56 protein-coding genes (1 of these 56 only partly in view) are annotated in these 55740 nt (G+C 72.7%); 37 read left to right on the top strand and 19 right to left on the bottom strand.

Annotated elements, in window-relative coordinates; genetic code table 11:
* Together IEZ20_RS37335 and IEZ20_RS37330 are read left to right on the top strand one after the other, a co-directional pair.
* On the top strand, positions 1-668 hold the 3' end of the coding sequence (locus IEZ20_RS37335; protein WP_229896458.1) for a phosphatidylglycerol lysyltransferase domain-containing protein. The gene continues 1360 nt to the left of window position 1, outside the view; only the last 668 of its 2028 coding nucleotides appear in the window; the start codon falls outside the window, past its left edge; it ends in the stop codon at positions 666-668.
* 69 nt (positions 669-737) lie between these two features.
* Positions 738-1496 carry a hypothetical protein gene (locus IEZ20_RS37330; RefSeq protein ID WP_189307202.1) on the top strand — a complete coding sequence of 253 codons (759 nt, stop codon included), beginning with the start codon at positions 738-740 and terminating at the stop codon, positions 1494-1496.
* Here IEZ20_RS37330 and IEZ20_RS37325 read toward each other — a convergent pair.
* Positions 1436-2200: a hypothetical protein gene (locus tag IEZ20_RS37325; RefSeq protein ID WP_189307200.1), complete on the bottom strand. Its 765-nt coding sequence runs from the start codon at positions 2198-2200 to the stop codon at positions 1436-1438. The two genes, IEZ20_RS37330 and IEZ20_RS37325, sit on opposite strands and share 61 nt — an antisense overlap.
* Positions 2201-2260: 60 nt before the next feature.
* Between IEZ20_RS37325 and IEZ20_RS37320 the strand changes: the two genes are divergently transcribed.
* The 8 genes from IEZ20_RS37320 (at position 2261) to IEZ20_RS37285 (ending at position 13822) form a co-directional block, all read left to right on the top strand.
* A complete protein-coding gene (locus tag IEZ20_RS37320; protein ID WP_189307198.1) occupies positions 2261-3022 on the top strand; it encodes an adenosylcobinamide-GDP ribazoletransferase in 762 nt (253 codons plus the stop codon).
* A 300-nt stretch (positions 3023-3322) separates the two neighbouring features.
* Complete coding sequence (locus IEZ20_RS37315; RefSeq protein ID WP_189307196.1) at positions 3323-4876, top strand: leucyl aminopeptidase; 1554 nt, start codon at positions 3323-3325, stop codon at positions 4874-4876.
* Between the two features lie 291 nt (positions 4877-5167).
* The gene (lpdA, locus tag IEZ20_RS37310; RefSeq protein WP_189307195.1) at positions 5168-6556 is read left to right on the top strand and encodes a dihydrolipoyl dehydrogenase; all 1389 of its coding nucleotides are present in this window, start codon (positions 5168-5170) and stop codon (positions 6554-6556) included.
* Positions 6557-6618: 62 nt separating this feature from the next.
* Positions 6619-8424, top strand: a complete 1806-nt coding sequence (gene sucB, locus IEZ20_RS37305; RefSeq protein WP_189307193.1) for a 2-oxoglutarate dehydrogenase, E2 component, dihydrolipoamide succinyltransferase — start codon at positions 6619-6621, stop codon at positions 8422-8424.
* 173 nt (positions 8425-8597) lie between these two features.
* Positions 8598-9221 (top strand): GntR family transcriptional regulator, encoded by a 624-nt coding sequence (locus IEZ20_RS37300; RefSeq protein WP_189307191.1) that lies wholly within the window; start codon positions 8598-8600, stop codon positions 9219-9221.
* 279 nt (positions 9222-9500) lie between these two features.
* Positions 9501-12203: a pyruvate dehydrogenase (acetyl-transferring), homodimeric type gene (gene aceE / locus IEZ20_RS37295; RefSeq protein WP_189307188.1), complete on the top strand. Its 2703-nt coding sequence runs from the start codon at positions 9501-9503 to the stop codon at positions 12201-12203.
* A 58-nt stretch (positions 12204-12261) separates the two neighbouring features.
* Complete coding sequence (locus IEZ20_RS37290; RefSeq protein ID WP_189307186.1) at positions 12262-13248, top strand: helix-turn-helix transcriptional regulator; 987 nt, start codon at positions 12262-12264, stop codon at positions 13246-13248.
* A 55-nt stretch (positions 13249-13303) separates the two neighbouring features.
* Positions 13304-13822, top strand: a complete 519-nt coding sequence (locus IEZ20_RS37285) for a DUF4240 domain-containing protein (protein ID WP_189307243.1) — start codon at positions 13304-13306, stop codon at positions 13820-13822.
* Here the strand turns inward: IEZ20_RS37285 and IEZ20_RS37280 are convergent.
* Positions 13812-14000, bottom strand: a complete 189-nt coding sequence (locus IEZ20_RS37280; protein WP_189307184.1) for a hypothetical protein — start codon at positions 13998-14000, stop codon at positions 13812-13814. The two genes, IEZ20_RS37285 and IEZ20_RS37280, sit on opposite strands and share 11 nt — an antisense overlap.
* A gap of 193 nt (positions 14001-14193) precedes the next feature.
* Complete coding sequence (locus IEZ20_RS37275) at positions 14194-15111, bottom strand: TIGR03854 family LLM class F420-dependent oxidoreductase (RefSeq protein WP_189307182.1); 918 nt, start codon at positions 15109-15111, stop codon at positions 14194-14196.
* Between the two features lie 248 nt (positions 15112-15359).
* Here IEZ20_RS37275 and IEZ20_RS37270 point away from each other — a divergent pair, with 248 nt between their 5' ends.
* Positions 15360-16541: a MarP family serine protease gene (locus IEZ20_RS37270; RefSeq protein WP_189307180.1), complete on the top strand. Its 1182-nt coding sequence runs from the start codon at positions 15360-15362 to the stop codon at positions 16539-16541.
* 32 nt (positions 16542-16573) lie between these two features.
* Here IEZ20_RS37270 and IEZ20_RS37265 read toward each other — a convergent pair whose 3' ends face one another.
* Positions 16574-17062 (bottom strand): GNAT family N-acetyltransferase, encoded by a 489-nt coding sequence (locus IEZ20_RS37265; RefSeq protein WP_189307178.1) that lies wholly within the window; start codon positions 17060-17062, stop codon positions 16574-16576.
* Between the two features lie 74 nt (positions 17063-17136).
* Here IEZ20_RS37265 and IEZ20_RS37260 point away from each other — a divergent pair, with 74 nt between their 5' ends.
* Together IEZ20_RS37260 and IEZ20_RS37255 are read left to right on the top strand one after the other, a co-directional pair.
* On the top strand, positions 17137-18033 hold the full coding sequence (locus IEZ20_RS37260; protein ID WP_189307175.1) for a TIGR01777 family oxidoreductase: 897 nt from the start codon (positions 17137-17139) through the stop codon (positions 18031-18033).
* Between the two features lie 168 nt (positions 18034-18201).
* Positions 18202-19566, top strand: coding sequence for an NAD(P)/FAD-dependent oxidoreductase (locus IEZ20_RS37255; protein ID WP_189307173.1), 1365 nt, complete (start codon positions 18202-18204; stop codon positions 19564-19566).
* A 69-nt stretch (positions 19567-19635) separates the two neighbouring features.
* Here the strand turns inward: IEZ20_RS37255 and IEZ20_RS37250 are convergent, their stop codons facing one another.
* The gene (locus IEZ20_RS37250) at positions 19636-21093 is read right to left on the bottom strand and encodes an NsdA family TPR-like regulatory protein (RefSeq protein ID WP_189307171.1); all 1458 of its coding nucleotides are present in this window, start codon (positions 21091-21093) and stop codon (positions 19636-19638) included.
* Positions 21094-21333: 240 nt separating this feature from the next.
* On the opposite strand from IEZ20_RS37250, the gene lipB reads away from it, so the two are divergent.
* The 6 genes from lipB (at position 21334) to IEZ20_RS37220 (ending at position 26820) form a co-directional block, all read left to right on the top strand.
* A complete protein-coding gene (gene lipB / locus IEZ20_RS37245; protein ID WP_189307169.1) occupies positions 21334-22131 on the top strand; it encodes a lipoyl(octanoyl) transferase LipB in 798 nt (265 codons plus the stop codon).
* A gap of 114 nt (positions 22132-22245) precedes the next feature.
* The gene (gene lipA, locus IEZ20_RS37240; protein WP_189307167.1) at positions 22246-23211 is read left to right on the top strand and encodes a lipoyl synthase; all 966 of its coding nucleotides are present in this window, start codon (positions 22246-22248) and stop codon (positions 23209-23211) included.
* 229 nt (positions 23212-23440) lie between these two features.
* A complete protein-coding gene (locus IEZ20_RS37235) occupies positions 23441-23638 on the top strand; it encodes an SCO2195 family GlnR-regulated protein (RefSeq protein ID WP_189307165.1) in 198 nt (65 codons plus the stop codon).
* Between the two features lie 80 nt (positions 23639-23718).
* Positions 23719-24420 carry a DUF4191 domain-containing protein gene (locus IEZ20_RS37230; protein ID WP_189307163.1) on the top strand — a complete coding sequence of 234 codons (702 nt, stop codon included), beginning with the start codon at positions 23719-23721 and terminating at the stop codon, positions 24418-24420.
* Between the two features lie 167 nt (positions 24421-24587).
* Positions 24588-25712: a right-handed parallel beta-helix repeat-containing protein gene (locus IEZ20_RS37225; protein WP_189307161.1), complete on the top strand. Its 1125-nt coding sequence runs from the start codon at positions 24588-24590 to the stop codon at positions 25710-25712.
* A 43-nt stretch (positions 25713-25755) separates the two neighbouring features.
* Complete coding sequence (locus tag IEZ20_RS37220; RefSeq protein WP_229896457.1) at positions 25756-26820, top strand: methyltransferase; 1065 nt, start codon at positions 25756-25758, stop codon at positions 26818-26820.
* Positions 26821-26946: 126 nt separating this feature from the next.
* On the opposite strand, the gene IEZ20_RS37215 is transcribed toward IEZ20_RS37220, so the two are convergent.
* The 7 genes from IEZ20_RS37215 to IEZ20_RS37185 are packed head-to-tail and all read right to left on the bottom strand — an operon-like array spanning position 26947 to position 32128.
* Entirely contained in the window at positions 26947-27270 is a 324-nt protein-coding gene (locus IEZ20_RS37215; RefSeq protein ID WP_189307159.1) for a TcmI family type II polyketide cyclase, read from the bottom strand.
* 21 nt (positions 27271-27291) lie between these two features.
* Complete coding sequence (locus IEZ20_RS37210) at positions 27292-27771, bottom strand: SRPBCC family protein (RefSeq protein WP_189307157.1); 480 nt, start codon at positions 27769-27771, stop codon at positions 27292-27294.
* A gap of 1 nt (position 27772) precedes the next feature.
* On the bottom strand, positions 27773-28027 hold the full coding sequence (locus tag IEZ20_RS37205; protein ID WP_189307155.1) for an acyl carrier protein: 255 nt from the start codon (positions 28025-28027) through the stop codon (positions 27773-27775).
* A gap of 40 nt (positions 28028-28067) precedes the next feature.
* Entirely contained in the window at positions 28068-29312 is a 1245-nt protein-coding gene (locus IEZ20_RS37200; protein ID WP_189307153.1) for a beta-ketoacyl synthase N-terminal-like domain-containing protein, read from the bottom strand.
* 7 nt (positions 29313-29319) lie between these two features.
* Positions 29320-30579, bottom strand: coding sequence for a beta-ketoacyl-[acyl-carrier-protein] synthase family protein (locus IEZ20_RS37195; RefSeq protein ID WP_189307151.1), 1260 nt, complete (start codon positions 30577-30579; stop codon positions 29320-29322).
* Positions 30576-30971, bottom strand: coding sequence for a cupin domain-containing protein (locus IEZ20_RS37190; protein WP_189307239.1), 396 nt, complete (start codon positions 30969-30971; stop codon positions 30576-30578). Before IEZ20_RS37190 ends, IEZ20_RS37195 begins: the two co-directional genes overlap by 4 nt.
* A gap of 59 nt (positions 30972-31030) precedes the next feature.
* The gene (locus tag IEZ20_RS37185; RefSeq protein ID WP_189307149.1) at positions 31031-32128 is read right to left on the bottom strand and encodes a SchA/CurD-like domain-containing protein; all 1098 of its coding nucleotides are present in this window, start codon (positions 32126-32128) and stop codon (positions 31031-31033) included.
* Between the two features lie 191 nt (positions 32129-32319).
* On the opposite strand from IEZ20_RS37185, the gene IEZ20_RS37180 reads away from it, so the two are divergent.
* On the top strand, positions 32320-33978 hold the full coding sequence (locus tag IEZ20_RS37180; protein WP_189307147.1) for an FAD-dependent oxidoreductase: 1659 nt from the start codon (positions 32320-32322) through the stop codon (positions 33976-33978).
* An 82-nt stretch (positions 33979-34060) separates the two neighbouring features.
* Here the strand turns inward: IEZ20_RS37180 and IEZ20_RS37175 are convergent, their stop codons facing one another.
* Positions 34061-34528, bottom strand: coding sequence for an RDD family protein (locus IEZ20_RS37175; protein WP_189307145.1), 468 nt, complete (start codon positions 34526-34528; stop codon positions 34061-34063).
* A 210-nt stretch (positions 34529-34738) separates the two neighbouring features.
* On the opposite strand from IEZ20_RS37175, the gene glnA reads away from it, so the two are divergent.
* Entirely contained in the window at positions 34739-36148 is a 1410-nt protein-coding gene (gene glnA, locus IEZ20_RS37170) for a type I glutamate--ammonia ligase (protein ID WP_189307144.1), read from the top strand.
* Between the two features lie 165 nt (positions 36149-36313).
* Here the strand turns inward: glnA and IEZ20_RS37165 are convergent, their stop codons facing one another.
* Entirely contained in the window at positions 36314-36904 is a 591-nt protein-coding gene (locus IEZ20_RS37165; protein WP_189307142.1) for an isochorismatase family protein, read from the bottom strand.
* A 156-nt stretch (positions 36905-37060) separates the two neighbouring features.
* Between IEZ20_RS37165 and IEZ20_RS37160 the strand changes: the two genes are divergently transcribed.
* The 4 genes from IEZ20_RS37160 to pspAB all read left to right on the top strand — a co-directional run bounded on the left by IEZ20_RS37160 (position 37061) and on the right by pspAB (position 40079).
* Positions 37061-38020 carry a GlxA family transcriptional regulator gene (locus tag IEZ20_RS37160; protein WP_444545270.1) on the top strand — a complete coding sequence of 320 codons (960 nt, stop codon included), beginning with the start codon at positions 37061-37063 and terminating at the stop codon, positions 38018-38020.
* Positions 38021-38128: 108 nt separating this feature from the next.
* A complete protein-coding gene (locus IEZ20_RS37155) occupies positions 38129-38383 on the top strand; it encodes an SCO2583/SCO2584 N-terminal domain-containing protein (protein WP_189307138.1) in 255 nt (84 codons plus the stop codon).
* 157 nt (positions 38384-38540) lie between these two features.
* The gene (gene htpX, locus IEZ20_RS37150) at positions 38541-39491 is read left to right on the top strand and encodes a zinc metalloprotease HtpX (protein WP_189307135.1); all 951 of its coding nucleotides are present in this window, start codon (positions 38541-38543) and stop codon (positions 39489-39491) included.
* Between the two features lie 3 nt (positions 39492-39494).
* A complete protein-coding gene (gene pspAB / locus IEZ20_RS37145; protein ID WP_189307133.1) occupies positions 39495-40079 on the top strand; it encodes a PspA-associated protein PspAB in 585 nt (194 codons plus the stop codon).
* Positions 40080-40098: 19 nt separating this feature from the next.
* Here pspAB and IEZ20_RS37140 read toward each other — a convergent pair whose 3' ends face one another.
* A complete protein-coding gene (locus IEZ20_RS37140) occupies positions 40099-40377 on the bottom strand; it encodes a hypothetical protein (RefSeq protein ID WP_189307131.1) in 279 nt (92 codons plus the stop codon).
* A gap of 206 nt (positions 40378-40583) precedes the next feature.
* Complete coding sequence (locus IEZ20_RS37135) at positions 40584-40898, bottom strand: hypothetical protein (protein WP_189307129.1); 315 nt, start codon at positions 40896-40898, stop codon at positions 40584-40586.
* A gap of 220 nt (positions 40899-41118) precedes the next feature.
* Between IEZ20_RS37135 and IEZ20_RS37130 the strand changes: the two genes are divergently transcribed.
* The 8 genes from IEZ20_RS37130 to IEZ20_RS37095 all read left to right on the top strand — a co-directional run bounded on the left by IEZ20_RS37130 (position 41119) and on the right by IEZ20_RS37095 (position 49441).
* On the top strand, positions 41119-41487 hold the full coding sequence (locus IEZ20_RS37130; RefSeq protein WP_189307127.1) for an ArsC/Spx/MgsR family protein: 369 nt from the start codon (positions 41119-41121) through the stop codon (positions 41485-41487).
* A 119-nt stretch (positions 41488-41606) separates the two neighbouring features.
* A complete protein-coding gene (locus IEZ20_RS37125; RefSeq protein ID WP_189307125.1) occupies positions 41607-42374 on the top strand; it encodes an SCO2207 family protein in 768 nt (255 codons plus the stop codon).
* A 243-nt stretch (positions 42375-42617) separates the two neighbouring features.
* Complete coding sequence (gene glnII, locus IEZ20_RS37120) at positions 42618-43649, top strand: glutamine synthetase (protein WP_189307123.1); 1032 nt, start codon at positions 42618-42620, stop codon at positions 43647-43649.
* Positions 43650-44141: 492 nt separating this feature from the next.
* Positions 44142-44717 (top strand): winged helix-turn-helix domain-containing protein, encoded by a 576-nt coding sequence (locus IEZ20_RS37115; protein ID WP_189307121.1) that lies wholly within the window; start codon positions 44142-44144, stop codon positions 44715-44717.
* A gap of 60 nt (positions 44718-44777) precedes the next feature.
* The gene (locus IEZ20_RS37110; RefSeq protein ID WP_189307119.1) at positions 44778-45824 is read left to right on the top strand and encodes an NAD-dependent epimerase/dehydratase family protein; all 1047 of its coding nucleotides are present in this window, start codon (positions 44778-44780) and stop codon (positions 45822-45824) included.
* A 32-nt stretch (positions 45825-45856) separates the two neighbouring features.
* Positions 45857-47134 (top strand): sensor histidine kinase, encoded by a 1278-nt coding sequence (locus tag IEZ20_RS37105; RefSeq protein WP_189307118.1) that lies wholly within the window; start codon positions 45857-45859, stop codon positions 47132-47134.
* On the top strand, positions 47119-47772 hold the full coding sequence (locus IEZ20_RS37100) for a LuxR C-terminal-related transcriptional regulator (RefSeq protein WP_189307116.1): 654 nt from the start codon (positions 47119-47121) through the stop codon (positions 47770-47772). Before IEZ20_RS37105 ends, IEZ20_RS37100 begins: the two co-directional genes overlap by 16 nt.
* Before the next feature lie 136 nt (positions 47773-47908).
* The gene (locus tag IEZ20_RS37095; protein ID WP_189307114.1) at positions 47909-49441 is read left to right on the top strand and encodes a DUF1996 domain-containing protein; all 1533 of its coding nucleotides are present in this window, start codon (positions 47909-47911) and stop codon (positions 49439-49441) included.
* 78 nt (positions 49442-49519) lie between these two features.
* Here IEZ20_RS37095 and IEZ20_RS37090 read toward each other — a convergent pair whose 3' ends face one another.
* The gene (locus tag IEZ20_RS37090) at positions 49520-49927 is read right to left on the bottom strand and encodes a hypothetical protein (RefSeq protein WP_189307112.1); all 408 of its coding nucleotides are present in this window, start codon (positions 49925-49927) and stop codon (positions 49520-49522) included.
* 178 nt (positions 49928-50105) lie between these two features.
* Here IEZ20_RS37090 and IEZ20_RS37085 point away from each other — a divergent pair, with 178 nt between their 5' ends.
* From IEZ20_RS37085 to IEZ20_RS37070, 4 genes are all read left to right on the top strand, one after another.
* Positions 50106-52025 (top strand): hypothetical protein, encoded by a 1920-nt coding sequence (locus tag IEZ20_RS37085; protein WP_189307110.1) that lies wholly within the window; start codon positions 50106-50108, stop codon positions 52023-52025.
* Positions 52026-52094: 69 nt separating this feature from the next.
* A complete protein-coding gene (locus IEZ20_RS37080; protein ID WP_189307108.1) occupies positions 52095-52973 on the top strand; it encodes a metal-dependent hydrolase in 879 nt (292 codons plus the stop codon).
* Complete coding sequence (locus IEZ20_RS37075; RefSeq protein ID WP_189307106.1) at positions 52973-53995, top strand: PDR/VanB family oxidoreductase; 1023 nt, start codon at positions 52973-52975, stop codon at positions 53993-53995. Before IEZ20_RS37080 ends, IEZ20_RS37075 begins: the two co-directional genes overlap by 1 nt.
* Positions 53996-54031: 36 nt before the next feature.
* Positions 54032-54748, top strand: a complete 717-nt coding sequence (locus tag IEZ20_RS37070; protein WP_189307104.1) for a TetR/AcrR family transcriptional regulator — start codon at positions 54032-54034, stop codon at positions 54746-54748.
* 7 nt (positions 54749-54755) lie between these two features.
* On the opposite strand, the gene IEZ20_RS37065 is transcribed toward IEZ20_RS37070, so the two are convergent.
* Together IEZ20_RS37065 and IEZ20_RS37060 are read right to left on the bottom strand one after the other, a co-directional pair.
* On the bottom strand, positions 54756-55118 hold the full coding sequence (locus IEZ20_RS37065) for a 5-carboxymethyl-2-hydroxymuconate Delta-isomerase (protein WP_189307102.1): 363 nt from the start codon (positions 55116-55118) through the stop codon (positions 54756-54758).
* A gap of 32 nt (positions 55119-55150) precedes the next feature.
* Positions 55151-55740 (bottom strand): alpha-1,6-glucosidase domain-containing protein (locus tag IEZ20_RS37060; protein ID WP_189307100.1); only part of this gene is annotated, 590 nt, incomplete at its 5' end.

Genomic DNA, 55740 nt, shown 5'->3' with positions numbered 1-55740 from the left:
TGCTCTCCTTCGTGCCGTGGGGGCCGCACGGGCTGTCCCTGGACCTGATGCGGCGCGACCGGAACGCCGACGGTTCCGACGGTTCCGCCAACGGGCTGATGGAGTTCATGGTCATCGAGCTGCTGCGGCGGGCCGACGAGACCGGGATCACGCAGGTCTCACTGAACTTCGCGATGTTCCGGTCGGTCTTCGAACGTGGCGCACGCCTCGGCGCCGGGCCGGTGCTGAGGCTGTGGCGCTCGCTGCTCAGCTTCTTCTCACGCTGGTGGCAGATCGAGTCGCTGTACCGCGCCAACGCCAAGTACCGGCCCATCTGGGAACCGCGGTTCCTGCTCTTCGAGAAGAGCGCGGACCTGCCACGCATCGGCCTCGCCTCGGCGCGGGCGGAGGGGTTCCTGGGGGGCCTGTCGCCGGAGTGCCGCCGTCCGCCCGCAGGGCGGGTCCCGCGGCGTCCGGGGCGTGCGCTCGCAAGGCGCCGGGGCGCCCGCGACGGGGGTGACCCCGCGCGGGCGAGGCCGAGCGTGGCCGAGGAGCCGCGCGGGCCGTCCGGCGACACGGCGAGCGCGCGTGCCGGGCGTCGCGGGGCGGGCGGGAATCCGGCGGCGGGCCCCGCGGCGCCGGGACTGCCGGAGCGGGTGCACCGCAGGCACCTGGACACGCACCGATGAGACACGTTCGACGGGGGACGCTCGATGGCCGGAACGCTCGACGGGGGCACGTTCGATGAGGGACGCGCGATGAGGGCGCTCGCCCGCTGGGCGAGGGCCGAGTGGGGGCCGCTCGCCACCGCCGTGCGCGAGCCGCTGCGCCGGCGGGGGCCGGCGGCCGTACCGATGAGCCTGGCGGCGGTGGGTCTGACGGCGTTCCTGCAGTACGTGCAGAACCAGCCGTGGGGGTACCAGCTCGTGCAGAACGCGGGTGCCGTACGGGCCGAGGACCCGCTGTGGCTGGCCCTGCTGCGCACCCCCCTGTCGCTGTTCGTGCCCGCGCTGGACCTGCCGGTGTGGGGGGCGCTGGCGCAGATCCTGCTGGTGTTCGGGATCGCCGAGCTGTGCCTGGGCCGGTGGCGGACGCTGACGATCGCCTACGTCGCCACGCTCGCCGGCACCCTGTACGCGCGCCTGGGCACCACCCTCGGCGCGCACGCCCCGTTCGGGTTGCCGTGGACCGACGAGCAGGTGGTGGACACCGGGCCGTCGGCGGCCGTGGTGGGGCTGGCGGTGTTCGTGAGCTGGCGGTACGGCGCCTATGTGACGGCGGGCGCGGTGACGCTGGCCATGGTCGCGGAGGTGCTGCTGAAGGAGAACCTGGCCGGCAAGGAGCACCTGGCCGCGCTGATGGCGGTGGGGCTGCTGTGCCTGCTGGCGGCGCTGCGGCAGCGCCGGCGGAGCCTGCCGGGCCGCGCCCGCCGCCCGTGGGGGCCGGGCGGGAGCGGTCAGCGGTGGCCGGGCAGGCGTGCCGGGCGGGGGTCGGGTCTGCCGCCGATCCAGTCCTGAAGGGCGCGGCGCGGCCGGGCCCAGCGGCGGTCGTGCCGGTAGACGCGCAGGGCGGCCCGGGCGCGGGCGCGGGGGCGACGGCCGTAGAAGCGGCGGGCCCACGGGGAGCCGGGGCGGGCGAGCCGGACCGCTCCGACGAGTGCCACCAGCGGGACGATCACTCCGAAGAGCGCGGTGGGGGTCTTGCCCTTGGCCAGGGCGACGAGCGACAGGAGGAAGTTCCCGGCGACGGTGGCGATGGCACCGCCGCGGTCGTGCAGTTCCTCCTGGGAGAGGTTGTCGACACCGAACGGGGAGAAGCCGGCGAGCAGCAGGCCGACGAGGGCGGCGGTGAGCACGACCACCTCGACGCTCTTGCGGCCCTCCTCGGTCCAGTACACGTCGTCCAGGTGCAGGACCAGCGCGAACTCGTCCAGGACCAGGCCGGTGCCCATGCCGAACAGCACGGCGGAGACGGCCGCTCCGGCGCCGTGCCGGTCGCTGGCGACCGCGCCGAAGCCGCCGACGACGGTGAGGACGACCCCGGGGACGACGTGGTGGATGTGCAGCCCGCCCGCCCTGACGTCCCCGAAGGGGCCCCTGCCCGCCCGGATCAGACGGGTGACGGCCCGGGTGACGACGAAGGTCAGCACGAACGCGGCGAGGGCGAGCAGCAACGGGAGTTTGCCCGGCTCGACGATGTTCCGCACCCACCAGTGCCCCATGTGCGCACTGTAGCCCCGGCTCCGGTCGGCGGCGCTCCGGCCGCCCGGTAGCCTGCGCCGGTGCTCAAGTCTGCTCCCCTCGACGGCCTCCGCTTCGCCTTCGGCACGCTCACCGTGCTGCCCGTACGGGTGCACCGCTGGGACCGGGAGGCCGCACGCGGGGGCATGCTGTGCGCCCCGCTGGCCGGGCTGGTCGTCGGCGGCTGCGCGGCCGGGCTCGGCCTGCTGCTGCTCCTGCTCGGCGCGGGCCCGCTGCTCGCCGCCGTCGCCTCGGTCGCCGTACCGGCCGCGCTGACGCGGGGGCTGCACCTCGACGGGCTCGCCGACACCGCCGACGGGCTGGGCAGCGGCAAGCCCGCCGAGGACGCGCTGCGGATCATGAAGCAGTCGGACATCGGGCCGTTCGGTGTGCTGACCCTCGTCCTGGTGCTGCTGGCCCAGGCGGCCGTGCTGGCGCAGCTGTACGACGGCTCCTGGGCCCGGGGTGCCGTGGCGGCCGTGGCCTCGGCGGTCACGGGCCGGCTGGCGCTCACCCTGGCCGCCCGCGCCGGCGTGCCGGCCGCCCGTCCGGAGGGGCTGGGGGCGGCGGTGGCCGGGGCGGTGCCGACGGCCGCCGCCCTGGGGACCGGGATCGGGGTGGTGGCGGTGGCCGGGGCGGCGGGTGCGCACGCCGCCGTCGCGGTGGCCGCGGGGGCCGGCGGGGCCGAGGTGCTGCTGCGGGTGTGCGTCCGCAGGTTCGGCGGGGTGACCGGAGACGTGTTCGGGGCGGTCGCGGAGACGGCCGCGACCGTGTCCCTCGTGGTGCTGGCTCTCGGCCGGTAGCGCCGGGGCGCGCCGGTTCTCCCGGGCGGTGGTTCCACGGCGGTGGTCCCACGGCGGATCAGGGGACATCATGCGGACGCGGGGGGTGGACGTGGACCCCACGCCACACGCGGGTGAACACCCGAAGGAATGAGCGAACGCACCCACACGCGTAGTCTCGTCCCGGGTGTTCGCCGACAGGGTGAAGGCCCCGGTTGCCACCAGTCCCCAGGCCTGGACCTAGGGTCGGCTCTCGGGCCCGGTCGACCCACCCCTTGATCGGCCACAGCAACTTCACATCGGAAGCGAGAATTCACCACCGTGACTGCTCTGACTCTCAGCACCGCCGCGGCGCCCGGCCTGCGGGCCGACGCGATCGTGATCGGTGTCGCCAAGGGCGCCCAGGGGCCCGTCGTCGCGCCCGGCGCCGAGGCCGTGGACAAGGCGTACGACGGCAAGCTGGCCGGCGTCCTGGAGACCCTCGGCGCCTCGGGTGCCGAGGGCGAGCTGACGAAGCTGCCCGCCCCGGCCGGCTTCAAGGCCCCGCTCGTGGTGGCGGTGGGCCTCGGCGAGGAGCCCGGCGACGAGAACGCCGAGGACGGCGAGAACGGCTACGACGCCGAGGCGCTGCGCAAGGCCGCCGGTGTGGCCGCCCGGGCGCTCACCGGGGCGAGGAAGGCCGCGTTCGCGCTGCCCGTCGACGGCCCCGGTGCCCTCGGCGCGATCAGCGAGGGCATCCTGCTCGGCGCCTACTCCTTCGACGCCTACAAGGGCAGCGCCCAGGACACCGGGAACGCCAAGGGCAAGAACGGCAAGGGCCCGCTGGCCGAGGCCGCGCTGCTCGGCGGCAAGCCGCGCGACGCCGCGCACAAGGGCGCCCTCGCCCGCGCGGTCGCGGTCTCCGAGGAGCTGAACCGCGCCCGCGACCTGATCAACATGCCGCCGAACGACCTCGACCCCGCGGCCTTCGCCCAGATCGCGCAGACCGCGGCCAAGGAGCACGGCCTCAAGGTGCAGGTGCTCGACGAGAAGGCGCTGACCAAGGGCGGCTACGGCGGCATCCTCGGCGTCGGCGGCGGCTCGGCGTCCGCCCCGCGCCTGGTGAAGCTGTCGTACCGGCACCCGAAGGCGGAGAAGCACCTGGCCTTCGTCGGCAAGGGCATCACCTACGACTCGGGCGGCATCTCGCTGAAGCCGGCCGGGCACAACGAGACGATGAAGTGCGACATGAGCGGTGCCGCCGCCGTGTTCGCCGCGGTCGTCGCCGCCGCGCGCCTCGGCCTGGAGGTCAACGTCACCGGCTGGCTGGCGCTGGCCGAGAACATGCCGTCCGGCTCCGCCGTGCGCCCGGGCGACGTGCTGCGCATGTACAGCGGCAAGACGGTGGAGGTGCTCAACACCGACGCCGAGGGCCGGCTGGTGCTCGCCGACGCGCTGTGGGCGGCCTCGCAGGAGAACCCGGACGCGATCGTGGACGTGGCCACGCTGACCGGCGCGATGATGCTGGCGCTGGGCAGCCGGACCTTCGGCGTCATGGCCAACGACGACGCGTTCCGCTCCGCGGTGTACGAGGCGGCCGAGGAGGTCGGCGAGCCGGCCTGGCCGATGCCGCTGCCGGAGCACCTGCGCAAGGGCATGGAATCGCCCGTCGCCGACATCGCGAACATGGGCGAGCGGTGGGGCGGCGGACTGGTCGCCGGCCTGTTCCTGCGCGAGTTCGTGGGCGAGGGGATCACCTGGGCCCACCTCGACATCGCCGGCCCGGCGTTCAACGAGGGCGGGGCCTTCGGGTACACGCCGAAGGGCGGTACCGGTTCCGCCGTGCGCACGCTGGTGCGTCTCGCCGAGCTGACCGCCGCGGGTGACCTGGGCTGACGTCCGCCCAACAGCCCGGTTCGGCTGCTTGTTCCGCAGCTCGCCGCGTGGGGGCTGGTCGCGCCCACGCGGCGGAGCCGCATATCGAACACAGCCTCGCGCCCCTGTGGGGCGCTCTAGTGGGGTGTCTCACACTCCAGCCCGGCGCATCGTTCGCCTCGAACAAGTGCAAAGATGGAGCCCGGCAGGACAGGGCCCCCACCGAAGGGCCGAAGCATCAAGCGGCCGGACACCAGCCGCCTGCCGGTCATCGGAGACCGGCGCACGGCGCACATGCATGGAGGACGTGACGTGGCGAACGACGCCAGCACCGTTTTCGACCTAGTGATCCTCGGCGGTGGTAGCGGTGGTTACGCCGCGGCCCTGCGCGGGGCGCAGCTGGGCCTGGACGTCGCCCTGATCGAGAAGGACAAGGTCGGCGGCACCTGCCTGCACCGGGGCTGCATCCCCACCAAGGCCCTGCTGCACGCGGGCGAGATCGCCGACCAGGCCCGCGAGAGCGAGCAGTTCGGTGTGAAGGCCACCTTCGAGGGCATCGACGTGCCGGCCGTCCACAAGTACAAGGACGACGTCATCTCGGGCCTGTACAAGGGTCTGCAGGGGCTCATCGCCTCCCGCAAGGTCACCTACATCGAGGGTGAGGGGCGTCTGTCCTCCCCCACCTCCGTGGACGTGAACGGCCAGCGCATCCAGGGCCGCCACGTCCTGCTGGCGACCGGCTCCGTGCCGAAGTCGCTGCCGGGCCTGGAGATCGACGGCGACCGCATCATCTCCTCCGACCACGCCCTCGTCCTGGACCGCGTGCCGAAGTCCGCGATCATCCTGGGCGGCGGTGTCATCGGTGTCGAGTTCGCCTCGGCGTGGAAGTCCTTCGGTTCCGACGTCACCGTCATCGAGGGCCTGAAGCACCTCGTCCCGGTGGAGGACGAGAACAGCTCGAAGCTTCTTGAGCGCGCGTTCCGCAAGCGCGGCATCAAGTTCAACCTGGGCACCTTCTTCCAGAAGGCCGAGTACACCCAGGACGGCGTGAAGGTCACCCTGGCCGACGGCAAGGAGTTCGAGGCCGAGGTCCTGCTGGTGGCCGTCGGCCGCGGCCCGGTCTCGCAGGGCCTGGGCTACGAGGAGGCCGGGGTCGCCATGGACCGCGGTTACGTCCTCGTCGACGAGTACATGCGCACCAACGTCCCGACCATCTCCGCCGTCGGTGACCTCGTCCCGACGCTCCAGCTCGCGCACGTCGGCTTCGCCGAGGGCATCCTGGTGGCGGAGCGTCTGGCCGGTCTGAAGGTCGTTCCGATCGACTACGACGGTGTCCCGCGGGTGACGTACTGCCACCCGGAGGTCGCCTCCGTCGGTATCACCGAGGCCAAGGCCAAGGAGATCTACGGCGCGGACAAGGTCGTCGCCCTGAAGTACAACCTGGCGGGCAACGGAAAGAGCAAGATCCTCAAGACCGCGGGCGAGATCAAGCTCGTCCAGGTCAAGGACGGTGCCGTGGTCGGCGTCCACATGGTCGGCGACCGCATGGGTGAGCAGGTCGGCGAGGCGCAGCTGATCTACAACTGGGAGGCGCTGCCGGCCGAGGTCGCCCAGCTCATCCACGCCCACCCGACGCAGAACGAGGCGCTCGGCGAGGCCCACCTGGCCCTGGCCGGCAAGCCGCTGCACTCCCACGACTGAGCCTTCGGTCAACGGGCGCGACGACACAGACTTTCCGCAATTCGTTAGGAGCAACCGAAACCATGGCGGTTTCCGTAACCCTTCCGGCGCTCGGTGAGAGCGTCACCGAGGGCACTGTCACCCGCTGGCTGAAGGCCGAGGGCGAACGCGTCGAGGCCGACGAGCCGCTGCTCGAGGTCTCGACCGACAAGGTCGACACCGAGATCCCGGCCCCCGCCTCCGGCGTGCTGGCCTCCATCAAGGTCGCCGAGGACGAGACGGTCGAGGTCGGCGCCGAGCTGGCCCTGATCGACGACGGCACGGGTGCGCCCGCCGCCGCCCCGGCCCCCGCCGCCGCCGAGGCCCCCGCCCCGGCTCCGGCCGCCGAGCCGGCCCCCGCCCCGGTCGCCGAGGCCCCGGCCGCCCCGGCTCCCGCCCCCGCCGCCGAGGCCGCTCCGGCCGCCCCGGCCGGTGGCGCCGAGGGCACGGACGTGGTCCTGCCCGCGCTCGGCGAGTCCGTCACCGAGGGCACCGTCACCCGCTGGCTGAAGTCGGTCGGCGACAGCGTCGAGGCCGACGAGCCGCTGCTCGAGGTCTCCACGGACAAGGTCGACACCGAGATCCCGGCGCCCGCCTCCGGCGTGCTGCTGGAGATCACGGTCGGCGAGGACGAGACCGCCGAGGTCGGCGCCAAGCTCGCCGTCATCGGCGCCCCGGGTGCCGCTCCGGCGCCCGCCCCGGCCCCGGCCGCCGCTGCCCCGGCTCCTGCCCCGGCGCCCGCTCCGGCTCCGGCGCCCGCTCCGGCTCCGGCTCCGGCCCCCGCTCCGGCCCCCGCCGCTCCGGCTCCGGCGCCCGCCGCCGCTGCCCCGGCCGCCCCGGCCCCGGCTCCGGCGCCCGCCCCGGCTCCGGTCACCCCGGCCACCGCGCCGACCTCCCCGACCGCCACCCAGGCGACGGACGAGGGCGCGTACGTGACCCCGCTGGTGCGCAAGCTCGCCGCCGAGAACGGCGTCGACCTGGCCACAGTCAAGGGCACCGGCGTCGGCGGCCGCATCCGCAAGCAGGACGTCATCGCCGCCGCCGAGGCCGCGAAGGCCGCCGCCGCCCCGGCTCCGGCCGCCGCAGCCCCGGCCGCCGCCAAGAAGGCCCCGGCGCTGGAGGTCTCCCCCCTGCGCGGCCAGACCGTCAAGATGCCGCGGATCCGCAAGGTCATCGGCGACAACATGGTCAAGGCGCTGCACGAGCAGGCCCAGCTGTCGTCGGTCGTCGAGGTCGACGTCACCCGCCTGATGAAGCTGCGCGCCAAGGCGAAGGACTCCTTCGCGGCCCGCGAGGGCGTCAAGCTCTCCCCGATGCCGTTCTTCGTCAAGGCCGCCGCGCAGGCGCTGAAGGCCCACCCGGTCATCAACGCCAAGATCAACGAGGCCGAGGGGACCATCACCTACTTCGACACCGAGAACATCGGTATCGCGGTGGACTCCGAGAAGGGCCTGATGACCCCGGTCATCAAGAACGCCGGCGACCTCAACATCGCGGGCATCGCCAAGGCCACGGCGGAGCTGGCGGGCAAGGTCCGGGCCAGCAAGATCACGCCCGACGAGCTGTCCGGCGCGACCTTCACCATCTCCAACACCGGTTCGCGCGGTGCCCTGTTCGACACGATCATCGTGCCGCCGGGCCAGGTCGCGATCCTCGGCATCGGTGCCACGGTCAAGCGTCCGGCGGTCATCGAGACCGAGGAGGGCACGGTCATCGGCGTCCGCGACATGACCTACCTGACCCTCTCCTACGACCACCGCCTGGTCGACGGCGCCGACGCGGCCCGTTACCTGACGGCGGTCAAGGCGATCCTGGAGGCGGGCGAGTTCGAGGTCGAGCTGGGCCTCTGAGTCCCGTCCCCTGCGGCACCCCGTCCGGAGCTTCTCCGGGCGGGGTGTTCGTGTTTGTCGGCATACGGAGCGTGTAAGCCTCGTCTCACCTGCACCAAAGCACCCCCACGCGCCCTACCCGCGGAGCGAACCGGCCTTATTGTCTAAACGTCAGCCCTCCCTAAGGAGCCCTCATGACCGCGCCCGTCGTCCACTCGCTGCGCGAGCAGATCCGCGAGCACATCGTGGAGGGAATCGTCAGCGGGCGCTGGCAGCCGGGCGAGCGCATCGTGGAGCGCCGGATCGCCACCGAGCTGGAGGTCAGCCAGACCCCGGTCCGCGAGGCCCTGCGCGAGCTGGAGTCGCTCCGCCTGATCGAGTCGGCCCCCAACAAGGGCGTACGCGTCCGCAACCTCACCGCCGCCGACCTGGAGGAGAGCTACCCGGTCCGGGCCGGCCTGGAGGCCATCGCGGCGGAGCTGGCGGCGGAGCGCCTCGCGGAGGACTGCTCGGCGCTGGAACCGCACGTCCTGGCCCTGTACGAGGCCGACCGGGAGGCGGACGGCACGGCCCAGGTGCGGCACACGGTCGGCTTCCACCGGGAGCTGGTCCGCGCCGCGCACAACTCGGTGCTGCTGCACACGTGGGAGGGGCTCGGCATCGAGGTCTTCACGGCGCTGTCGATCCGCTGGCTGGGTACGGTCCAGCAGTCGTACGCGGAGGAGCACGAGGAGCTGGTGCAGGCGTTCAAGCGCCGGGACCCGCGGATCGCGGAGCTGGTGAAGGCGCACGTGCTGGGCTGCGCGCCGCGCGCCTGACCCGCCCGGTTCAGTCGAGCACGCCTACGCTCAAACGCCGCCCCACCTGCGAAAACAAGGCTCCGGCGCGTCACCGGGTGCCATTACTGAAGGCACCGCGTGCCTACTTTCTCCAAATCAAGAGGTTTTCGCCCTCAACCCTTTGATCGATCATCGATCAGGGGGTTACAGTCGCCGACGGACTTCCACCGAAGTCCCTGCCCTGTCCTGCCAAAGACCAAGGGCACCCCCGAACCCTTACCGATGAGGGAACCCCCTTCGACTGAGGAAGGCGGCGACATGACCGACCCCAACGCCATCCAGCCGAGCGCGCTCGACCAGCTCCCGGACCGCGACCCGGAGGAGACCGCCGAGTGGCAGGCCTCCCTGGACGCCGTCGCCAGGGAGGCCGGGCCGCACCGCGCCGCGTACCTGATGCGCCGCACGCTGGAGCGCGCCGAGGCGGGCGGCATCGCGCTGCCGAAGCTCCTCGAGACCGACTACGTCAACACCATCCCCACCTCCGCCGAGCCGGGCGTGCCCGGCGACCCGGAGATGGAGGCCCGGATCACCGCCTGGAACCGCTGGAACGCGGCCGCGATGGTGACCCGGGGCGCGAAGCACGGCGTCGGCGGCCACATCGCCACCTTCGCCTCCGCCGCCTGGCTGTACGAGACCGGCTTCAACCACTTCTTCAAGGGCAAGGAGGGCGACGGCTCCGGCGACCAGCTGTACATCCAGGGCCACGCCTCCCCCGGCATCTACGCCCGCGCCTTCCTGGACGGCCGCCTGAACGAGGCGCACCTGGACAACTTCCGCCAGGAGGCCGCCGGCAACGGCCTGCCGTCGTACCCGCACCCGCGCCGCCTTCCCTGGCTGTGGGAGTTCCCGACGGTGTCGATGGGCCTCGGCCCGCTCTCCGCGATCTACCAGGCGCGCTTCAACCGCTACCTGACCAACCGCGGCATCAAGGACGTCTCCGCCTCCCACGTCTGGGCCTTCCTCGGCGACGGCGAGATGGACGAGCCGGAGTCGACGGCGGCCCTCGCGCTCGCCGCCCGTGAGGAGCTGGACAACCTCACCTTCGTCATCAACTGCAACCTGCAGCGCCTCGACGGCCCGGTCCGCGCCAACTTCAAGATCGTGCAGGAGCTGGAGGCCCAGTTCCGCGGCGCCGGCTGGAACGTCATCAAGACGCTGTGGGGCACGGCCTGGGACGAGCTGTTCCAGCTCGACACCACCGGTGCGCTGGTACGCCGGCTGCGCGAGGTACCGGACGCGCAGATCCAGACGTACCAGACCCGCGGCGCCGCCTACATCCGCGAGGACTTCTTCGGCAAGGACCCGGCGCTCGCCGAGATGGCGAAGCTGCTGAGCGACGACAAGATCCTGGAGTGTTTCCACCTCTCCCGCGGCGGCCACGAGGCCCGCAAGGTCTACGCCGCGTACAAGGCCGCCGTCGAGCACAAGGGCGCGCCGACCGTGATCCTCGCCCAGACGGTCAAGGGCCACACCCTCGGCGAGGGCTTCGCGTCGAAGAACGCCAACCACCAGATGAAGAAGCTCTCGGTGGACGAGTTCAAGACGATGCGGGACCTGCTGGACCTGCCGATCAAGGACAGCGACTTCGTCGACGGCGTGGTGCCCTACGGCCACCCGGGCGCCGACTCCCCCGAGGTCCGCTACCTCCAGGAGCGCCGCGCGGCCCTCGGCGGCCCGGCCCCGGCCCGCCGTACGCACGCGCTGGCCCCGCTGCCGGCCCCGGCCGAGAAGGCCTTCGCCTCCTTCGACAAGGGCTCCGGCTCGCAGAACGTCGCCACCACCATGGCCTTCGTCCGCCTGGTCAAGGACCTGGTCCGCGACAAGGAGACCGGCAAGCGCTGGGTGCCGATCGTCCCCGACGAGGCGCGCACCTTCGGCATGGAGAGCCTCTTCCCGTCCCTGGGCATCTACTCCCCCAAGGGCCAGACGTACGAGCCGGTCGACCGCGACCAGCTGATGTACTACAAGGAGGCCAAGAACGGCCAGATCCTCAACGAGGGGATCACCGAGGCCGGTTCGATGGCCGACTTCATCGCCGCGTCCACCGCGTACGCGACGCACGGCGAGGCGATGATCCCGTTCTACATCTTCTACTCGATGTTCGGCTGGCAGCGCACCGCCGACCAGATGTGGCAGCTCGGCGACCAGCTCGGCCGCGGCTTCCTCGTCGGCGCCACCGCGGGCCGTACGACCCTGACGGGCGAGGGCCTGCAGCACGCCGACGGCCACTCCCCGGTCATCGCCGCGACCAACCCGGCCGCGCTGACGTACGACCCCGCGTTCGCCTACGAGATCGCGGTGATCGTCCGTGAGGGTCTGCGCCGGATGTACGGCGAGGCCAAGCCGGGCGAGGACCAGAACGTCTTCTACTACCTGACGGTCTACAACGAGCCGCTGCCGCAGCCGGCGAAGCCGCAGGGCCTCGGCATCGACGAGGGCATCGTCAAGGGCCTGTACCGCTTCAACACGGCGGAGTCCGCGGGCGTGACCGTGGCGGCCAACGCCCCGCGCATCCAGCTGCTGGGCTCGGGCACGGCGATCCACTGGGCCCTCGAAGCCCAGAAGCTGCTCGCCGAGGAGTGGGGTGTGGCCGCCGACGTGTGGTCCGCCACCTCCTGGTCCGAGCTGCGCCGGGACGCCATGGAGGCCGACGCGGCGCTGCTGCGCGGCGAGGAGCGGGTGCCGTACGTCCGCCAGGCGCTCCAGGGCGCCGAGGGCCCGGTCCTCGCGGTGTCCGACTACATGCGCCAGGTCCCGGACCAGATCGCGCAGTGGGTCGAGCAGGACTGGTCCTCGCTGGGCGCCGACGGCTTCGGTCTGTCGGACACCCGTGAGGCCGCCCGCCGCCACTTCGGCGTCGACGCCCCGTCGATCGTCGTGGCGGCCCTCGCCCAGCTGGCCCGCCGCGGCGAGGTCAAGGCGACGGCGGTCAAGGAGGCCCGGGAGAAGTACGGGCTGTAAGGCACCGCTCTCCTGAGGAGGCCCCCGCTTCGGCGGGGGCCTCTTGCATGATGTGCGCATGCGCGCCGCTCGTCTCATCAAGATGGTTCTGCTCCTCCAGTCCCGGCCCGCCATGACGGCGGCCGAGCTGGCGCGGGAGCTGGAGGTGTCGGAGCGCACCGTGACGCGGGACGCGCAGGCGCTGTCGGAGGCGGGGGTGCCGGTGTACGCGGAGCGGGGGCGGGTCGGCGGGTACCGGCTGGTCGGGGGGTACCGGACGCGGCTGACCGGGCTGGCCCGGAGCGAGGCCGAGGCGCTGTTCCTGAGCGGGGTGCCGGGGGCGCTCAGGGAGATGGGGCTCGAGGACGCGGCCTCGGCGGCCCGGCTGAAGGTGTCCGCCGCGCTGCTGCCCTCGCTGCGGGACGCGCCGGACACGGCCGCGCAGCGGTTCCACCTGGACGCGCCCGCCTGGTTCCGGGAGCCGGAGGCGCCCGCGCTGCTGCCGGTGCTCGCCGAGGCGGTGTGGGACGACCGGCGGGTCGGCGCGGTGTACCGGCGCGGGGAGACGGCGGTGGAGCGGCTGCTGGAGCCGTACGGGCTCGTGCTGAAGGCGGGGGTCTGGTACCTGTGCGCGCGGGTGGCGGGAAGCGGCTCCTTCCGGACGTACCGGATCGACCGGTTCGACGACGTCGACGTTCTCGGCGAACGCTTCGACCGCGACCCGGACTTCGACCTGCCCGGCTTCTGGGCGGAGCAGGCCGAGCGGTTCGCCCGGTCGATCCTGCGGGCGGAGGTGGTCGTACGGCTGTCCCCGGAGGGCGTGCGCCGGCTGCCGTACGCCGTGGATCCGCTCGGCGCGCGGGAGGCGCTGCGGAGCCCTGGCGAGCCGGATGCCGAGGGATGGGTGACGGTGACGCTGCCCGTGGAGTCGGAGGAGGTCGCGCACGGCCAGCTGACGGCGCTGGGCGCGGAGGCGGAGGTGCTGGCTCCGGAGGGTCTGCGGGAGCGGTTCGCGGCGGACGCGGCCCGGGTCGCCGCGCTGTACCGCCGTACGGAGGGCCGGTGAGATCCCCCCGACTCCGCGTGCGGCCCACCGGCCGAGGCCCGATGCTGGTTCCGTGATGGACGAGACGGAGTTCTGGGAGCTGATCGACTCCAGCCGGGAGGCCGCCGAGGGCGACCCGGAGGAGCAGGCCGACGCGCTCCTGGAACGGCTGCTCCAGCTGGACCCCGAGCTGGTGCTGGACTTCGCCCGTCACTTCGAGGCCCGCTACAACCGCGCCTATCGCTGGGACCTGTGGGGCGCGGCCTGGCTGCTGCTGGACGGGTGCAGCGACGACGCGTTCGACTTCTTCCGGTGCTGGCTGATCGGCCAGGGCCGGGAGGTCTTCGAGGGCGCCCTGCACGAGCCGGACGCGCTGGCCGGGCTGCTGGGCGAGTTCGACGGGGAGGTCGACGGCGACGGCGAGGAACTGGGGTACGCGGCGGACGAGGCGTACGAGCAGCTGACCGGCACCGTCGCCCCCGACCTGGGCATCGCCCCGGCGCCCGCCGAACCGGAGGGCACCCCGCTGGACCTGGAGGACGACCGGGCACTGGCGCAGCGGTACCCCCGCCTGTGGGAGCGGTTCAGGGGGTGATGCCGGGGTGGTGCATCGGGGCCGCGTTGGCCTGGTCGAGGGCGGACGCGGTGACCGCGGCCGGGCCCAGGAGAACGGTCAGGGCCGCGCACAGCACCGCCCAGGGCCCGCGGCCGGCCGGTCTGCGTCCACCGCGCCGTGACGCGGCTGCGCCCCGACGGCTGTCCGTGCCGCTCATCCTGTCCCCGCCTCCGGTCGCCTGCGCTGTCCTGCCCGACCGTAGGACGCGGGCCCGGGCACGGGCTGCGTGTCGCCTGTGGCGCGGCTGTGGGCGGGGGCGGGGCCGGGCGGGGGCGCCGGCTGCCGGGTTCCCTCGGCCGCGCCGGCGACGGCCCCGGCCCCGCTCCGTGTGCGCGGCGGGCCGTCCTGGCTCAGTGGTTCTCGAGCGGCAGCAGTTCGGTCGTGAGCGCTTCCAGGAAGGCGCGGCGGGACGGCACCGGGCCTACCGGGCGCACCACGAACTTCGACAGGCCGGCGCCGACGAGCCGGCGCAGCCGTTCGCGTGCGCCGTCCCAGCCCCAGCACAGCAGGGTGCGCGGATCGGCGACGTCGGGACGGTCCCGGTGCAGACGCGCCAGCAGGGCGTCCACCGCCCGCTCGTCGGCGTCGTCCGGCACGATCGTCAGGTGGGTGCCGTAGTGGTCCTCCTCGATCGTCCGGCCCGCACGGTCGGCGGCGCGGACGATCCGGTCCCGGCAGACCTCCGCCTCGGCCGGGGTGACGTTGCTGCCGAGCCAGCCGTCGCCGAGCCGTCCGACCCGGTCCAGCGCCGCGGGGACCCGCCCGCTCAGCCACAGGTCCGGGGGCCGGGCCGGCAGCGGCGCGACCGAGGCCCCGGCCAGCCGGAAGAAGCGGCCCTCGTGGGTGACGACCGGCTCGGTCAGCAGGGCCCGCACCACCTGCAGCGCCTCGTCGAACACCTCGGCGCGGCGCCCGTCCGGCACGGCGAACACCGTCCGGTCGGCCCGCAGGGCCGGGCGGACCCCGAAGACCGGCAGGACACGGCGCGGGGCCAGCGCGGCCAGGCTCGCCAGTTGTGCCGCCACCACCGCCGGGTTCCGCCCGGGCAGGACCACCACGCTCGTGCCCAGCTTCAGCCTCGTGGTGAGCCCGGCCGCGTAGCCGATGCCGACCAGCGGATCGACCGCCCCGGGTGCCGAGACCAGGTCCGAGAACCACACCGAGTCGCACCCCAGCTCTTCCAGGTCGGCCAGTAATCCGGGCAGTTCGGCCAGGCCGCCGGACGCGCCCCGCTCCGGGACGTCCCCCACACCGATACGGATCTTCATACCGGCCATCCCAGCACCGGACGGCCCCGCGCGCCAGCAGTCCGTCGAAGAGCAGCAGGCAGCCGGCCGCCCCGTGCGTCCCGTGATGTGCGTTGTGTCGCCTGGTGGAACCATCGTCCTGGTCCGGGTCGTTCCTGGGGGTACACACGTACGTGACCGGTTCTGTCGCCCGGTGGCCGCCCCAGGCCGCGTGCTGATCAGCGGACCGATCCCGTCCGTACTGAGGGGTCCGAGAGAAAGGCGGCTCCGTGGACCTGCTGGACCTGCTGCTCGTGCTGCTGATCGTCGTCTACGCGGTGTCCGGATACCGGCGCGGGCTGGTGGCCGGCTGTGTCTCGCTGGCCGGGTTCGTGGGCGGCGCGGCGGTCGGCGTGTGGCTGCTGCCGTGGGTGACGGGCCAGGTGGAGCGGGGCACGGCGGCGACGGTGCTCGCGGTGGGGACGCTGCTGCTGCCGGGGGTGGTCGGGCACGAGCTGGCGGGCCGGCTGGCGCTGCGGCTGCGCGGGGAGCTGGACCGGGGCCCGCTCCGGGTGGCGGACGGGGTGGGGGGCGCGGCGGCGAACTCGGTCGCGGTGCTCGTCGTGGCCTGGGTGGCGGCGAGCGTGCTGAGCGCGGCCCCGTCGCAGCCCCTGACGGCGGCGATACGGAACTCGACACTGCTCGGCGCGGTGCAGCAGACGATGCCGCAGACCACGCCCGCGTGGTTCTCGCGGGCCACCTCCGCGCTGGCCGAGGCGGGCTTCCCGCAGGTGTTCAACCCGTTCGAGAACGAGTCGACGGCCCAGGTGCCCCGGCCGACCGGGGACAGCGTCACCCCGGCGGCGGCCCGCGCGGCCCGGCTCAGCTCGGTGAAGATCGAGGGGACCGCGGGCGGGGAGGGCCGTGAGGGCAGCGGGTTCGTGTACGCACCGCAGCGGGTCATGACCAACGCGCACGTGGTGGCCGGCATCGACGGCCCGGGCGTGCGGGTCGGCGGGGTCGGGCCGTCGTACCCGGCGCGGGTGGTGCTCTTCGACCCGGACCGGGACGTGGCGGTGCTGTACGTGCCGGAGCTGCGGGCGCCGGTGCTGCGGTTCGACCCGGGTGCCGCGCGCGGGGACCCGGCCGTGGTCGCGGGCTACCCGCAGAACGGGGCGCTGGACCTGCAGGCGGCGACGGTGGGGAGCCGGGTCCGGGCGACCGGCCGGAACATCTACGACGACCGCACGGTCACCCGGGAGATCTATCCGGTCCGCTCCACGGTCCGGCCGGGCAACTCCGGCGGGCCGCTGCTGACCACGGACGGCCGGGTGTTCGGGATGATCTTCGCCCGGTCCACCTCGGACGCCGAGACGGGGTACGCGCTGACGGCGGCCGAGGTGGCGGACGACGCCCGGCACGCGGCGACGGCGACGGCACGGGTGGACACGGGCGCGCTGGTCGACTCCTAGCCGGTGCCGCCCGGTTCCCGGGGGCGGCGGGCCTACAGTCCGCGGCCCATGCACACGTCGTCGACGTACCGGCCGTCGATGAGGAACTCCTCCGGCAGCACGCCCTCGACGGCGAACCCCTCGGAGGCGTACAGGGTGCGGGCCGGGGTGTTGTGCCCGAGCACGCGCAGGGTGAGGCGGCGCGCCCCGCGCCGTCGCGCCTCGGCGACGGCGGCCCGGATGAGCGCGCGCCCGACGCCCCGCCCGCGTGCGTCGTCGGCGACGGCGAACCCCTGGATCGCCAGGACGTGCGCGTTGGAGGCGAGCGGGGTGGGGTGGGCGAGGCGGATGTAGCCGAGGACGCGTCCGCCGGACTCGGCGACGAGGAAGTCCTCCGGCCGGTGCCGCTCGTCGAAGAACGGCGGGTACGGCGGCTGCGGCCGGGGGGCCACGGCGTGCAGGGTGGACCAGGTGTCCCGGTCGAGGACGGCGAGTTCTTCCTCGTCGGCGGCCTGGGCGATGCGTATGGACGGCTCGGGCATGACGATCACCCTACGGCGCGCGGTTCCGGCGGCCCCAACGGGTTGCCGGCCGCCCGTGCGGTCATGCTGGGAGCATGGAACGATCACGCATCGCGGTGGCCGGCGCGTCCGGTCTCATCGGCAGCGCCCTGGTGCGGTCCCTGACCGCGGACGGGCACGAGGTGGTACGGCTGGTGCGCCGGGCACCCCGGGGCGCGGACGAGGTCCGCTGGGACCCGGAGCGGGGTGACGTCGACGCGGCCGGGCTGGCCGGGTGCGACGCGGTGGTCAACCTGGCGGGGGCCGGGGTGGGCGACCGGCGCTGGACTCCCGAGTACAAGCGGGTCATGCGGGACAGCAGGGTGCTGGGCACGGCCGCGCTGGCCGAGGCGGTGGCCGCGCTGCCGCGCCCGCCGCGGGTGTTCGTGAACGGCAGCGCGATCGGCTTCTACGGCGACACGGGCGACCGGGTGGTGGACGAGGAGGCGCCGCCGGGCGACGGCTTCCTGGCCGGGCTGTGCGTGGAGTGGGAGGAGGCGGCGGCACCCGCCGAGGAGGCGGGGGTGCGGACGGTGTTCGCCCGCACGGGCCTGGTGGTGGCCCGGGGCGGCGGGGCCTGGGGGCGGCTGTTCCCGCTGTTCCGGGCGGGGCTCGGGGGCAGGCTGGGCGACGGGCGGCAGTACTGGTCGTACATCGCGCTGCACGACGAGGTGGCCGCGCTCCGGCATCTCATCGACCACGACGGCCTCTTCGGTCCCTTCAACCTGACCGCTCCCCAGCCGCTGACCAACGCCGAGATCACCGCGGCGATGGGCCGGGTGCTGCACCGGCCGGCGGTGTGCGCGGTGCCGGCCCCGGTGCTGCGGGCGGCGCTCGGGGAGATGGCCGGGGACGTACTGGGCAGCCAGCGGGTGGTGCCGAGGCGGCTGCTGGAGTCGGGGTTCCGGTTCGCGTTCCCGGGTATCGACGAGGCGATCCGCGCGGCCGGGTGACACCGGCGAACGGAAGTGACCGTATGCGACCTCCATGCGACCGTGCCCTGTTGATGCGCGACTGCTCCTGACCGATCACGGCCCTACCCTCGACCCGAACTCGGGTATCCGTGGCGCCTGTTGGGGGCATGACGTCTCCACCGGCCGCGCAACCACAGGAGGGGCCTCGTGCTTGAGCCCGCGTACCAGGTGGACGTCGTCATCGTGGGAGCCGGAATCGCCGGTCTCTCGGCGGCCCACCGGCTGACCAGTGCAGGAATCACCACCGCGGTCCTGGAGGCCGCCCCCTACGTCGGCGGCCGCATGTCGACCGAGAAGGTCGACGGCTTCCGGCTCGACCGCATCGGGCAGCTGCTGTCCACGTCCTATCCCGAACTCCGCCTCTCCCCGGGCCTGGACGCCCTGACCCTGCGCCGCTTCGCGCCCGGCGTCCTGCTGCACCGCGACGGCCGCACCCAGCGCGCGGGCGCGCCGGCGGCCGGCGGTAGCGCACGGGGCGCACGGGGCGCACTCCATGTGGTGCGCGCCCTCGCCGGCGCCCCCCGGAGTACGGCGGCCACGCCCGCCGCGCCGGTGGGCGGCGCGGTGGACCAGGCCCGGCTGGGCGCCGCGCTCGGCCGGATCGCGGCGACCCCCGTCGAACGCGTCCTGGCCCGCCCCGAGATGCCGGCCGCCCAGGCGCTCGCCCGGCGCGGGGTGCCGCCCCGCACCGTCGACGGCTTCCTGCGCCCGCTGCTGGCCGCGCTGCTGTGCGACCCGGGGCTGACCACGTCCAGCAGGTGCGCCGACCTGGCGCTGCACGCCTTCGCGAGCGGCCGGCTGTGCGTGCCGGAGGGCGGCGCGGAGACGCTGCCGGTGCTGCTGGCACGGGCGCTGCCGCCGGGCACCGTGCACACCGGGGTGCGGGTCACCTCGGTCTCCACGACCTCCGTGGCCACCGCCGAGCACGGGGAGATCCGCTGCCGCGCGGTGCTGCTGGCGACGGACGCGCGGGCCGCGGCCGAGCTGCTGCCGGGGCTGCGGGTGCCGGACTTCCACCCGGTGACGGTCGTCCACCACACCACCGACGACCCGGCGGCGGTCTTCGCCACGGGCAGCTCGCTGCTGCTGGACGCCGACCGGGGCGGACCGGTCGCCCACACGGCCGTCCTCAGCAACGTGGACCCGAGCCGGGCGCCGGCCGGCCGCGTCCTGATCTCCTCCACGGTGCTGGGCACCCCGCCGGAAGGGGTGGACACGGCGGTCCGCATCCACCTCTCCCGCCTCTACGGCACCTCCACGCGCCGCTGGGAGACGCTGGCCGTCCACCACACCCCCGAGGCGGTCCCGGCCATGCGCCCCCCGCACGACCTGCGCCGCCCGGTACGCCTCCTGGCCGGTCTCTACGTCTGCGGCGACCACCGCGACACCAGCACCGTCCAGGGCGCCCTGCATTCGGCCCACCGCGCCGCGTCAGCGATCCTGGCGGACCTGGGCGCGACGGGCTCGATGCACAGCGCGGACCCGGCCCCGACGATGCCGAAGGCGGCGTAGCGCGACCGAAGGGGCGCGGGGAACCGCGCGCCCGGCCCCGTCGGCGCGGCACCCGGCGAACCACCGGGACTACCCCAGCGCCGCCACCTTCTCCCGGTACACCCTCACCGGCGCCGCGTCCCGGTAGGGCTCCAGCCGGCGCTCGAAGTCCTTCACGTACTCCACGGCGCGAGCCGACCGCATCTCCGCGGCCTGTCCCGCCGCCTCCGCCGCCAGCGCGCACGCCTGGTCGAGTTCGCCGAGGCCGAGCCGGGCCGTGGCGAGGACGATCCGGCAGAACAGCCGGCTGCGGGCATGGATCGGCGCCCGCAGCTGGAGCGACCGCTCGGCGTGCTGCACGGCGGCCCGGAACTGCTGGAGGTCGCGGTGGCAGTGGCCGAACTCGTCGGCGAGCTGTGCCTCGTCGAAGAACACGGCCCAGTACGGCACCTCGTCCCCCGGCCGGGCCGCCTCCAGGGCGCGCTCGGCCCGCACCAGCGCCGCGGTGCACGCCCGCACCTCGCCCAGGACGGCGTGCGCCCGCGCCTCGGACGCGTGCAGCAGCGCCTGGACGACCGGCACGGCGCCCGTGCCGACGCCCTGCTGGGCGACCCGCGCCAGCTGCACGGCCTCCCTGCCGTGGCCGAGGTAGACGGCCTGGCGGCTCATGGTCACCAGGACGTAGGAGCCGTAGGCCCGGTCACCGGCCGCCTGGGCGAGCCGCAGGGCCTGGACGAAGTAGCGCTGGGCGAGCCCGTGCGCGGCGATGTCGTACGAGGTCCAGCCCGCGAGCCGGGTCAGGTCGGCGGCGGCGCCGAACAGCCGGCGGCCGGTCTGCTCGTCGTAGGAGCCGCGGAGCATCGGCTCGCACTCGTGCTCCAGGTAGCGCACCAGCGCCTGCCGGGCGTGGCCGCCGCCGAAGCGGTCGTCGAGGGTGCGGAACAGCTCGCCGACCGAGTGCAGCGCGGCGATGTCACCGCCGGTGACCTTGTGCCCGGCGGCACGCTCGGCATGCCCGCGCACCCGGGGCGGCAGCAGCGGCTGGGGCCTGGCCGCGCCGGGCCGGCCCTGCGGCGGCACCCGGGGGGCCGGTTCGCGGGCCACCCGGTCGTCGGCCTTGCCGATCAGCCAGTCCCGGCTGGGCACCACGAGCCCGGCCGGGGTGAACGCGATCTTGCGCAGTTCGGCGTGGCTGCCGGAGTCCTTGCGCCACAGCCCGCTGACGATGTCGACGGCCTCCTCCGGGGTGGCCGCGAACTCCAGCCCCGCGTACACCGGCGCGCAGGCGTCCAGGCCGAGGTCCTGCGCGGTGAGCCGGCGTCCGAGCCGGCGGGTGAACACCTCGGCGATGAGGGCCGGGGTCGTCCCGCGCGGCTGCTGTCCGCGCAGCCAGCGGGTGACCGATGTCTTGTCGTATCTGAGGTCCAGCCCGTGCTCCAGGCCGAGCTGGTCGACGCGACGGGCCAGACCCGCGTTGGAGAACCCCGCTTCTGCGATGAGCGCGGCGAGCTGGCGGTTGGGGGTGCGCTGCGCGGGTCGGTCCGTCATCTGCGGTGCGGTCTCCTGCCTTCCGGGCCTGTCGACGTGCCCGGATTGCCTTTGAGCAGCCCTTATGGCCTCACGAACGGCGCGAATGTAGCGGAGAGTGAGCAGACGGTCGCATACTTCCCCGGGCATTCATCCGATCGTGTGAGGAACGCCCGCAGGGCTGACGTACACCGGTCGGACGTACAGTGGCGTGGGCGCGATACATGCCTGACACACCCATCGCCGAGGGAGGCGCTTGCCGTGAGTGAGTTGCGGTTCGTCCGCATGGGCTTCGGAGCGGATGCCGTCGAGTACCAGCGGGCCTGGGAAGAGCAGCGCCGGGTGCACGCGGCCCGGTTCGCCGACGAGGTCCCGGACACCGTGATCCTGCTGGAGCACCCCCCGGTGTACACCGCCGGCCGGCGCACCGAGGACAGTGAGCGCCCGCTGGACGGAACCCCGGTCATCGACGTGGACCGCGGCGGCAAGATCACCTGGCACGGCCCGGGCCAGCTCGTGGGCTACCCGATCCAGAAGCTCCCCCGCCCGGTGGACGTGGTCGCGCACGTGCGGCGGCTGGAGGAGGCGATCATCCGCACCTGCGCCGAGTTCGGCCTGGAGACCACCCGGGTCGAGGGACGCAGCGGGGTGTGGGTGCTCGGCGACCCGGTCGAGCAGCGGCCGAAGCTCGGCGGGCTCTCCCTGGACTTCGACCCGCGGCTGCAGGACGAGGAGTTCGACCCCCGGCTGAACGGCCCCGAGTACGCCCCCTCCAACGCGGGCCAGCGCCGGGAGGACCGCAAGATCGCCCAGATCGGCATCCGGGTGGCCAAGGGCGTCACCATGCACGGCTTCTCGTTCAACGTGCACCCCGACATGAAGTGGTTCGACCGGATCATCCCGTGCGGCATCCGGGACGCGGGCGTCGCCTCCCTCGCGGGCGAGCTGGGCCGGGACGTCACCATCGAGGAGGTCCTGCCGGTGATCGAGAAGCACCTGCGGGACATCCTGGAGAACGCCGAGCTGAAGCCGCGGGTGATCGAGACGGCGTCCGCCTGATCGTCCGTGGGGGGAATGCGCCCTGCGACTGCGGGGTTGGCCTCAGCGGCAGGGCGCGAACAGTACGGGCGTACCCTGGTGTGCGCCGAAGAATCGAAGTCACAGGGAGCCGACGTGTCCGCAGTCTCACCCGACGGACGCAAGATGCTGCGCCTGGAGGTCCGCAACAGCCAGACCCCCATCGAGCGCAAGCCCGAGTGGATCAAGACCCGGGCGAAAATGGGCCCCGAGTACTCGAAGATGCAGAACCTCGTGAAGAGCGAGGGGCTGCACACGGTGTGCCAGGAAGCCGGCTGCCCGAACATCTACGAGTGCTGGGAGGACCGCGAGGCGACCTTCCTCATCGGCGGCGACCAGTGCACCCGGCGCTGTGACTTCTGCCAGATCGACACCGGCAAGCCCGAGGCGCTCGACCGCGACGAGCCGCGCCGCGTCGGCGAGTCCGTGGTCACCATGGACCTGAACTACGCCACCATCACCGGCGTCGCCCGCGACGACCTGGAGGACGGCGGCGCCTGGCTGTACGCCGAGACCGTGCGCCAGATCCACCAGCAGACGGCGGACCGCGAGGGCGGCCGCACCAAGGTCGAGCTGCTGGCCCCCGACTTCAACGCGGTCCCGGAGCAGCTGGCGGAGGTCTTCGCCTCCCGTCCGGAGGTCTTCGCGCACAACGTCGAGACGGTCCCGCGGATCTTCAAGCGGATCCGCCCCGGCTTCCGCTACGAGCGCTCGCTGAAGGTGATCACCGAGGCCCGCGACTACGGCCTGGTCACCAAGTCGAACCTGATCCTCGGCATGGGCGAGACCCGCGAGGAGGTCAGCGAGGCGCTGAAGCAGCTGCACGACGCGGGCTGCGAGCTCGTCACCATCACCCAGTACCTGCGCCCGTCCGTCCGGCACCACCCGGTGGAGCGCTGGGTGAAGCCGCACGAGTTCGTGGAGCTGAAGGAGGAGGCCGAGCAGATCGGCTTCTCCGGCGTGATGTCCGGCCCGCTGGTGCGGTCCTCCTACCGCGCCGGGCGGCTGTACCAGATGGCGATCGAGAAGCGTGGCACCTACGTCGCCGCCCAGGCGGTGTGAGCCGAGCGTGTGAATTCACGCACAAGCACTTACCGGCCAGTAATGGCCGAGTCGACGCGGTCCCGCCCGTCCTCGCTGATGAGGGCGGCGCCGGGGCCGCGTCGCCGTTCGGCCGCGCCCCGACAAGGCTTCACGGGCGTTTGACCGGCCGGTCACGCCCTGGTAACACCAAACAGTGACTCTGGTATCACGCCCCTTATCACCACTGCTCCGAGGGGGGACCTCGCTCATGCAGGCCGCACCCGTACGTGCCACCGCCATCCCGTCCTTCACCGACGCCCTCCGCGCCGTCGAGTCCCTGCTCATGAGCGCCGGACAGCGCACCGCCCGCCGCAACGCCTGGACCTCCGTCCTGGAGGACCGCCGCCGCGCCAAGGACCGGGTCGAGGCCGAGCGGTTCCTGCAGCAGGCCGCCGGCCGCTCCTGACGCCCGGGCGCCGCCGCCCCGGCTCCCCCGCCGGGCACTGCCGTCGTCCGCACTCCCGGGGGACACGTAGACTTCGTGGCATGGCGAGGAAGGAAACCGCGGCGGACGCCGCGAACGCAGGGCGACTGAAGCAGATCGCCCTCACGTACAAGATGACCCGCAAGGCCGACTCGAAGATCGGTCTTGTACTCGCGGCCGTCGGCATCGGCACCCTCGGTGTCTTCCTCGCGATCGGCTTCCTGATCGGTCACCCGGTCTACCTGGGCATCTTCGGCCTGCTGATCGCCCTGCTGGCGACGGCGATCGTGTTCGGCCGCCGGGCCGAGCGGGCCGCCTTCGGTCAGATGGAGGGGCAGCCGGGCGCCGCCGCGGCCGTGCTGGACAACGTCGGCCGGGGCTGGACGACGACGCCGGCCGTGGCGATGAACCGCAGCCAGGACGTGGTGCACCGCGCGGTCGGCAAGGCGGGCATCGTGCTGGTCGCCGAGGGCAACCCGAACCGGGTGAAGAGCCTGCTGGCCGCCGAGAAGAAGAAGATGAACCGCATCGTCGCGGACGTGCCCGTGCACGACCTGATCGTCGGCACCGGCGAGGGCCAGGTCGAGCTGAAGAAGCTCCGCACCACCATGCTGAAGCTGCCGCGCGTGCTCACCGGCCCCCAGGTGACCGCCACCAACGACCGGCTGCGGGCCATGGGCGACCTGATGAGCAACATGCCGCTGCCGAAGGGCCCCATGCCCAAGGGGATGAAGCTTCCCAAGGGCGGTCCGCGGGGACGCTGACCCCGTCGTCCGGCCGCGGCACCGTCGCGGCCGGTCGCGCCCACGCGGGCGGAGCCGCCTCTCGGTGCGGCCCCGCCCGCGTCTCTATGGGGTCACGGCGCTCCCTGACACGCCGCCCAACGGAGTATCCGCCCGGTAATCGGGTCATGCGCTCCTAGCCTCGGCATGTGACAAAACGACACATTGCGTACCTGGCGTGCACCACGGCCCTCGTCGGCGCGTTCACCGGCACCACCCCGGCGTCGGCCGCCCACCGGACCCTCGTGGTGCACCCGGGTGAGTCGATCCAGAAGGCGGTCAACGCCGCCAAGGCCGGCGACACGGTGTTCGTGCTCGCCGGCACCTACCGCGAGAGCGTCACGGTGAAGACGGCGGGCCTGACCCTGCGCGGCGCCGGCCCCGGCACCGTGATCCAGCCCTCCAAGAAGAAGACCAAGCCCGCCCCGCACGGCAAGAAGACCGCCAAGAAGACCGGCACGAAGACCGGCAAGAAGGCAGCCGTCACCTGTCTTTCGGACGGCAACGGCATCTGCGTCGTCGGGGGCAGGAACAAGCCCCTGAAGGGCGTCACCGTCTCCGACCTGAAGGTGACCGGCTTCGCCAGGAGCGGCCTGTTCTCCATGGGCACCGACCGGCTGACCGTGAAGCGTGTCATCGCCGAGCGCAACGGCCAGTGGGGCATCGCCCAGGAACACTCCACCCGAGGGGTGTTCCGGAACAACACCGCCCTGGGCAACGGGGACGCGGGGCTGTTCCTCGCCAACAACGTCAAGGCCGAGCAGGGCGCCACGGACAGCAAGGGCGCCGTGGTCGACCACAACCGCCTGCAGGACAACCGGATCGGCATCACCGTCCGCCGCCTGCGCAACCTCGCCGTCACGCGCAACTACGTCACCGGCAACTGCGCCGGCGTGTTCGTCGTCGGCGACGAGAACAAGCCGCGGGCCGGCGCCCTCACCGTCAGCGACAACCTGGTCGTGCAGAACAACAAGTACTGCCCGAAGACCGCCCGGCTGCCCTATCTGAAGGGCTCCGGCATCGTGCTGACCGGCACCGAGAACGCCCTGGTCACACGGAACCGGGTCACCGGCCACCAGGGCAGGTCCCCGCTGTCGGGCGGCATCGTCCTGTTCAAGAGCTTCGTCGGCGCCCCCAGCGAGAAGAACCGGATCACCGGCAACCGGCTGGCGGACAACTCCCCGGCGGACCTCGTCAACCAGGAGACCGCCAAGAGCGGCAACGCCTTCAGCGGCAACGCCTGCCGGGCCTCCAAGCCCGCGGGCCTGTGCTGACCGGACGGCCGTACCCGATCCACGCAAGGAAGGAAGGCGGCACATGACCGCACCATCCCGCGCGCCCTCGGCTCCCGCGGAGCCGGGGACACCCCCCTCCCCTCCCCCGTCGATGCGACTGCGCGAACTGGCGTTCGGGGCGGCCTGCTCCGCCGCGGTCCGCGCCGCCGCCCGGCTGGGCGTCGCCGACGCGCTCGGGGACGCCCCCATGACCGTGGAGACCCTGGCGGCGGCGGTGCACAGCGAGCCGCGTCCGCTGCGCCGGCTGCTGCGCGCCCTGTCCTGCTACGGCGTCTTCGCCGAGCGGCCCGACGGAACGTTCACCCACACGGAGATGTCCCGGCTGCTGCGCGAGGACGACCCGAACAGCCTGCGGGCCATCGCCATGTGGTGCACCGAGCCGTGGACCTGGGACGCCTGGCCCCTGCTGGACCAGGCGGTGCGCACCGGCCGGAACGTCGTGGAGGACCTCTACGGCAAGGAGTTCTTCGCCTACCTCAACGAGGACGCCCCCGAGTCCGCGGACGTCTTCAACCGCGCGATGACCCGCTCCAGCGAGCAGTCGGCGCGGGAGGTGGCGGCCCTGCTGGACCTGTCCGGCAGCCGCTCGGTCGCGGACATCGGCGGCGGCCAGGGGCACGTGGTGGCGAGCCTGCTGGACAAGTACCCGGCGATGCAGGGCAGCCTGCTCGACCTGCCCCGCGTGGTGGAGAACGCCCTGCCCCGGCTGCGCGAGGGCGGCGACCTCGCCGACCGGGTGCGGATCGTGCCCGGTGACGTCCGGGAGGCGGTCCCCGTCGAGGCCGACGCCTACATCATCAAGAACATCCTGGAGTGGGACGACGAGAGCACGGCCCGACTGCTGCGCAACGTCGTCGAGGCGGGCGGCCCCGGCACCCGGGTGATCGTCATCGAGAACCTGGTGGACGACACCCCCTCGATGCGGTTCAGCACCGCGATGGACCTGCTGCTGCTCCTGAACGTCGGCGGGGCCAAGCACACGACCGACAGCATGGTCGGCCGGCTGGAGGCGGCGGGCCTGGCCGTCGGTGAGATCCAGCCGGTGAACCCGTTCCTGCACGCGTTCGACTGCATCGTCCCCGCGTAAGCGGCTCCCCCGCGCCCCGAGGGGCGCGGGGCTCACTCGATGTGCGGCTCCGCCGCGCGAGCACGACCGGCCACGACGCGGCCGCGGACGGCCGGCAACCCCGTCGCGGCTTTCCCGGCGGAGCGCTCAGTCGCGCTCCCACAGGTAGAAGCGCTCGGCCATGGCGTCCTTCGGGGACCGCCAGGTCTCCGGGTCGTACGCGCTGACGTACGCCGAAAGCCGCTCGCTGACCTCCCGGAACTCGGGGTGGGAGGTGATCTTGGCGATGGCCGGTCCGGGCTCCCGGTCGGACTCGATGAGGTGCATGTACACATCGCCGAACTGGAAGAGGCTGCGCCGGACGACACCGACGAGGTGCGGCAGCTCTCCCCGGTCGGACTCCGCGAACACCTTGGCGATGTCGGGGGCGGAGCCCGGGGCCATGCGGGCGACGATCAGGGCCTGGTGCACGGTCGTCTCCTGTCGTCCGGCTCAGTCGGCGATGGCCGTGGCGGGCCGGTGACCGGATGCCGCCTTCTCGATCTTCTCCCGGATCAGCTCCAGCTGGATCTTGGAGTTGCTGTTGATGTTGTCGGTCATCCAGTCGTCGTCGACGGGCGCGTCCGGCTTCATCTCGAAGTCCTGCGTCCAGACCATCCGGGTGCCGGCGGGGACCTCCTCGTACCGCCAGTGGATGTTCATGTGGGCGAAGGGTCCGGTCTCCACCCGGCGCGCCTTGACGGTGCGGGTGGCGCGGTCCGGCTCGCGCTCGGAGACCCAGCTCCAGACCGTGCCGTTCTCGTCCGGGTGCATGGTGAGCCGGAAGGTCGTCTTCTCGCCCTCCCGCTTGAGGATCTCCACCGACGCGTACTCGCTGAACAGCTGCGGCCAGCGTTCCAGGTCGTTGGTCATGTCCCAGACCAGGTCCAGCGGGGCGGCGATGGTGATCTCGTTCTGGGTGTGTCCTGCCATGTCAGGCTCCTGCCATGAGGGTGCTGTTGACGAGGTTGAGGAACTGCTGGGGTGTCTTGCAGCGTTCCGCGTCGACCGGCATCGGGGTGCCGTGCGTGTTCTCCAGCTCGCCGACGATGCCGAGCAGGCCGAGCGAGTCGACGCCGAGGACGTCGAACCCGGTGTCCGGCTTCTCCTTGAGCTGGTCCGGGCTCACGGTGACCCCGGCGGCCTTCTTCATCAGCGCGGCGAGTTCTTCGACGGTGATCTCGGGCATGGTGCTTCCTCCTTCTCTGTGCTCACTGCCTTTTCTGGACTCACTGCGCGGTGCCGCGTCGCAGCACCAGCGCCGAGTTCGACCCCATGAGTCCGCGGCTGAGGACCAGCGCCGTCCGCAGTTCGGCGGCGCGGGCCCGGCCGGTGACGAGGTCGAGGTCGTGGCAGACGTCGAAGACGTTCGGCGTCGGCGGGATCAGTCCGTGCTCCATCGCGAGCACGGCCGCCGCGGTGTCCAGTACGGGGGCCGCGCAGTAGCCCCGGCCGAACCCGGTCTTCGGCGCGGTGACCGGGACCCGGGTGCCGTGCTCGCCGAGGGCGTCGGCCAGGGCCAGCGCCTCGGCCCGGTCCGCCTCCGGGACGCCGAGGGCGTCGGCGAAGACCACGTCGATCTCCTCCGGGGCGCAGTCGGCCTCCCGCAGGGCCTGCCGGACGGCGTGGGCCAGACCGTCGCGGGAGTCCGCCCAGCGGGAGGCGCCGGTGAAGGTGGCCCCGTGTCCGGCCACGTAGGCCCGGATGCGGGCGCCGCGGGCCGAGGCGGTGCCCGCGGCCTCCACCACGAGCATCCCGCCGCCCTCGGCGGGCACGAACCCGCAGGCCCCGTCCGTGAACGGGCGGTACGCCCGGGACGGGTCCGTCTCGCGGCTCAGTTCCTCGTAGCCGAGCTGGCAGACCATCGAGTACGGCGCGAGCGGCGCCTCGGTGGAGCCGGCCACGATCACGTCGGTGCCGCGCCGTACCGCCCGGGCCGCGTGGGCGAGGGCGTCCAGGCCGCCGGCCTCGTCGGAGGCGACGACCGAGCAGGGTCCCTTGAAGCCGCGGCGGATGGACACCTGGCCGGTGCTCGCGGCGTAGAACCAGGCGATGGACTGGTACGGCCCGACGAACCGGCTGCCCTTGCCCCACAGCTGCTGCAGTTCGCGCTGGCCGAACTCACCGCCGCCGGAGCCGGCCGCGGTGACCACGCCGATGGAGTAGGGCGCGTCGGGCACGCTGGCCGGCCCGATCCGGGCGTCGTCCAGCGCGAAGTCGGCCGCGGCCATGGCGTAGTGCGTGAACCGGTCGGTCTGGACGAGGAAGCGCTCCTCGATCGTCGCCGCCGGGTCGAAGGCGCGGACCTCACCGGCCACCTTGAGGGGAAGGTGCTCACAGCCCTCGCGGGTGACCCGGTCGAGGACGCTGAGGCCCTCCTGGGTGGCCTTCCAGAAGGTGCCGGTGGTGGTGCCGTTGGGCGCGACCACACCGATGCCGGTGATGGCCGCCTGCCGGTCCTGCGGTTCGCTCATCGTGTCCTCACTCCCTCGGCCGGGTCAGGATCACCGCGGACTGGAAGCCTCCGAACCCGCTGCCCACGGACAGCACGCTGGTCAGCTTCCGTTCGCGGGCGACGCGCGGGACGTAGTCCAGGTCGCACTCGGGGTCGGGGATCTCGTAGTTCGCGGTCGGCGGGACGACCTGCTTGGCGAGTGCCAGCACACAGGCGACCAGCTCGATGGCGCCGATCGCCCCGAGGGAGTGCCCCACCATGGACTTGATGGAGCTCATCGGGGTGTCGTAGGCGTGGCGGCCGAGCGCCCGCTTCACGGCCGCCGTCTCGTGGCGGTCGTTCTGCCGGGTGCCGGAGCCGTGCGCGTTGACGTAGTCGATCGCCGTGGGGTCGAGCCGCGCCTGGTGGAGGGCGGTGTCGATGGCCCGCGCCATCTCCAGGCCCTCCTTGGTCAGGCCGGTCATGTGGTAGGCGTTGCCGAAGGTGGCGTAGCCGCCGAACTCGCAGTACACGTGGGCACCGCGGGCCCGGGCGTGTTCCAGTTCCTCCAGGACGAGCACCGCGCCGCCCTCGCCCATGACGAAGCCGTCACGGTTGTTGTCGAAGGGCCGGGAGGCGTGCGCGGGGTCGTCGTTGTTCGGGGACGTGGCCTTGATCGCGTCGAAGCAGGCCATGGTGATCGGGGAGATCGGGGAGTCCGACGCCCCCGCGATGCATATGTCGGCCCGGCCTTCCTGGACGGTGTGGAAGGCGTAGCCGACGGCGTCCAGTCCGGAGGTGCAGCCGGTGGAGACGGTCTGCACCGGACCCCGGGCTCCGAAACGCTCCGCCACCGCGGAGGCCACGGTGCTCGGCGAGAACGCCCGGTGCAGCTGCGGCTCCGCCTCGGTGTGGTCGACGTCCCAGCGCTGGCCCCGGTGGCTGACCAGGACGTAGTCGTGCTCCAGCCGGGTGGTGCCGCCGACGGCGGTGCCCAGGGAGACACCGACCCGCCAGGGGTCCTCCCGGCCGAGGTCGAGACCGGAGTCCCGGACCGCCTCCTCGCCGGCGACCAGGGCGAACTGTATGTACCGGTCCGCCCGTTCGACCTGCTCGGCGTCCAGGCCGTGGGCGGCGGGGTCGAAATCGCACTCGGCGGCGATCCGGGACCTCAGCCCGGTCGGGTCGAAGAACGTGATGCCCCGCGTCGCGGTACGGCCTTCGGCGAGCAGCTCCCAGAACGCCGGTACGCCGATCCCGCCGGGGGCGACGACGCCTATGCCGGTGACCGCCACGCGCCGGTTCATGAGCGGACCTGTTCCCGCTCGGCGGCGACGGGTGTCTCCTCCGTGTCGACGTGGCCGAGGGCCGGCCGGGGGGCCAGCGGGCCCAGGTGGAAGACGATCCGCGCCTCCACGTTGCCCACGTTGCGGAACCGGTGCCGCATGTTGATGGGGATCATCAGCCCCTGCTCGGGCCGCAGCGGGTGCGGCTCGCCGTCCAGGTCGACCTCCAGCTGGCCGCAGAGGACGTACACGAACTCCTCGGAGTAGGGGTGGTAGTGCTCCCCGATGCGGTCGCCGGGCTGCACGATGGCCACGCCCATGAAGCCGCTGGTGGAGCCCACCGTCGCCGGGGTGAGCATGGCGCGCAGATCGCCGCCGCGCCGGGTGTTGGGCTCGATCTCGCTGAGATCGATGATCTTCGGAAGGGGTTTGATCACGGCGTTCCTCCGTTGGGTGTACTGGCCCTGCCGGGTCAGGCGTCGGGCGAGCGGCGGTCGGTGACGAGGTCCATGCCGACGGGCTCGCCGTCCAGCAGAGCGCTCAGCGCGCTCTGCCGCCCGGGCTCCGGCAGCACGGCCCGGCCTCCGGGGCCGGGGGCTACGTCGACCAGCCGTACGACGACGTCGTCGCGCTGGAAGATCGTGCTGCGCAGGACCGGGCTGTCCGGGTCCGCCGCCGCCGCCTCGTCCTGCTGGGCGAGCAGTTCCGCCAGCTGCATCCCGTCGCCCGGGCGGGCCGGGTAGTACAGCGCCCTGCGCTCGCCCTCGGTGAGTTCGTCCGCGGTGACGTGGTGCACGGCCGGCAGCGCCGCCCGGGTGAAGAACACCCGCGCCGACTCCTGGTCGTTCAGGTCCCGCTCCTGCTCCAGGTAGGGGTTGATGGCCTCCTCGACGGCCCGCACCTCCGGCTGCCGGGCGACGTGCCGCAGCGCCGCGAGCAGGTCGCCGCGCACCTCGATGGCCCGCACGACCCGGTTGCCGTGCATGAACAGCGAGGTCCGGCACAGCCGGGTGGTCTCGTCGACCTTCGCCCGGGGCGAGGCGTAGTCGGCGAGGATCCGCTTGACCTGCGCCTCGCTGCCCGGCTTGACCGTGAAGGTGAGCGCGTGCCGGATCACTCCGTCGCCGATCCGCGGCGACGCCTGGAGCCGGCGCCGCGCCCCGGAGGCGGCGGCCTCCCCGCCGCCGGTCTCCCGGACGATGTGGAAGCGCAGCGACCGGGTGTCCCGGACGCAGCTGTGCAGCGGCTCCACCATCCGGACGTGCTCCTCGCTGTTCACCCAGGTGAGGAACGGCGGGGCGCTCTCCCACTCGCTGGTGATGAGCCATTGGGAGGGATTCTCGATCGACTGGCACAGCTGGTCGCTGACATGGCCGGGCACCTGCGCCACCTGGTTGCACAGTTGCTCGTAGGCCTCCAGGAACTGCTGCTGGGCGCCGTCGTGGACGTCCACGAGCAGGACGACCCGGAGACGGGAGCCGTCGAACACGGACTGGGAGACCCGTTTCGACACCTGACGCGTCGACGGGGCCGAAATCTTTTCCGACGTGGTGGTGGTCATGCTGCGCATCTCCTTCACGGGGGCAGAGGCGAACGCCGGCGGCCGATGACGCGACGTCAGCGCTTCTTGATCCTGTGCCGCTTCCCGCGGTGTGCGCGACTCGCGTGAACCACGTGGGTGATTGCGCACGCGAAACCCGTCCCACAGGGCACAGAAAGAGCGACGCGCCTCACATCCCGACCCCTGCCTCTGGAGCCTTGATGCAGCACAAAGCCGATCACCAGGTGCCCGTCCTCGTCGTGGGCGGCTCCCTGGTGGGCCTGTCCCTCTCCCTGTTCCTGGGCCGTCTCGGCGTACCGCACATGCTCGTCGAGCGGCACTCCGGGACCTCGATCCACCCACGTGGCCGCGGCAACAACCTCCGGACGATGGAGCTGTACCGGGTGGCCGGCGTCGAGCCGGACATCAAGGCGGCGGCCTCGCTGCTCGCGGACAACCACGGCATCCTCCAGACCCCGACCCTGGTCGGCGACGCCGGCGAATGGCTGTTCAGGGAGATCGACCCGGGCGGCGGACTGGCGAAGTTCAGCCCCACGACCTGGTGCCTGTGCAGCCAGAACGATCTCGAACCGGTGCTGCTGAAGGGGGCCCGCGCGCTCGGCGGGGACCTGCGCTACTTCCACGAGATGGAGGGCTTCGAGCAGGACCCCGAAGGAGTGACGGCGTTCGTCCGGGACCGCGACAGCGACTCGATGTACACCGTCCGGGCGGACTACCTGGTCGCGTGCGACGGCCCGCGCAGCCCCGTGCGCCGCCGCCTCGGCATCGGGCAGAGCGGACCCGGGGACCTCTTCGCCAACGTGAGCGTCACCTTCCGGTCCAAGCTGCTCGCCGACACGGTCGGCGACCGGCACTTCATCTGCTGCTACCTCACCAACCCGCAGGCCGACGGCGCCCTGCTGCCCGTCGACAACAAGGAGCACTGGGTCTTCCACGCCCCCTGGCACCCGGAGCACGGCGAGACGCTGGAGGAGTTCACCGAGGAACGGCTCCAGCGGCACATCCGGCTGGCCGTCGGCGTCCCCGACCTCGACGTCGAGATCACCGGCAAGGCGTCCTGGCGCGCCGCGGAACGCGTCGCCGAGCGGTACTCGGCCGGCCGGGTCCTGCTCGCCGGCGACTCCGCGCACGAGATGTCCCCGACCGGCGCCTTCGGCTCCAACACCGGCATCCAGGACGCCCACAACCTGGCCTGGAAGCTGTCCGCCGTCCTCGACGGCTGGGCCGGACCCGGCCTGCTGGACACCTACGACACCGAGCGGCGGCCCGTCGCCCTCGCCACCAGCGCCCGCGCCTCGGCCCGCTCGGTGGAGCACGCCCACCCCGGCTTCGCCCCCACGCCCGGCGTCGGCGGCGGTCCGCGCAGCGGCATCCTCCCGGTGGTCCTCGCCTACCGCTATCTGGAGGGCGCGGTCCTGGGCGCCGACCCGGCCCACCCGGTCGTGCCCGACGGGGTGCGGCTGACCGCGGACCCGGGCAGCCGGGCCCCGCACCTGTGGCTGCGCCGCGCGGGCGAGCGGCTGTCCACGGTCGACCTGTACGAGCGCTCCCTGGTGCTGCTCTGCGACGCGGGCTCGGCCGCGGGGCAGGCCTGGCACGCCGCCGCCCGGAGCATCGCCGGCTCGGACGGCGTACGCCTGGAGGCGTACCGGATCGGCACCGGGCCGGACGCCGACCTCACCTACGACGGCGAGGGCCCCGCAGGCGGCACCGACTGGGCGGCCGCGCACGGTACGACGGCGGACGGCGCGGTGCTGGTACGGCCGGACGGGTTCGTGGCGTGGCGCGCGGCGGGGGCCGCGGGGGACGCGGAGGGGGAGCTGCGGCAGGCGGTGACGACCGTGCTGCGGAGAGGCTGAAACACGTGATCCCGGTGGCGCGGGCCACCGGGATCACGCGTACGGGTCACCGGGATCACGCGTTCGGGTCCCTACCCTTCGCTCAGATGCGTACCTCGACCGTCCTGGCGAGCCGGTCGTGCAGGCCGCGGCCGTCGCGGTCCCAGACCAGGGCGGGGACGGCGAGGCACAGCAGGACCGTGCGCAGCAGGGCGCGCCCCGGGCTGACCGTGCCGGTCTCCAGGGCCACGACGCGGATGCCGAAGAGGCGCTTGCCCGGGGTGAAGCCGACCGTGCCGACGGTCAGGGCGCTCAGGACGAAGAAGACGCCGAGCGCCCAGTTGCTCGTAGCCGGGCTGTAGCCGTGGGTGATCAGGCCGTATGCGATCAGGACGCACAGCGCCCAGTCCACGGCGAGTGCGCCGAGCCGCCGTCCCGGCCGTGCGACCGAGTTCGGTCCGTGCTCCGGGAGGCCGAGCTGCTCGCCCCGGTATCCGAAGTCCGCGCCCGCCTCTTCCATGGCCGCGCGGGGGCCGGAGAGCCACGATCCGATTGCCTGCCTGTTGTCCACCCGTCCACGGTACTGCGCCCGGTTTCGGGCACTACGCGCAGGGGGGCGCCGGGGCTACCGTGGACATGTGGCCGGTTAACTTCTGCGAAACAAACGGGTCACGCCCGAGAAATCACCCGTCCCTAGGGTCGAGACCAGCGTGTGCCACCGCACTGGCCGCACGAACGATCTACCACCCCGGCGAGGACGGTCGGGAGTAGGAGGAGCTGGATGTTCCAGAACGCCGACGAGGCCAAGAAGTTCATCGCGGACGAGGACGTCAAGTTCGTCGACGTCCGGTTCTGCGACCTGCCGGGCGTCATGCAGCACTTCACGGTGCCCGTTGAGGCGTTCGACCCGGACGAGGAGCTGGCCTTCGACGGATCGTCGATCCGTGGTTTCCAGGCCATCCACGAGTCCGACATGGCTCTGCGTGCCGACCTGTCCACCGCCCGTGTGGACCCGTTCCGCCGCGACAAGACCCTCAACATCAACTTCTTCATCCACGACCCGATCACGGGCGAGCAGTACTCCCGTGACCCGCGGAACGTCGCGAAGAAGGCGGAGGCGTACCTGGCGTCGACCGGCATCGCCGACACGGCGTACTTCGGCCCCGAGGCCGAGTTCTACGTCTTCGACTCCGTCCGCTTCGCCACCTCGGCGAACGAGTCCTTCTACCACATCGACTCCGAGGCGGGTGCCTGGAACACCGGCGCCCTGGAGAACAACCGCGGGTACAAGGTCCGGTACAAGGGCGGTTACTTCCCGGTCCCGCCGGTCGACCACTTCGCCGACCTGCGCGCCGAGATCTCCCTGGAGCTGGACAAGCAGGGCCTGAAGGTCGAGCGCCAGCACCACGAGGTGGGCACCGCCGGCCAGGCGGAGATCAACTACAAGTTCAACACCCTGCTCGCCGCCGCCGACGACCTGCAGCTCTTCAAGTACATCGTGAAGAACGTCGCCTGGCGCAACGGCAAGACCGCGACCTTCATGCCGAAGCCGATCTTCGGTGACAACGGCTCCGGCATGCACGTGCACCAGTCGCTGTGGGCCAACGGCGACCCGCTGTTCTACGACGAGGCCGGTTACGCGGGCCTGTCGGACACCGCCCGCTACTACATCGGCGGCATCCTCAAGCACGCTCCGTCGCTGCTGGCCTTCACCAACCCGACGGTGAACTCCTACCACCGCCTGGTGCCGGGCTTCGAGGCGCCGATCAACCTGGTGTACTCGCAGCGCAACCGCTCCGCCGCGATGCGTATCCCGATCACGGGCTCCAACCCGAAGGCCAAGCGCGTCGAGTTCCGCGCGCCCGACTCCTCCGGCAACCCGTACCTCGCCTTCTCGGCGCTGCTCCTCGCGGGCCTCGACGGCATCAAGAACAAGATCGAGCCGGCCGAGCCGATCGACAAGGACCTGTACGAGCTGGCTCCCGAGGAGCACGCGAACGTCGCCCAGGTCCCGACCTCGCTGAACGCGGTCCTCGACGCCCTCGAGGCCGACCACGAGTTCCTCCTCCAGGGCGACGTGTTCACGTCCGACCTGATCGAGACGTGGATCGACTTCAAGCGCACCAACGAGATCGCCCCGCTCCAGCTGCGTCCGCACCCGCACGAGTTCGAGCTGTACTTCGACGTGTGATATCGCCCCAGGTCAGAGCGGGTTTCCGCGCTCCTGGGCCGTCTGTGGGCCGTCGGCCGGCTCTCCCCTCGGGAGAGCCGGCCGACGGCTTTTCCGTCTCCCGGTCACCGGGCCTTTCCGGGCCAGCCCCGCCGCGGAGCCCCCGGGTGCTTCGGGTGGCCGTGGTCAGTCCAGCGAGGAGGCCGACGGTACGACCACGCCGTAGAGGTCCTCCACGATGGCGAGGGCACTGTGGTGGAGCTGGGCCGCGGGGACCTCGCCGAGCGGTGTGCGCAGGGGGCGGGTCGCGGAGGCCGCGGCGACGACGGTGGGGCGGTTGCCGCGGAGGAAGGCGCCCTGGGCGGTGAACAGGACGCACATGTGGGTCATGAAGCCGGCGATCACGACGTCCTTGTGGCCGGCGGCGTCCACGTGGTCGGCGAGGTCGGTGCCGCGGAAGGCGTCGGGGACGGTCTTGACGACGACGGGCTCGCCCTCGGCCGGGGCCACGCGGGGGTGGATGCGGCCGATCTCGGCGCGGATGTCGTAGGGGGTGCCCTCGCCGCCGTCGTTGACGATGTGGACGACCCGGGCGCCCGCTGCCCGCGCCCGGGCCAGCAGCTCGGCGGCGGCGTCGAGGGCGGCCTCCCAGCCCTCCAGCTCCATGACGCCCCGGGTGTAGGTGTTCTGGTAGTCGACCAGGATCAGCGTGGAGTCGGCGAGCGAGGCGGGGGTCTGGTCGAGGCCGTTCAGTGCGCGCAGGGTCGTCGTGGGCATGGCACGCCCTTTCGTGGTGGGTGGGTGTCGTGGGTACGAAGATCACGCTAGGAGCCGGGCCCGCATGGCGGCAATGTCAGGTAACTTGCAGATCCGGACATCGGGCGGGCGACCAGGGGAGCGGGCGTGGGTGGGGTGCGGCGGCTCGTCGTCGTCATGCTGTTCGAGGGCGTGGACCTGCTGGACGTCACCGGGCCGCCGGAGGTGTTCGCCCTGCTGCGGCGGGAGATCGGGGACGACGGCGGGTACCGGGTGGTGCTGGCCGGCGAGAGCATGGATCCCGTGACCACCGCCGCGGGGGTGCGGGTACTGCCCGATCTCACCTTCGAGGAGGTGTCGGGGCAGGCCATCGACACGCTGCTGGTGCCGGGGTCGGTCGAGGTCGACGGGGAGGGCCGGGTGCACGCGCTCGCCGATGCCGGCGTCGTCGGCCGGGTGCGGATGCTCGCCGCCCGGAGCCGGCGCATCGCCTCCGTCTGCGTGGGCGCCCATCTGCTCGCCGCCGCCGGGCTGCTGGACGGCAGGCGCGCCACCACCCACTGGTCGACCGCGCAGCAGCTCGCCGCCGACCACCCCTCGGTCGAGGTCGACGCCGACCCGATCTTCATCCGCGACGGCGGGGTGTGGACCGGCGCGGGCATCACCGCCTGCCTGGATCTGTCCCTCGCGCTCGTCGCCGAGGACTTCGGGGAGGCCGTCGCCCTGCGGGTCGCCCGTCAGCTCGTCATGTACCTGAAGCGGCCGGGCGGGCAGAGCCAGTTCAGCGTCCCCGTGGAGCCCGTCTCGACCACCCCGCGCATGGCCGGGCTGCGCCACTTCGTCGCCGAGTACCTCGCCGGGCCGCTGACCATCGCCGACCTCGCCCGGCACGCCCATGTCAGCGAGCGCCAGCTGACCCGCGTCTTCAAGACGGAACTCGGCATGACCCCGGCCGCCTACATCGAGGCGGCCCGCGTCGAGGCGGCCCGGAACCGGCTGGAGACCACCGACGACACCCTGGACCGGGTCGCGTCCGCGTGCGGTTTCGGTACGACGGACACCCTGATCCGGGCGTTCCGCCGCAAGCTGGACACGACACCCACCGCGTACCGGTCCCGTTTCCGCCGTTCCGGATGACCGGACGATCTGCCGGCCGGCCCCGTGCAACCTTTCGCGCTTCTCAAACTTCCTATTGTCGGGGGATCATGCCCCCGGACTCTGTCGGACGAGAGAGGTTGAACGGGGATGCCCGAACACGAGGACTGGGAGCGCGAGTTCGATCACAGGTGGGCGAACTCGGCCGAGCACAAGGAGCCCTCCGCCCGGGCCCGGATGCTCGCCGCCCGCTGGAAGGAGAACCCGCCGGAGCCGGCTCCCTTCCGTGCCGACCCGGACCCGGTGCCACGCCGGTCCTCCTGGGTGTCGACGGCCGTGGTGCTCGGCTGCGTGGCGGTGGTCATCGTGCTGCTGGGCTACGCACAGATGCGCTCGCCGTACTGACGCACGGCGACAGCCACCCGCACAGCGGCCCCGCGTCGGCGCACGGCGAGCGCAGAGCGATCTTTGCCCGGCCTGGGGCCGTTCGGGACCACTTCATGGGAATCGGCAGGTGCACACTGGACAGCGGGACGAGTGCCTGACTGCGGGGTGATGCACGATGCAGAGCCGCTTCCGGAGCGATCGGCGGCTGACCGTACGCATGGGTCTCACGCTGTTCCTGCTCGGACTGCTGTACGTGGGCTTCGTCGCCGCGCTGATCGTGCTGCTGAAGTCCTGGGTGCTGGTCGCCGTCCTGATCGGCGCGCTGTTCGTGGCGCAGTTCTGGTTCTCCGACCGGATCGCGATGTTCGCGATGCGCGGGCGGGTCGTGGAGCGGGCGGAGTATCCCGGGCTGCACGCCGTGGTCGACCGGCTGTGCGCCCTCGCCGACCTGCCCAAGCCGGTGGTGGCCGTGTCCGAGATGGACATGCCGAACGCGTTCGCGACCGGGCGCAGCGCCGATCACGCGGTGGTCTGCGTGACCACGGGGCTGCTGCGCCGGCTGGAGCCCGCCGAGCTGGAGGGCGTGCTGGCGCACGAGCTGGCGCACGTGCGGCACAAGGACGTCGCCGTCATCACGATCGCCTCCTTCCTCGGGGTGGTCGCGGGTCTGATCGTCCGGTTCGCGTTCTACTCCCAGGTCTTCGGCGGCGGCCGCCGGGACCAGAACACCGCCGCCGTGCTCGCCGCCGTGCTGGGGGTGTCGGCGGCCGTGTACGCGATCAGCTTCCTGCTGATCCGGGCGCTGTCCCGGTACCGCGAGCTGGCGGCCGACCGCGCGGCGGCGCTCCTGACCGGCCGGCCCTCGGCGCTGGCGGCGGCCCTCACCAAGGTCTCCGGGGAGATCGCGAGGATCCCGACGAAGGATCTGCGGACGGCCCAGGCGTTCAACGCGTTCTACTTCACCCCGGCGACCGGCCGGGAGGGAGGCATCGAGCGGTTCTTCGCCACCCACCCGAGCCTGGAGCAGCGGCTCGCGCAGCTGGGCCGGATCTCGGCGGAGCTGGGCGAGGCCGCCGCCCCCAAAGGCCCGGCCCCGGGCACCGGCACCTCGGGGAAGGCGGGCTGACCGGTGGGGCTGCTGGACATCCTGCTGGGCCGTACGAAGCCGGCCGCGCCCGATCTCGACCAGTTGTTCGCGCTGCCGTCGGCGGCCGTGACGCTTCAGGCGGCGGCCGGTTTCACGCCCACCGGCAGCGGAGCGGTGTGCTTCGCCACGGTAGAGGGCGCGGCCTTCGAGCAGACGCACCGGGAGGTGCAGGCACTGCTGGACGCGGACATCGACCGCACCGGGCCGCCGGTCGAGCTGCGCCGGGACGGCTACGGCTACTCCTGGCTGGTGTCCCGGCGCTCCCCCGACCAGCTGCCCGATCTGGTCAACGACCTGCACGCGGTGAACACCTCGCTGGAGATCAACGGCTTCGGCCCGCAGCTGCTGTGCTCCCTGGCCGGCTTCCGGGACGACGGCGGCCGGCGGCTGGCGCTCGTGTACCTCTACAAGCGCGGGTCCTTCTACCCCTTCGCCCCGCTGCCCGGAGCCGCCGAGCGGCGGGACACCGCGCTGGAGCTGCAGCTGAGGGCCACGCTCGGGGACGACCTGCGGATCGAGCCGGACCTGGGGCGCTGGTTCCCGGTGTGGGGCGCCCCCGGCCTGTGACGGCCGGTGACGCCCCCCTTCACCTCGCGCCGGGCCGCTCACGGCGGTAGCGGCGCTCCCACTTGGCCTGCCGGTCCCGGCGCTCCCGGTACGCCCGGTAGCTGTCGGGCAGGGCGCCGGAGCCGGCGGGCGGGGACGCGGTCGGGCCCGTGCCGGGCGAGGCCGGGGTGGTGCCGGGCGAGCCGCGCCCGTGCGTCGCGTACAGATACAGCAGGGCGACGGCGGCGAGCCACCAGAGATGGTTTCCGATTCCGAGGATCACCAGGACGACGGTCCCGGTCGCGAGAATGCCACGCATGACGGACCTCCGTGGGGTGAGTTGGGCGGGGAAAGAGTGGAGTGCGGGTGTTTCGCCTCCGTTTGTTCAGCGTAGGGAGGGCGTGAGCGCCGGTGCATCCCGTTTTCCGGAGGGAACGGGACGCCGGGTGCCCCCAGCGGCTGGGAGCACCCGGCGTCGGGTGTGCAGGTATGCAGGTGTGGAGGTGTCGGGGCGTCGGGCGCGGTTCAGCGCGAGGAGCGCATCAGCGCCCGGACCATGCGGCACGTCGTGTCGGACGGGGCATGCATGCCGATCCGCTCGGCCGTGCTGCGAATCGTCTCGTTCGGCGCCTGGTCCGGCAGGTACACCCCGGAGTCGAGCAGGGCTATGGCCAGGCGCATGGCCTTCAGGCGGCGGTTGTGCGCGACGTACCACTCGCGCGGCCGTCCGGCCGGCAGCGGTCGCTTCGCCACGGGCTCGTAGGGCGAGTCGAACAGCACGGAACGCCGGGCGGTGGACTGGGTCGGCAACGGCTTCGGCTTCAGGGCGGCAGCGGGCACAGGCATCCTCCTGTCGCGGTCGGGCAGTCCGCCGGGGTTCCGGCGGCTCCCTCGAACACTGCTCCCAGTCTACCGGCGGGCACTGACAATCGGGGGTGCGCGGACAGAGGCAAAGCCGCAGGTGGGCGCCGGAATTGGCGGGCTGTCACAGGCGGTGGAGGTGAGGCGGGCGAGGTGTCGTGAATTCGAACATGAGTCAATGCCGAGTACCGTGTCCGGCATGGAGATCTGGATCAACCCGGCCTGCTCGAAGTGCCGTAGCGCGCTCAGCCTGCTGGATGCGGAGAAGGCCGACTACACCGTCCGCCGCTACCTGGAGGACGTGCCGAGCGAGGACGAGATCAGGGCCGTGCTGGAGCGGCTGAACCTGGAGCCGTGGGACATCACCCGCACCCAGGAGCCGGCCGCGAAGGAGCTGGGGCTCAAGGACTGGCCGCGGGACGCGGACGCCCGGGACCGGTGGGTCACCGCGCTCGCCGAGCACCCCAAGCTCATCCAGCGCCCGATCATCACCGCGGACGACGGAACGACGCTGGTGGCCCGCACCGAGGAGGCCGTACGGGAGGCCCTCGCCCACAGCAAGAGCTGAGCACGGCTCAACTCCCGTGTGACGCAGGTTACTTCACCGGCTCGGGCAACCGCTGAGTAACCCCGTTCGGTATCTCGTACATAGCGGCGTACGCTCCCCTACCTCTTCAGGAGGCGCGCATGTCGCGCAGGAGAACTCTCGGTACGAAGAAGAAGATCGCGCTGCTCGTCAGTGCCGCGGCGGTGGCGGGCGGCGGGGCCTTCGCGCTGGCGTCCACCTCGAACGCCGCGCAGAGCCCGCACGACGCCAAGACGCTGTCGGCCGGGGACTCCACGGTGTGCCAGGGGCTGGCCACGGCCCTCGGCAACAACGAGAAGTTCATCGCGGACCAGAAGGCGAAACCGGACGCCCAGTCGGCGGCCCGGATCGCCAACCGCGAGAAGGTCATCGAACAGATCAAGGTCCAGCAGAAGGCGGCGGGCTGCACCGTTGGGGAGTCGGCTCAGGACTCCCAGGCGGGACAGGGCGGCGACGCCCAGCAGGGCGCGGGCCAGCAGCAGGGCAACGGCCAGCAGGGTCAGCAGGGTCAGCAGCAGGGCAACGGCCAGCAGGCCGGGGGTGCGCAGCAGGGCGACGGTCAGCAGGCGGGCGGCGCTCAGCAGGGCGGCCAGCAGGCCGGAGGCGCTCAGCAGGCCGCCGGCGAGCAGGTCTGCAAGGGCTCCACCGTGACGCTCTCCGGCGAGGGCGGCGCCCCGGCGGCGTCCAGCAACCAGTTCCCGGCGGGGACGACCCTGAAGGTCACCAACCTGGACAACAACAAGTCCACGACGGTGAAGGTGACGTCCGTCTCCGGCAGCTGCGTCCTGCTCAACAACGCGGCCTTCGAACAGGTCCGGGAGCCCGGAAAGTTCCTCATCCGCCGGGCTGTGATCGAGAAGGTCGGGTGAGGTGGGGCCGGCGACCGCGACGGGGGTGGCGGTCGCCGGCCGTCCCATAGCGCAGTACCGTCCGCCTCACCATGTGAGACACGGCACAGAAGCGCCAGGTAACACGGGGTTCACATACGAGCAATGGACGGGAAACGGCCCGTTGACAGGCTGCCCGGCAGTTCGAGCGGCGCACCGGTGCCGCAGCGCCGCAGCACCCGCGACGACGAGTGAGCCCGCCCCACCCCCGAAGGAAGTGGCCCCGTGACCTTCAAGGCCGAGTACATCTGGATCGACGGCACCGCCCCGACCGCCAAGCTGCGTTCCAAGACGAAGATCATCACGGGTGCCCCGGCCGGTCTCGACGCGCTGCCCATCTGGGGCTTCGACGGCTCCTCCACCAACCAGGCCGAGGGCCACTCCTCGGACCGCGTGCTCAAGCCGGTCTTCACCTGCCCGGACCCGATCCGCGGCGGCGACGACATCCTCGTGCTGTGCGAGGTCCTCGACATCGACATGACCCCGCACCGGTCCAACACCCGTGCCGCGCTGGCCGAGGTCGCCGAGCGGTTCGCCGCCCAGGAGCCCATCTTCGGCATCGAGCAGGAGTACACCTTCTTCGACGGCTCGCGTCCGCTGGGCTTCCCCGAGAACGGCTTCCCGGCCCCGCAGGGCGGCTACTACTGCGGTGTCGGCGCCGACGAGATCTTCGGCCGCGAGATCGTCGAGGCCCACCTGGACAACTGCCTGAAGGCGGGTCTCGCCATCTCGGGCATCAACGCCGAGGTCATGCCCGGCCAGTGGGAGTTCCAGGTCGGCCCGGTCTCCCCGCTCGAGGTCTCCGACCAGCTGTGGGTGGCCCGCTGGCTGCTGTACCGCACCGCCGAGGACTTCGGTGTCTCCGCGACCCTGGACCCGAAGCCGGTCAAGGGCGACTGGAACGGCGCGGGCGCGCACACCAACTTCTCCACCAAGGCGATGCGCGAGGGCTACGACGCGATCATCACCGCCTGCGAGTCCCTCGGTGAGGGCTCCAAGCCCCTGGACCACGTCAAGAACTACGGCGCCGGCATCGACGAGCGCCTGACGGGCCTGCACGAGACCGCCCCCTGGGACAAGTACTCCTACGGCGTCTCCGACCGCGGCGCCTCGGTCCGCATCCCGTGGCAGGTCGAGAAGGACGGCAAGGGCTACATCGAGGACCGCCGCCCGAACGCCAACGTCGACCCGTACGTGGTGACCCGCCTGCTGGTGGACACCTGCTGCTCCGCGCTGGAGAAGGCCGGCCAGGTCTGATCCGCCGAGCTCCACCGAGGGGCGCCCGCCGTCACGGCGGGCGCCCCTCGCGCGCGTTCTGACCCGCCCGCGCCCCGCCGTTGTCCGGGAAGTGAGACGGCGATCCGGCCACGGCCGGGCCGCGGCAGACCGCTGACCAGGCCCGGGAGCCGGGGCTGCGGGTGGACGCAACGTCAGTTTCACGCCAGAGAAGCGTCCACGCAGTGAGAGGAGGCTCCTGCCCGGCGCACGCCTCTGCTTCAATAGGCTCATGGCCGGCTTCCAGAAGATCACAGCGACGGGTCGCCACGACCTTGAGCCGTTCTGGCCTTCCCGTCAGCACCACGACTTCGACCGTGTGTGTTGCCGCGCGACGAACGCGCGGGCCCTCTAAAGCCGTAACCCCCGGCCTTCGGCCAGCGCGAAACGACGTACGTCCTCCGGCGCGCCCGACCACGAATCGCGGCCGCCGCACCTCCCGACGAACTCCTCGCGCGAAAGAGCTGACCTCTCATGGCGACCTCCCGTTCCCTCTTCACCGCCACCCTGGCCACCCCCGCCCCGAACGGCGCCCGGCACCGGCTGCGCGCCGTCGACCGGGACGAGGTGGTTGACGTCTCCGACTTCCTGCCGCCGGGCGCCACCTGGCTGCCCGCCCCGCAGCACACCCTGCCCGCCCTGCCGGGCCGGCCGCCGATGGTCGGCTACCTGGTGCTGGTCCCGGCCGACCAGCGGCCCCCGTTCCTGCCGGCCGCGGCCTGGGAGCAGCCGGAGACCGACGCGGACGCCGGCCCCGAACCCCTGGTGCGGATCGACACCGTGCAGCGCACCGCCAGCGTCGACGGCCGCGAACTCGACCTGACCTACCTGGAGTTCGAGCTGCTCGCCCACCTCGTGGCGCACCCGCACCGGGTGCACACCCGCGACCAGCTGGTCTCCACGGTGTGGGGGTACGGCCATGTCGGCGACGGCCGCACCGTCGACGTGCACATCGCCCGGCTGCGCCGCAAGCTGGGCGCCGAGCACCGCAAGACGATCCAGACGGTGCGCCGGGTCGGCTACAAGTACACCCCGCCGACGGGCCGCTGACGGTTCTGCCCTCGGCAGAGTGCCGCACCGCCACGGCCCCGGACCGGGCACGATCCGGGCATGAGACTTCTCGTGCTGGGCGGAACGGAGTTCGTGGGACGGGCCGTGGTGGAGGCCGCGCTCGGGCGCGGCTGGGAGGTGACCGTCTTCCACCGGGGACGGCACCGGCCCCCGGCCGGGGTGCGGTCGCTGCACGGTGACCGCACCGAGCCCGGCGGTCTCGCCGCCCTCGCCGCGGACCGCGGTGACGGCTGGGACGCCGTGGTCGACACCTGGTCCTCCGCTCCGCGCGCCGTGGACGAGGCGGCCCGGCTGCTGCGCGGCCGGGCGGGGCGGTACGCGTACGTCTCCAGCCGGTCGGTGTACGTCTGGCCCTGGCCGCGCGGGGGCGCCGAGGACGCCCCGCTGGTCGAGGGCGCCGCGGACGCCGGTTCGACGGACTACGCGACGGACAAGCGCGGCGGCGAACTGGCCGCCGTCGGGGCCTTCGGCGCGGCGGACTCGCTGCTGGTACGGGCCGGGCTGATCCTCGGCCCGTACGAGAACGTGGGCCGGCTGCCCTGGTGGCTGACCCGGATCGCCCGCGGCGGCCCGGTCCTCGCCCCCGGCCCGCGCGAGCTGCCGCTGCAGTACGTCGACGCACGCGACCTCGCGAACTGGCTGCTCGGCGCGCTGGAGCAGGGGCTGTCCGGGCCGTACAACCTGGTCGGCCCGCCCGGCCACACCACCATGGGCGAGCTGCTCCGGGCCTGCCTGCGGGTCACCGGCGCGGACGCGGAGCTGCGCTGGACGGACCCGGAGCCGATCCTGGAGGCCGGGATCGAGCCGTGGACCGAGCTGCCGGTGTGGGTGCCGCCGGGCGGCGAGATGTACGACGCCGTGCACGGCGCGGACGTGTCGCGGGCGGTGGCGACGGGGCTGGTGTGCCGGCCGGTGGGCGAGACCGTCGCGGACACCTGGCGGTGGCTGACGCGGATCGGGGGCACCGCGCCCCAGCGGCCCGACCGCACCCTCAAGGGCCTGGACCCCCGGGTGGAGGCGAAGGTGCTGGCGGGGGCCGGGGGTGTACCTGGCACCACCCTCAGGGAGGGGCCCTCGGACGACTGACCCGGCCGCGGGCCGTCGGCGAGACTGGCGGCATGGACACCGACAAAGACAGAGCCGCTTTCCGGACCCGGGCCAGGGAGGCGCTGCTGGCCGCCGTGCAGGGGCTGGTGCTGGCCGTCGTGGTGCTGCCGTGCGGTGTGGCGTTCCTCGTCCTGACCCTCGTCTCGATCGTGCTGATACCGCTCGGCGTCGGCCTCTTCACCACCCCGGCGGTCCTCACCGGCGTCCGGGCCCTGGCGGACGCCCGCAGGAGGCTCGCGGCCGAGTGGTGCGGGGTCCGGATCCCGGCGGCGTACCGGCCGCTCCCGGAGAGCGCCAACCCGTGGACGCGCACGGTCGCGCTGCTCCGGGACCCGCAGGTGCGGCGGGACGTGCTCTGGCTGCCGGTGGACATGACCGCGGGCTTCGTCACCGCGCTGCTGCCGGCCGTGCTGGTGTTCTACCCGGTCGAGGGGTTCCTGCTGGCGGCCGGGCTGTGGCGGGCGTACGTCCCCGGCTCGGGCGACCCCTACTGGTACGGCTTCGTGCCGGTCACCGGCCAGGCCACGGCCCTCGGGGCGGCCGCACTCGGCGCCCTCGTCCTCGTCGGCACCTGGCGCTTCGTCCCGCGCCTGCTCACCGTGCACTTCACGCTCACGCGGGCGGTGATCGGCGCCTCCCGCGCGGCGCTCGCCGAGCGGGTCCAGGTGCTCACCGAGACCCGGCGGGACGCGGTCGACACCTCCGCCGCCGAGCTGCGCCGCATCGAACGGGACCTGCACGACGGGGCGCAGGCCCGGCTGGTCGCCATGGGCATGGACCTCGGCACCATCGAGATGCTGGTCGAGCGGGACCCGGCGCAGGCGAAGAAGCTGCTCGCGCAGGCCCGCCGGAACTCCGCCGAGGCTTTGGAGGAGCTGCGCGACCTGGTGCGCGGCATCCATCCGCCGGTCCTCGCCGAACGGGGGCTCGGCGACGCCGTACGGGCACTGGCGCTCCGGCTGCCGCTCGCCACGGAGGTGACGGTGGAACTGCCCGGCCGTGCGGACGCGCCGGTCGAGTCGGCGGCCTACTTCGCGGTCAACGAGGTGCTCACCAACGCGGTCAAGCACTCCGGTGCCGACCGGGTCCGGGTCGACGTGTACCACACCGACGGCCGGCTGCGGGTGACCGTCACCGACAACGGCCGGGGCGGGGCGGCGGTGGGGGCGGGCTCGGGGCTCGCCGGGATCGAGCGCCGGCTCGGTACATTCGACGGCGTCCTGGCCGTCAGCAGCCCCGCCGGCGGTCCCACCATGGTGACCCTGGAGATCCCGTGCGTGTTGTCCTAGCCGAAGACCTCTTCCTGCTGCGCGACGGGCTGGTGCGGATGCTGGAGGCGTACGGCTTCGAGATCGCGGCGGCCGTGGAGTCCGGGCCGGAACTCACCCGGGCGCTGGAGGAGTTGCGGCCCGACGTCGCGGTGGTCGACGTACGCCTGCCGCCCACGCACACCGACGAGGGCCTGCAGTGCGCGCTCGCGGCCCGGCGGGCGCGGCCGGGCCTGCCGGTGCTGGTCCTCTCCCAGCACGTGGAGCAGCTGTACGCGCGCGAGCTGCTCGCGGACGGCACCGGCGGGGTCGGCTATCTGCTGAAGGACCGGGTCTTCGACGCGGAGCAGTTCGTCGACGCCGTACGGCGGGTGGCGGCGGGCGGTACGGCGATGGACCCGCAGGTGATCCAGCAGCTGCTGTCCAGGCGGTCGGCCGGCGGGACACCGCTCGACCGTCTCACCCCGCGCGAGCGGGAGGTGCTGGAGCTGATGGCGCAGGGGCGGTCCAACGCGGGTATCGCGGCGCAGCTCGTGGTGACGGAACGGGCGATCGCCAAGCACACCTCCAACATCTTCGCCAAGCTCCAACTGGAGGTGTCGGACGACGACAACCGGCGCGTGCTCGCGGTCCTCGCCCATCTGGACCGGGACCGCTGATCTGCCAACTGCCCTGTTTCTGCGAGGAATTTGTGAGACCGGTGAACACCTCCGGGACGGCGTCCGTATGTAGGGACGCCGCTTCACTCCTGTCGGGCGCCTCGATGCTGCCCCGCAAGGAAGTCAGAGGAGTTCCATGGGACGCAACACACGAAAACGCCGTACGCCGCTGGCCGCCAAGGCCATAGCCGCATCGGCGGCCCTAGCGCTCGGTGGGGGCGGGCTGATCTGGGCGAACTTCTACGCCTCGGCGCACGAGTCGAACAACCAGTCGTGGGGAGGCAACTCGACCAAGGCCGCGACGGCGCAGGTCGCGACCATCTCCTGCCCGGACGTCGGCCAGAAGCTGACGAACGTGCCGAACAGGGCACGTCAGGGCGTGGCGACGGAGTTGGCGAACCTCGACAAGCAGATCACCGAGGCCTACAGCCGGCTCGCCTCCACCCGGGACGCGCAGACGAGGGACGCGAGCTTCGTGCAGAACGCGATCGTCGGCCCCCTCAAGGAGAAGCGGGCGGCGACGATCGACCGGATCCGCATCGACATCCAGCGGGTCGGCGGTTCCTTCGACAACGCGCTCAAGCAGCTCGCCTCCTGCACGACGCAGACCGTCAACCAGACGAACGCCGGCGGCCAGCAACAGGGCGGCCAGCAGCAGAACGGCGGCCAGCAACAGGGCGGTCAGCAGCAGAACGGCGGCCAGCAGCAGGGCCAGAACGGGCAGCAGGGGAACATCGGCGGGCAGGCCGGCAACGGCCCGGTCGCGGCCGACTTCGTCGACATCACCAAGGTGGCCCCGAACGTCCAGGGCAAGCCGCGCAAGACCGGCAACGCCTCGACCGGTACGTTCACCACGCGCTGCGGTGTGAACGCCAACAAGAACTTCAACACCGACAACGTGATCGTGGCGCCCGGCGTGACCAACGGCGCGCACCACCTGCACGACTACGTCGGCAACCAGAAGATCAACGCGTTCTCCAGCAACAACACGTTCCTGCAGGGCGGCACCAGCTGCCAGAACGGGAGCGACCTGTCGTCGTACTACTGGCCGGTGGTCCGCATCCAGGACGGCACCCAGGACTTCGACCAGAACAAGGACGGCGGCGGCAAGGAAGGCAACGTCGGCCGCATCCTGACCCCGGCCCAGGCCGAGATCAAGTACGTGGGCAGCCCGGCCAGCAAGGTCGTCCCGATGCCGCAGTTCCTGCGCATCATCACCGGTGACGCCAAGACCACGACCAACGGCCTGGCGAACGCCAACGCGCACTGGAGCTGCACCGGCTTCGAGAACAAGGTGCAGCTGACGCAGCAGTACCCGATCTGCCCGCAGGGCAGCAAGGTGGTGCGCTCGTTCGCCTTCCAGAGCTGCTGGGACGGGCAGAACATCGACAGCGCCAACCACCGCACCCATGTGGCCTTCGCCGACCCGGCCAGCGGTGTCTGCCCGAACGGGTTCAAGGCGATCCCGCAGCTGACGATGCGGCTCGTCTACAACATCAACCCGCCGACCGTCCAGAACGGCCAGGTCAAGAACGCCTACGCGGTGGACGGCTTCCCGGAGCAGCTGCACAAGGCGGCCACGGACCACGACGACTTCATCAGCGTCACGAAGAACGGTCTGGCCAACAAGATCGCCAACTGCATCAACCGCGGTCAGAACTGCGCGTGACCCCCACCACGCGCCCCTGACAGAAGGCCGGTGACGAGATCCCCCTCCCGTCACCGGCCTTCGCCGTGTCCGCGGCCGTCAGCCGCTGTGCGCGGCGCCGTGCGCGTGGTGGTCGACACCGTCCTCCAGGTCGCCGCCGAGCGTGCCGCGCAGCGCCTTGACCACCCCGTCGTCGCCGACGGCGACCCATTTGCGGCCGACCAGGTAGTGACCGCCGTAGTCCTTCGCGTCGTTGATCCACTCGCGCTGGCCGCGGTCGGTGGCGAAGGTGGCGAGGATGAACCGGCCGTCGGGGTTGCGGCAGATGGCCTGGCGGATCTCGTCGGCGTCGGTCTGCATGTTCGGCCGGCACTTCACCTCGGCGGCCAGACGCTCCAGGCTGCCGGTCGCGGTGGGCGGCACCGCGTCGGTGTGCCCCCCGCCCGAGCCGCAGCCCGCCAGCGCGAGCAGGGCCACTGCGCCGAGCGTCAGTCGCGTCAACCTCATCTGTTCCTCCGGTCCTGGTGTACCGAGCATGCCCCAGCTCCTTCGGATACGGCCGCCGCGCGCGAAGCGCTCAAATCCACCGGCCCGGCGGGCACGGGCGGGCGGCCGTCCACGGGAGCGCGCACGGGAACCACCCGTCCGGCGGTGACCAACCACCGGCTCGCTCGTTCTCCCGGACGTGCAGTCACAGGATGTATCCCAGCGTCAGGCACCCCATTCCGCCCGCGGCACCGGCACGGTCGACGTCGAGCAGGCCGAGGCCGCGCTCGTGGAGCACTATCCCCGGCTGGTCCGGCTCGCCTACCTGGTGCTGCCGCCGGGCCTCGGCCGCAGCCGCCGGGTGCTGACCGCACACGCCCTCGCCCAGCGCGCCCTGCCCCGCGGCCGCAAGCAGCCGGCCGTGCTGCCGGCGCAGGCCTCGGGCCGGGAGGACGACCCGGGGTACGCCTGCCTGCGCGAGCGGGTCCTGCGGGCGGCCCTGGAGGCGGCCCGCCCCCGCAAGGGCCTGCCCCGGCTCGCCCAGCTGCCGCCGCCGCTCCCCCAGGTGTGGGGGCTGAGGCTGTTCCCGCGCTCGGGCGGCGCCGACGAACTCGCCCTGGACCAGCGGCTGTCCGCCCTGTCCGCCCCGGCCCGCGCCGCCTACGTCCTGCGCGGCCTGGAGCAGCTGGCCGACCCGGACGTCCGCGAGATCCTCGCGGCCGCCGGGGTGAGCGACCCGGGCGGCGCGCTGGCCTCGGCGAACGGTGTGCCCGCCCAGCCCGGGCTGCTCTCCTCCCCCGAGTTCGACCCGTGCTCGCTGCAGGCCCGGCCCACCGACCTGATGCGCCGCCGCCAGCACACCCGGGCCGTCCTCGCCGCCGCCGCGGCGCTCGCGGTGTGCGGCGCGCTGGTCGCCCTGCCGGGCGGCGGCTGGGGCCCCGACGGCGCCGCCGCGCCCTCCTACGCCGAGAACCCGGCCGCCGAGGCCGCCCTCGACCCGGGCAGGCTGACCCGTGTCTCCCCCACCGCCTGGCGCACCTCGGCCCGCACCGACTTCTCCGTGTGGCCCGCGCGCGGCCCGCTCACCGATGACAAGGCCCTGCTGCGCCGCGCCCTCGCGGTCTGGGCCCGCCCCGGGGAGACGGTCCGCGTCTCGGCGACCCCCGGCACCCAGACCGGCGGCCCGGCCGGCCCGCCCCAGCTGCTGTACGCGGGCGAGGTCGACGCCGCCCGCGTGGTGGTCCTCTACGACGGCCTGCGCGTCGCCCGGTACGCCGAGCCGGAGAACGGCACGCAGGGCGCGGCCCTGGACTTCGCCCGGGTCGACGGCGCGACCGGTGCCGGGGCGAGCGCGCTGGTGCTGGGCCGCTCCGACGGCAACGTCCGCTATCTGACCGCCCCCTGGGTGACGAAGGCGGCCCAGCGGGACCTGACGAAGCCCGACGCGGCCGCGGCACCGCTCCCCCTCTCCGACGGGGTGACCGCACCGCTGGCCAGCTCCGCCCTGCGGCCCGGCAGCTGCACGTCCTGGACGGTGCTCCAGCTGACCGACGCCTCCGGTACGCGGCTGGCGACCGACCTCGGCGAGCTGGTCCCGGCCCGTCTCACGGCCGGCCGGCCCGGCTCGGAGGGGGAGGCGTCCGGCGCGGAGGGGCTGCGCACCTGGGCGCCGTTCGCCTGCTCCCTGTCGGCGGAGCGCTCGGCGGGCATCCGGAGCGTGAACGCGTGGGCGTTCGCCGAGCAGCCGCTGCCCGATGCAGGAGGGTCCGCCGCATGGGTGTGCACCCGGGCGGAGACCTGGCGCGGCGACGGCACGGCCGCGCTGGCGCAGTTCCGCACGCCGGGCGGGGCGGCCGGGGCGGTCGTCGCCAAGGGCACGGACGTGCCGGCCTGCGGGCCGCGTGACCCGCACGTGCTGGCCGGGGTGCTGTGGAAGTCGGCGGCGGGCAGCTGGTACCTGCTGGCGGCGGGGAGCAGGGACACCTCGTCGATCCGGGCCACGGGCGGGGTGACCGCGTCGGGGCAGGGACCGCTGCTGGCGGCGAAGGCGGAGCAGGGTGCGCGGGCCGATCTGAAGGGCACCCTGGCGGGCGGGCGGGAGATCAGCGGGCTGCACTAGCTGACACTGGCGTCAACAAGGTGGTGCGCGGGGCTTCTCAGCGCCCTTACCCGCCAGTACATTGACGCCATGTCTAACACGCAGGCCCGGGTGCCGCTCAAGGCACGCAAGGTGTCCTTCTCCTGGGACGGCACGCCGCTGCACTGGGTGCCGGGGGATCCCTTCACCACGCACACCATCAACGTGCTGCACCTGCTGCTGCCCGCCGGTGAGCGCTGGTTCGTGCACGTGTACAAGCAGGTGCTCCCGTACATCCGTGACGAGCGGCTCCGCGAGGACGTCATCGGGTTCATCGGCCAGGAGGCGATGCACTCGCAGGCCCATGACGAGGTGCTGCCCCACCTGAGGGAGCAGGGGCTCGACCCGACGCCGTACACCGCCCAGGTCGACTGGTTCTTCGAGAAGCTGCTCGGCGACCGGACCCTGCCGCCGGGCAGGGCGCGCAGGTGGTGGCTGATGGAGCGGGTCGCGCTCATCGCGGCCATCGAGCACTACACGGCGTTCCTCGGCGACTGGGTGCTCAACGCCGAGGAGCTGGACCGGCGCGGCGCCGACCCCACCATGCTGGACCTGCTGCGCTGGCACGGCGCCGAGGAGGTCGAGCACCGCTCGGTCGCCTTCGAGCTGTTCCTGCACGTCGACGGCAGCTACCGCCGGCGCGTGCGCACCTGGGCCACCGCCTTCACGGCACTGGTGTTCCTGTGGCAGCGCGGGACGCGGTTCTTCATGGAGAACGATCCCACCCTGGTCGACGGCAAGGCCTCGCTGAAGGACTTCCACGTCCGCGGCCGGCAGGGCCTGCTGCCCTCGACCGGAGACATGCTCCGGTCCGTCCCCCGCTACCTGAGCCGGGGGTACCACCCCTCGCAGGAGGGCGACACCGCGCAGGCCGTCGCCTACCTGGCCGCCTCCCCCGCGGCCACGGCGGCGGAGCGGAGGGCCGCGTGATGCCGAAGCCGCGTACCGTCGCGCTCGTCGCGGGCGCCGTGCTGCTGGCCCGGGGCGCCCTGCGCCGCCGCGTCCGGGTCTCGCCGCTGTGGCCACTGCCCGCGCTGGAGGAGCCCACGTCGGGCCGGCCGCGCTCGCGGGCCCTGCGGCTGCTGGTCGCCTCGCACGAGACGGTGGCCGAGGGGGTCGTCCGGCTCCGGCTGGAAGGCCGGGACCTGCCGCGCTGGGAGCCCGGCGCGCATCTCGACCTGGTGCTGCCGTCGGGGCTCGTCCGGCAGTACTCGCTGTGCGGCGACCCCGGGGACACCTCCTCGTACACCGTCGCGACCCGGCTGGTCGAGGACGGGCGGGGCGGCTCGCGCGAGGTGCACGAGCAGCTGGCCGAGGGCATGGAGCTGGAGGTGCGGGGGCCGCGGAACCGCTTCCCGCTGGTCGAGGCGGAGTCGTACGTCTTCGTCGCCGGCGGGATCGGGATCACCCCGCTGCTGCCGATGCTGCGGGCGCTCCCGGACGGTGCCGACTGGCGGCTGCTGTACGCGGGCCGCGAGCGGGCCTCGATGCCGTTCCTGGAGGAGGTCGTGAAGCTGGGCGGTGACCGGGTGACCGTGGTGGAGGGACGGCCCGATCTCGACGCACTGGAGGTGCCCGCAGGGGCCGCCGTCTACTGCTGCGGTCCCGAAGGGCTCATGGCGGCCGTCGCGGAACGCTTCCCGGACGTCCGTCTCGAACGGTTCGCGCCCGGTGCGCCGGCCGGCGGCGACTTTGGTTTCGAGCTGGAACTGCGGCGCAGCGGGCGGACGCTGACCGTGCCGGCCGGCACCACCGTGCTGGACGCCGTGCGCGAGGAGCTGCCGGACACCGCCTACTCCTGTGCGCAGGGGTTCTGCGGGACCTGCCAACAGCGGGTGCTGGAAGGGGAGGTCGACCACCGGGACGAGTTGCTGACGGACGCCGAGCGCCGCGACTCGATGCTGATCTGTGTGTCCCGGTCCCGGAGCGATCGCCTGGTGCTCGACATGTGAGCACAAACGGCCGAATCCGATCGGTAAAGTGTTCGCATGAGTTCCGGGGTTCGCCGCAGGATGGGCGTCGAGGAGCGTCGGCAGCAGCTGATCGGTGTCGCCCTCGACCTGTTCAGCCGACGCTCGCCCGACGAGGTCTCCATCGACGAGATAGCCACGGCGGCGGGCATCTCACGCCCGCTCGTCTACCACTACTTCCCGGGCAAACTCAGCCTGTACGAGGCCGCGTTGAAGCGTGCCTCGGAGGATCTCGCGAGCCGGTTCGCCGAGCCCCACGAGGGTCCGCTCGGCGCCCGGCTGCTGCGGGTGATGGGCCGCTTCTTCGACTTCGTGGACGAGCACGGCCCCGGTTTCTCGGCGCTGATGCGCGGCGGCCCGGCCGTGACCGTGGGCGGAGCCCACTCGATGAGCCACGTGTCCGCGACGAACGCGCTCATCGACTCCGTACGGCAGGCCGCCTATGACCAGATCCTTTCGCACCTGGGCGTGACCGAGGCGTCCCCGCGCCTGGAGCTGGTGGTGCGCTCCTGGATCTCGCTCGCCGAGTCCACGGCGCTGATCTGGCTGGACGGCCGGCGCATCCCGCGCGCCGAGCTGGAGACCCAGCTGGTGCACGACTTCGCCGCGCTGGCCGCCGTCAGCGCCGCCCACGACGAGGACATGGCCGTCCTGCTCCGCGCGATGGTGAAGGAAGAGCCGGCCGACGGCCCCTTCGCGGAGCTGGTCGGCCGGCTCATCGCCCTCGGTTCCTGAACGGTCGCTAGCGGTCGGACTTCCGGTACGACGGATCGAGGTCCTGGACCTCGGCGGAGGCGTGCAGGGCGAACGCCCCGTCCGCCACATGCCTGCCGAGCAGCTCCAGCGCCGTCTCCGTCAGCTTCGCCTTCGTCTCCTCGCTGCGGCCGGCGAGGAGCCCGATCGTCACGTGCACGACGGCGTGCCCGCGCGCCCCGGGATCCTCGTACCCGAACACGGTGTACGCGCTCGGCCGGAACTGCGTCTTGCAGGCCTCCGGCTTCGCCGCCGCGATCTCCACGGTCGCCTCGTGCAGCGCCCGGGCGAAGCCCTCGCGGTCGAAGGCGTCCTCCATGAGGTCGGAGTAGTCGATGGTGATCTGCGGCATGCGCACTCCCGTTCTACGGCAACGGCCTCACCCTAGTTCCCCGCCCGGGTGAACACGGCGACGGTCCGCGCCGGCACGGTGAACGTGCCCGTGCCGGTCGTGTAGGCGGCGGTCTTCACCGTCTCGTCGGCTCCGGCCGCCTGCACCGGGTGCAGCCGGTAGCGCTGTCCGGCGAGCGCCGGGACGCGCTGCTCCTGCTGCTGCGGGGTGGCGTTGAAGACGACGACCAGGTCACCGAGGCGCATGGTGATCACGCCCGGTGTCTCGTCCTTCCCGGACAGCGGGAACGACAGCTGCTCCTGCACCCGGGCGGCCGTGCCGAGGGAGAACGCCTTCTCGGTGGTGCGGATCTTCAGCAGGTCGCGGTAGGCGGCGGAGGCGCCGGTGATCTGCGGGCAGCCGACCTTCACGCTCGTGAGCAGCGGCCGGGCGTAGTCCCACTTGGCGGCGTTGTCGGCGGCCGGGGGCAGTCCGCGTCCGAAGCCGTTGCCGTCGGCGCAGTTCCAGTGGATGGCGTTGAACCAGTCGCCGCTGTCGAAGGAGTTGCGGTCCAGGGACTTGGAACGCAGCAGGTCGGTGCCCGCCTGGGACAGCGCGGGCCCCTGTGAGAGGGCGGCGGTGG

The sequence above is a fragment of the Streptomyces cinerochromogenes genome, assembly GCF_014648635.1.
GTDB lineage: Bacteria > Actinomycetota > Actinomycetes > Streptomycetales > Streptomycetaceae > Streptomyces > Streptomyces cinerochromogenes.
This window is presented reverse-complemented; position numbering and strand designations above follow the sequence as displayed.

What these genes read in the sequence shown, in the direction of transcription:
- IEZ20_RS37095 (WP_189307114.1), top strand. Translation starts at nt 47,909, where the DNA reads ATGGGACGCAACACACGAAAACGCCGTACGCCGCTGGCCGCCAAGGCC.
- IEZ20_RS37210 (WP_189307157.1), bottom strand. Translation starts at nt 27,771, where the DNA reads ATGGCAGGACACACCCAGAACGAGATCACCATCGCCGCCCCGCTGGAC.
- IEZ20_RS37205 (WP_189307155.1), bottom strand. Translation starts at nt 28,027, where the DNA reads ATGCCCGAGATCACCGTCGAAGAACTCGCCGCGCTGATGAAGAAGGCC.
- IEZ20_RS37155 (WP_189307138.1), top strand. Translation starts at nt 38,129, where the DNA reads ATGCCCGAACACGAGGACTGGGAGCGCGAGTTCGATCACAGGTGGGCG.
- htpX (WP_189307135.1), top strand. Translation starts at nt 38,541, where the DNA reads ATGCAGAGCCGCTTCCGGAGCGATCGGCGGCTGACCGTACGCATGGGT.
- IEZ20_RS37090 (WP_189307112.1), bottom strand. Translation starts at nt 49,927, where the DNA reads ATGAGGTTGACGCGACTGACGCTCGGCGCAGTGGCCCTGCTCGCGCTG.
- IEZ20_RS37330 (WP_189307202.1), top strand. Translation starts at nt 738, where the DNA reads ATGAGGGCGCTCGCCCGCTGGGCGAGGGCCGAGTGGGGGCCGCTCGCC.
- IEZ20_RS37260 (WP_189307175.1), top strand. Translation starts at nt 17,137, where the DNA reads ATGGAACGATCACGCATCGCGGTGGCCGGCGCGTCCGGTCTCATCGGC.
- IEZ20_RS37250 (WP_189307171.1), bottom strand. Translation starts at nt 21,093, where the DNA reads ATGACGGACCGACCCGCGCAGCGCACCCCCAACCGCCAGCTCGCCGCG.
- IEZ20_RS37110 (WP_189307119.1), top strand. Translation starts at nt 44,778, where the DNA reads ATGAGACTTCTCGTGCTGGGCGGAACGGAGTTCGTGGGACGGGCCGTG.
- IEZ20_RS37235 (WP_189307165.1), top strand. Translation starts at nt 23,441, where the DNA reads ATGCAGGCCGCACCCGTACGTGCCACCGCCATCCCGTCCTTCACCGAC.
- IEZ20_RS37115 (WP_189307121.1), top strand. Translation starts at nt 44,142, where the DNA reads ATGGCGACCTCCCGTTCCCTCTTCACCGCCACCCTGGCCACCCCCGCC.
- IEZ20_RS37275 (WP_189307182.1), bottom strand. Translation starts at nt 15,111, where the DNA reads ATGAAGATCCGTATCGGTGTGGGGGACGTCCCGGAGCGGGGCGCGTCC.
- IEZ20_RS37285 (WP_189307243.1), top strand. Translation starts at nt 13,304, where the DNA reads ATGGACGAGACGGAGTTCTGGGAGCTGATCGACTCCAGCCGGGAGGCC.
- IEZ20_RS37325 (WP_189307200.1), bottom strand. Translation starts at nt 2,200, where the DNA reads ATGGGGCACTGGTGGGTGCGGAACATCGTCGAGCCGGGCAAACTCCCG.
- IEZ20_RS37230 (WP_189307163.1), top strand. Translation starts at nt 23,719, where the DNA reads ATGGCGAGGAAGGAAACCGCGGCGGACGCCGCGAACGCAGGGCGACTG.
- IEZ20_RS37130 (WP_189307127.1), top strand. Translation starts at nt 41,119, where the DNA reads ATGGAGATCTGGATCAACCCGGCCTGCTCGAAGTGCCGTAGCGCGCTC.
- IEZ20_RS37300 (WP_189307191.1), top strand. Translation starts at nt 8,598, where the DNA reads ATGACCGCGCCCGTCGTCCACTCGCTGCGCGAGCAGATCCGCGAGCAC.
- IEZ20_RS37065 (WP_189307102.1), bottom strand. Translation starts at nt 55,118, where the DNA reads ATGCCGCAGATCACCATCGACTACTCCGACCTCATGGAGGACGCCTTC.
- IEZ20_RS37200 (WP_189307153.1), bottom strand. Translation starts at nt 29,312, where the DNA reads ATGAGCGAACCGCAGGACCGGCAGGCGGCCATCACCGGCATCGGTGTG.
- IEZ20_RS37185 (WP_189307149.1), bottom strand. Translation starts at nt 32,128, where the DNA reads ATGCGCAGCATGACCACCACCACGTCGGAAAAGATTTCGGCCCCGTCG.
- IEZ20_RS37075 (WP_189307106.1), top strand. Translation starts at nt 52,973, where the DNA reads ATGCCGAAGCCGCGTACCGTCGCGCTCGTCGCGGGCGCCGTGCTGCTG.
- glnA (WP_189307144.1), top strand. Translation starts at nt 34,739, where the DNA reads ATGTTCCAGAACGCCGACGAGGCCAAGAAGTTCATCGCGGACGAGGAC.
- IEZ20_RS37165 (WP_189307142.1), bottom strand. Translation starts at nt 36,904, where the DNA reads ATGCCCACGACGACCCTGCGCGCACTGAACGGCCTCGACCAGACCCCC.
- IEZ20_RS37290 (WP_189307186.1), top strand. Translation starts at nt 12,262, where the DNA reads ATGCGCGCCGCTCGTCTCATCAAGATGGTTCTGCTCCTCCAGTCCCGG.
- sucB (WP_189307193.1), top strand. Translation starts at nt 6,619, where the DNA reads ATGGCGGTTTCCGTAACCCTTCCGGCGCTCGGTGAGAGCGTCACCGAG.
- IEZ20_RS37105 (WP_189307118.1), top strand. Translation starts at nt 45,857, where the DNA reads ATGGACACCGACAAAGACAGAGCCGCTTTCCGGACCCGGGCCAGGGAG.
- IEZ20_RS37160 (WP_444545270.1), top strand. Translation starts at nt 37,061, where the DNA reads ATGCTGTTCGAGGGCGTGGACCTGCTGGACGTCACCGGGCCGCCGGAG.
- IEZ20_RS37195 (WP_189307151.1), bottom strand. Translation starts at nt 30,579, where the DNA reads ATGAACCGGCGCGTGGCGGTCACCGGCATAGGCGTCGTCGCCCCCGGC.
- IEZ20_RS37180 (WP_189307147.1), top strand. Translation starts at nt 32,320, where the DNA reads ATGCAGCACAAAGCCGATCACCAGGTGCCCGTCCTCGTCGTGGGCGGC.
- IEZ20_RS37265 (WP_189307178.1), bottom strand. Translation starts at nt 17,062, where the DNA reads ATGCCCGAGCCGTCCATACGCATCGCCCAGGCCGCCGACGAGGAAGAA.
- IEZ20_RS37280 (WP_189307184.1), bottom strand. Translation starts at nt 14,000, where the DNA reads ATGAGCGGCACGGACAGCCGTCGGGGCGCAGCCGCGTCACGGCGCGGT.
- IEZ20_RS37125 (WP_189307125.1), top strand. Translation starts at nt 41,607, where the DNA reads ATGTCGCGCAGGAGAACTCTCGGTACGAAGAAGAAGATCGCGCTGCTC.
- IEZ20_RS37140 (WP_189307131.1), bottom strand. Translation starts at nt 40,377, where the DNA reads ATGCGTGGCATTCTCGCGACCGGGACCGTCGTCCTGGTGATCCTCGGA.
- IEZ20_RS37080 (WP_189307108.1), top strand. Translation starts at nt 52,095, where the DNA reads ATGTCTAACACGCAGGCCCGGGTGCCGCTCAAGGCACGCAAGGTGTCC.
- IEZ20_RS37070 (WP_189307104.1), top strand. Translation starts at nt 54,032, where the DNA reads ATGAGTTCCGGGGTTCGCCGCAGGATGGGCGTCGAGGAGCGTCGGCAG.
- IEZ20_RS37220 (WP_229896457.1), top strand. Translation starts at nt 25,756, where the DNA reads ATGACCGCACCATCCCGCGCGCCCTCGGCTCCCGCGGAGCCGGGGACA.
- aceE (WP_189307188.1), top strand. Translation starts at nt 9,501, where the DNA reads ATGACCGACCCCAACGCCATCCAGCCGAGCGCGCTCGACCAGCTCCCG.